The 57,671-nt window shown below is 72.8% G+C and carries 44 protein-coding genes, 1 tRNA gene and 1 pseudogene (1 of these 46 running past the window's edge); 33 read left to right on the top strand and 13 right to left on the bottom strand.

Annotation, left to right across the window (positions count from 1 at the left end; all coding sequences use genetic code 11):
* A protein-coding gene (locus ACZ5GT_RS29845; protein ID WP_469032212.1) for a RecQ family ATP-dependent DNA helicase crosses the window boundary here: on the bottom strand, positions 1-1,186 show its 5' portion. Its footprint begins 980 nt before the window's first position; only the first 1,186 of its 2,166 coding nucleotides appear in the window; its start codon is at positions 1,184-1,186; its stop codon lies beyond the left edge, outside the window.
* Between the two features lie 242 nt (positions 1,187-1,428).
* Here ACZ5GT_RS29845 and ACZ5GT_RS29840 point away from each other — a divergent pair, with 242 nt between their 5' ends.
* From ACZ5GT_RS29840 to ACZ5GT_RS29815, 6 genes are all read left to right on the top strand, one after another.
* A complete protein-coding gene (locus ACZ5GT_RS29840; protein ID WP_469032210.1) occupies positions 1,429-3,024 on the top strand; it encodes a DUF4192 domain-containing protein in 1,596 nt (531 codons plus the stop codon).
* 295 nt (positions 3,025-3,319) lie between these two features.
* Complete coding sequence (locus ACZ5GT_RS29835) at positions 3,320-4,078, top strand: NUDIX hydrolase (protein ID WP_360754777.1); 759 nt, start codon at positions 3,320-3,322, stop codon at positions 4,076-4,078.
* 150 nt (positions 4,079-4,228) lie between these two features.
* On the top strand, positions 4,229-6,313 hold the full coding sequence (locus tag ACZ5GT_RS29830; protein WP_469032257.1) for an ABC transporter ATP-binding protein: 2,085 nt from the start codon (positions 4,229-4,231) through the stop codon (positions 6,311-6,313).
* Between the two features lie 162 nt (positions 6,314-6,475).
* Complete coding sequence (locus tag ACZ5GT_RS29825) at positions 6,476-7,363, top strand: FadR/GntR family transcriptional regulator (RefSeq protein ID WP_469032206.1); 888 nt, start codon at positions 6,476-6,478, stop codon at positions 7,361-7,363.
* A gap of 429 nt (positions 7,364-7,792) precedes the next feature.
* A complete protein-coding gene (locus ACZ5GT_RS29820; RefSeq protein WP_469032204.1) occupies positions 7,793-9,334 on the top strand; it encodes an RNA polymerase sigma factor in 1,542 nt (513 codons plus the stop codon).
* A 121-nt stretch (positions 9,335-9,455) separates the two neighbouring features.
* Positions 9,456-10,331 (top strand): serine protease, encoded by an 876-nt coding sequence (locus ACZ5GT_RS29815; RefSeq protein WP_469032202.1) that lies wholly within the window; start codon positions 9,456-9,458, stop codon positions 10,329-10,331.
* A gap of 111 nt (positions 10,332-10,442) precedes the next feature.
* Here the strand turns inward: ACZ5GT_RS29815 and ACZ5GT_RS29810 are convergent, their stop codons facing one another.
* Positions 10,443-10,673 carry a DUF7455 domain-containing protein gene (locus ACZ5GT_RS29810; RefSeq protein WP_469032200.1) on the bottom strand — a complete coding sequence of 77 codons (231 nt, stop codon included), beginning with the start codon at positions 10,671-10,673 and terminating at the stop codon, positions 10,443-10,445.
* A 453-nt stretch (positions 10,674-11,126) separates the two neighbouring features.
* On the opposite strand from ACZ5GT_RS29810, the gene ACZ5GT_RS29805 reads away from it, so the two are divergent.
* The 3 genes from ACZ5GT_RS29805 (at position 11,127) to ACZ5GT_RS29795 (ending at position 15,622) form a co-directional block, all read left to right on the top strand.
* Positions 11,127-13,253 carry a DNA gyrase/topoisomerase IV subunit B gene (locus ACZ5GT_RS29805; protein WP_469032197.1) on the top strand — a complete coding sequence of 709 codons (2,127 nt, stop codon included), beginning with the start codon at positions 11,127-11,129 and terminating at the stop codon, positions 13,251-13,253.
* Positions 13,254-13,457: 204 nt separating this feature from the next.
* Entirely contained in the window at positions 13,458-14,033 is a 576-nt protein-coding gene (locus ACZ5GT_RS29800) for a DUF485 domain-containing protein (protein WP_469032194.1), read from the top strand.
* A complete protein-coding gene (locus ACZ5GT_RS29795) occupies positions 14,030-15,622 on the top strand; it encodes a solute symporter family protein (RefSeq protein ID WP_469032192.1) in 1,593 nt (530 codons plus the stop codon). The genes ACZ5GT_RS29800 and ACZ5GT_RS29795 overlap by 4 nt, the downstream gene beginning before the upstream one ends.
* A 97-nt stretch (positions 15,623-15,719) precedes the next feature.
* On the opposite strand, the gene ACZ5GT_RS29790 is transcribed toward ACZ5GT_RS29795, so the two are convergent.
* Positions 15,720-16,415 (bottom strand): response regulator, encoded by a 696-nt coding sequence (locus tag ACZ5GT_RS29790; RefSeq protein ID WP_469032189.1) that lies wholly within the window; start codon positions 16,413-16,415, stop codon positions 15,720-15,722.
* 167 nt (positions 16,416-16,582) lie between these two features.
* On the opposite strand from ACZ5GT_RS29790, the gene ACZ5GT_RS29785 reads away from it, so the two are divergent.
* The 3 genes from ACZ5GT_RS29785 (at position 16,583) to ACZ5GT_RS29775 (ending at position 19,420) form a co-directional block, all read left to right on the top strand.
* Complete coding sequence (locus tag ACZ5GT_RS29785) at positions 16,583-17,398, top strand: ABC transporter ATP-binding protein (RefSeq protein ID WP_469032186.1); 816 nt, start codon at positions 16,583-16,585, stop codon at positions 17,396-17,398.
* Positions 17,388-18,254, top strand: coding sequence for an ABC transporter permease (locus ACZ5GT_RS29780; RefSeq protein ID WP_469032183.1), 867 nt, complete (start codon positions 17,388-17,390; stop codon positions 18,252-18,254). The genes ACZ5GT_RS29785 and ACZ5GT_RS29780 overlap by 11 nt, the downstream gene beginning before the upstream one ends.
* Before the next feature lie 104 nt (positions 18,255-18,358).
* Complete coding sequence (locus tag ACZ5GT_RS29775; RefSeq protein WP_469032179.1) at positions 18,359-19,420, top strand: ABC transporter substrate-binding protein; 1,062 nt, start codon at positions 18,359-18,361, stop codon at positions 19,418-19,420.
* A gap of 53 nt (positions 19,421-19,473) precedes the next feature.
* On the opposite strand, the gene ACZ5GT_RS29770 is transcribed toward ACZ5GT_RS29775, so the two are convergent.
* The 7 genes from ACZ5GT_RS29770 to ACZ5GT_RS29740 form a co-directional block, all read right to left on the bottom strand.
* Positions 19,474-20,154: a response regulator gene (locus ACZ5GT_RS29770; protein ID WP_469032176.1), complete on the bottom strand. Its 681-nt coding sequence runs from the start codon at positions 20,152-20,154 to the stop codon at positions 19,474-19,476.
* Positions 20,151-21,872, bottom strand: a complete 1,722-nt coding sequence (locus tag ACZ5GT_RS29765; protein ID WP_469032172.1) for a sensor histidine kinase — start codon at positions 21,870-21,872, stop codon at positions 20,151-20,153. The genes ACZ5GT_RS29770 and ACZ5GT_RS29765 overlap by 4 nt, the downstream gene beginning before the upstream one ends.
* Positions 21,873-22,026: 154 nt before the next feature.
* Positions 22,027-22,965 carry a sucrase ferredoxin gene (locus ACZ5GT_RS29760; RefSeq protein ID WP_469032169.1) on the bottom strand — a complete coding sequence of 313 codons (939 nt, stop codon included), beginning with the start codon at positions 22,963-22,965 and terminating at the stop codon, positions 22,027-22,029.
* A gap of 52 nt (positions 22,966-23,017) precedes the next feature.
* Positions 23,018-24,313: a citrate/2-methylcitrate synthase gene (locus tag ACZ5GT_RS29755; RefSeq protein WP_469032167.1), complete on the bottom strand. Its 1,296-nt coding sequence runs from the start codon at positions 24,311-24,313 to the stop codon at positions 23,018-23,020.
* A gap of 162 nt (positions 24,314-24,475) precedes the next feature.
* Entirely contained in the window at positions 24,476-24,715 is a 240-nt protein-coding gene (locus ACZ5GT_RS29750) for a hypothetical protein (protein ID WP_469032164.1), read from the bottom strand.
* 81 nt (positions 24,716-24,796) lie between these two features.
* Positions 24,797-25,036, bottom strand: a complete 240-nt coding sequence (locus tag ACZ5GT_RS29745; protein WP_469032160.1) for a hypothetical protein — start codon at positions 25,034-25,036, stop codon at positions 24,797-24,799.
* A 271-nt stretch (positions 25,037-25,307) separates the two neighbouring features.
* Positions 25,308-25,868: a DUF6082 family protein gene (locus ACZ5GT_RS29740; RefSeq protein ID WP_469032159.1), complete on the bottom strand. Its 561-nt coding sequence runs from the start codon at positions 25,866-25,868 to the stop codon at positions 25,308-25,310.
* A 320-nt stretch (positions 25,869-26,188) separates the two neighbouring features.
* On the opposite strand from ACZ5GT_RS29740, the gene ACZ5GT_RS29735 reads away from it, so the two are divergent.
* The gene (locus ACZ5GT_RS29735; protein ID WP_469032158.1) at positions 26,189-27,397 is read left to right on the top strand and encodes a CobW family GTP-binding protein; all 1,209 of its coding nucleotides are present in this window, start codon (positions 26,189-26,191) and stop codon (positions 27,395-27,397) included.
* Positions 27,398-27,524: 127 nt separating this feature from the next.
* On the opposite strand, the gene ACZ5GT_RS29730 is transcribed toward ACZ5GT_RS29735, so the two are convergent.
* Positions 27,525-29,981 (bottom strand): DNA gyrase/topoisomerase IV subunit A, encoded by a 2,457-nt coding sequence (locus ACZ5GT_RS29730; protein WP_469032157.1) that lies wholly within the window; start codon positions 29,979-29,981, stop codon positions 27,525-27,527.
* A gap of 330 nt (positions 29,982-30,311) precedes the next feature.
* On the opposite strand from ACZ5GT_RS29730, the gene ACZ5GT_RS29725 reads away from it, so the two are divergent.
* The 4 genes from ACZ5GT_RS29725 (at position 30,312) to ACZ5GT_RS29710 (ending at position 35,172) form a co-directional block, all read left to right on the top strand.
* Positions 30,312-31,700 carry a M16 family metallopeptidase gene (locus tag ACZ5GT_RS29725; RefSeq protein WP_469032252.1) on the top strand — a complete coding sequence of 463 codons (1,389 nt, stop codon included), beginning with the start codon at positions 30,312-30,314 and terminating at the stop codon, positions 31,698-31,700.
* A complete protein-coding gene (locus ACZ5GT_RS29720) occupies positions 31,697-33,085 on the top strand; it encodes a M16 family metallopeptidase (RefSeq protein WP_469032154.1) in 1,389 nt (462 codons plus the stop codon). The genes ACZ5GT_RS29725 and ACZ5GT_RS29720 overlap by 4 nt, the downstream gene beginning before the upstream one ends.
* Before the next feature lie 395 nt (positions 33,086-33,480).
* Positions 33,481-34,245 (top strand): M23 family metallopeptidase, encoded by a 765-nt coding sequence (locus tag ACZ5GT_RS29715; protein ID WP_469032151.1) that lies wholly within the window; start codon positions 33,481-33,483, stop codon positions 34,243-34,245.
* Positions 34,246-34,476: 231 nt separating this feature from the next.
* Positions 34,477-35,172, top strand: a complete 696-nt coding sequence (locus ACZ5GT_RS29710) for a GntR family transcriptional regulator (RefSeq protein ID WP_469032149.1) — start codon at positions 34,477-34,479, stop codon at positions 35,170-35,172.
* A gap of 741 nt (positions 35,173-35,913) precedes the next feature.
* Here the strand turns inward: ACZ5GT_RS29710 and ACZ5GT_RS29705 are convergent.
* Complete coding sequence (locus ACZ5GT_RS29705) at positions 35,914-36,195, bottom strand: HPr family phosphocarrier protein (RefSeq protein WP_469032146.1); 282 nt, start codon at positions 36,193-36,195, stop codon at positions 35,914-35,916.
* A gap of 188 nt (positions 36,196-36,383) precedes the next feature.
* Between ACZ5GT_RS29705 and ACZ5GT_RS29700 the strand changes: the two genes are divergently transcribed.
* From ACZ5GT_RS29700 to ACZ5GT_RS29685, 4 genes are all read left to right on the top strand, one after another.
* Entirely contained in the window at positions 36,384-39,251 is a 2,868-nt protein-coding gene (locus ACZ5GT_RS29700; protein ID WP_469032143.1) for a bifunctional acetate--CoA ligase family protein/GNAT family N-acetyltransferase, read from the top strand.
* Positions 39,252-39,316: 65 nt separating this feature from the next.
* Positions 39,317-39,904: a DUF5998 family protein gene (locus ACZ5GT_RS29695; RefSeq protein ID WP_469032141.1), complete on the top strand. Its 588-nt coding sequence runs from the start codon at positions 39,317-39,319 to the stop codon at positions 39,902-39,904.
* Entirely contained in the window at positions 39,904-41,121 is a 1,218-nt protein-coding gene (locus tag ACZ5GT_RS29690) for an alkaline phosphatase family protein (RefSeq protein ID WP_469032139.1), read from the top strand. The genes ACZ5GT_RS29695 and ACZ5GT_RS29690 overlap by 1 nt, the downstream gene beginning before the upstream one ends.
* A gap of 52 nt (positions 41,122-41,173) precedes the next feature.
* Positions 41,174-41,821: a thymidine kinase gene (locus ACZ5GT_RS29685; protein ID WP_469032137.1), complete on the top strand. Its 648-nt coding sequence runs from the start codon at positions 41,174-41,176 to the stop codon at positions 41,819-41,821.
* An 18-nt stretch (positions 41,822-41,839) separates the two neighbouring features.
* Here ACZ5GT_RS29685 and ACZ5GT_RS29680 read toward each other — a convergent pair whose 3' ends face one another.
* The gene (locus tag ACZ5GT_RS29680) at positions 41,840-43,048 is read right to left on the bottom strand and encodes a GH12 family glycosyl hydrolase domain-containing protein (protein WP_469032134.1); all 1,209 of its coding nucleotides are present in this window, start codon (positions 43,046-43,048) and stop codon (positions 41,840-41,842) included.
* Between the two features lie 373 nt (positions 43,049-43,421).
* Between ACZ5GT_RS29680 and ACZ5GT_RS29675 the strand changes: the two genes are divergently transcribed.
* From ACZ5GT_RS29675 to ACZ5GT_RS29620, 12 genes and pseudogenes are all read left to right on the top strand, one after another.
* Positions 43,422-43,494, top strand: a tRNA-Arg gene (locus ACZ5GT_RS29675).
* Between the two features lie 109 nt (positions 43,495-43,603).
* Positions 43,604-44,737 (top strand): leucine-rich repeat domain-containing protein, encoded by a 1,134-nt coding sequence (locus ACZ5GT_RS29670; protein ID WP_469032132.1) that lies wholly within the window; start codon positions 43,604-43,606, stop codon positions 44,735-44,737.
* Positions 44,734-46,536: an ankyrin repeat domain-containing protein gene (locus tag ACZ5GT_RS29665; RefSeq protein ID WP_469032129.1), complete on the top strand. Its 1,803-nt coding sequence runs from the start codon at positions 44,734-44,736 to the stop codon at positions 46,534-46,536. The genes ACZ5GT_RS29670 and ACZ5GT_RS29665 overlap by 4 nt, the downstream gene beginning before the upstream one ends.
* Positions 46,533-47,738 carry an AAA family ATPase gene (locus ACZ5GT_RS29660; protein ID WP_469032128.1) on the top strand — a complete coding sequence of 402 codons (1,206 nt, stop codon included), beginning with the start codon at positions 46,533-46,535 and terminating at the stop codon, positions 47,736-47,738. The genes ACZ5GT_RS29665 and ACZ5GT_RS29660 overlap by 4 nt, the downstream gene beginning before the upstream one ends.
* 38 nt (positions 47,739-47,776) lie before the next feature.
* A complete protein-coding gene (locus tag ACZ5GT_RS29655) occupies positions 47,777-48,943 on the top strand; it encodes a vWA domain-containing protein (RefSeq protein WP_469032126.1) in 1,167 nt (388 codons plus the stop codon).
* Between the two features lie 138 nt (positions 48,944-49,081).
* Positions 49,082-49,465, top strand: coding sequence for a hypothetical protein (locus ACZ5GT_RS29650; protein ID WP_469032124.1), 384 nt, complete (start codon positions 49,082-49,084; stop codon positions 49,463-49,465).
* 71 nt (positions 49,466-49,536) lie between these two features.
* On the top strand, positions 49,537-50,031 hold the full coding sequence (gene grpE, locus ACZ5GT_RS29645) for a nucleotide exchange factor GrpE (protein WP_469032121.1): 495 nt from the start codon (positions 49,537-49,539) through the stop codon (positions 50,029-50,031).
* Between the two features lie 118 nt (positions 50,032-50,149).
* Positions 50,150-51,724, top strand: coding sequence for an Hsp70 family protein (locus ACZ5GT_RS29640; RefSeq protein WP_469032118.1), 1,575 nt, complete (start codon positions 50,150-50,152; stop codon positions 51,722-51,724).
* Between the two features lie 94 nt (positions 51,725-51,818).
* The gene (locus tag ACZ5GT_RS29635; RefSeq protein WP_469032116.1) at positions 51,819-54,446 is read left to right on the top strand and encodes a SaeA-related protein; all 2,628 of its coding nucleotides are present in this window, start codon (positions 51,819-51,821) and stop codon (positions 54,444-54,446) included.
* A gap of 11 nt (positions 54,447-54,457) precedes the next feature.
* Entirely contained in the window at positions 54,458-55,549 is a 1,092-nt protein-coding gene (locus ACZ5GT_RS29630; RefSeq protein ID WP_469032114.1) for a TRAFAC clade GTPase domain-containing protein, read from the top strand.
* Between the two features lie 5 nt (positions 55,550-55,554).
* Entirely contained in the window at positions 55,555-57,069 is a 1,515-nt protein-coding gene (locus ACZ5GT_RS29625) for a GAP1-N2 domain-containing protein (RefSeq protein ID WP_469032112.1), read from the top strand.
* A 3-nt stretch (positions 57,070-57,072) separates the two neighbouring features.
* A pseudogene (locus tag ACZ5GT_RS29620) lies at positions 57,073-57,671 on the top strand (hypothetical protein); the annotation flags it as partial.

Below are 57,671 nucleotides of genomic sequence, written 5' to 3'. Positions count from 1 at the left end.
GCAGCGACAGGGGCCTGTCCGAGCGCGCGAGGACGTCGAGGGTGCGGCGCACCAGGTCTTCCGGCGGGAAGGCGAGAGATGCGAAGTACTCCCAGATCGCCTCGTCCTCCTTCCCGGGGAGCAGCAGCACCTCGGCGTGCTCGACTCCGCGTCCGGCACGGCCCACCTGCTGGTAGTAGGCGATGGGGGAGGACGGAGACCCCAGGTGCACCACGAAACCGAGGTCCGGCTTGTCGAAGCCCATGCCCAGCGCGGAGGTGGCGACCAGCGCCTTCACCCGGTTGGCGAGCAGGTCGTCCTCTGCCTGCTGCCGATCGGCGTTCTCCGTCCTGCCCGTGTACGAGGCGACGGTGTGCCCCCGGTGCCGGAGGAACGCGGTGACCTCCTCGGCGGCGGCCACGGTGAGGGTGTAGACGATCCCGGAACCCGGCAGCTCGTCCAGGTGGTCGGCGAGCCAGGCCATCCGGTGAGCCGCGTCCGGCAGTCGCAGGACGGCCAGACTCAGGCTCTCGCGGTCGAGCGGACCACGCAGCACGAGCGCGTCCGTGGAGCCGCCGGTACCGAGCTGCTCGGCGACGTCGGCGGTCACCCGCGCGTTGGCGGTGGCGGTGGTCGCGAGCACCGGAACCCCCGGCGGGAGATCGCCGAGCATGGTGCGCAGCCGCCGGTAGTCCGGACGGAAGTCGTGCCCCCAGTCGGAGATGCAGTGGGCCTCGTCCACCACGAGGAGCCCGGTGGCGGCGGCGAGCTTGGGCAGCACCTGGTCCCGGAAGTCCGGGTTGTTGAGCCGCTCCGGGCTGACCAGCAGAACGTCGACCTCGCCCGCCGCGATCTCGGCCTGGACGGTGTCCCACTCCTCGGTGTTGGCGGAGTTGATGGTGCGGGCGTGGATGCCGGCCCGGGCCGCGGCGTCGACCTGGTTGCGCATCAGCGCGAGCAGCGGGGAGACGATCACGGTGGGGCCGCTGCCCTGGGCCCGCAGGAGCGAGGTCGCGACGAAGTAGACCGCGGACTTGCCCCACCCCGTGCGCTGCACGACGAGCGCCCGGCGTCTGTCGGCGACCAGGGCCTCGATCGCGCGCCACTGGTCCTCGCGCAGGCGCGCCGTCCCCGTGGCGTCCCCGACGAGGCGGGCGAGAACCGCGTCGGCGGCCGCCCGGAGATCCGCGTTGCTCGTGTGCTCCATGCGTCCCATCCAACAGGACGGCACTGACAATCCGGACCGGTCGGACGGTGCGGGTGGACGCCGATCGAGATGCGACGCGGCGGGGCATGTGATGGTCGTACAAGTTGCTGTCCTATGCAGAGACCCCCCTGACCTGGCGTTTTGGTGAGATGAGCGCCCTGCGGAGCATGCCCTGACGTGTTCGCGACCGGACTTGTCCACAGGGCCGGACCGAATTGCGCGATCCGCGAGATCGTCGGCGCATGACGAACCGCGACGAAACCACGGGATCACCCGAGAACGGCGACATCGCCGCACCCGACGAGCGCGCCGTACCCGACGAGTGCTCCGTACCAGAGGGGCGCGCCGCACACGCTGTGTACGACGCACCCCACGCCGGCCGGAACCGCCTGGAATGCACCCCCTACGAGAGTCACGGCGCCGAGCAGCAGGTCACGCTGCGGACCCCCGCCGAACTGGCGGACGCCCTGCCGTACCTGCTCGGCTACCGCCCCGAGGACAGCATCGTTCTGGTCGCGCTGCACGACAGGGACGGTCGGGGCAGGTTCGGCGGTCGGGCCCGGCTCGGCATCCCCCCGAACGCGGAAGACTGGGACTCCGCCGCCCGGCAACTGACCCACGGGCTGGTCACGGGCAGTGAGCGCAGGGGTGCACGCCCCGAGCAGATGGTCGCCTATCTGTGCCAGGAACCCGGAAAGGGCGAATCGGGACGCGAGGTCATGCTGCGCCTGCGCCCGCTGGCCCAGCGACTGCGCACCGAGTGCGGTCGTCTCGACGTACCGGTGGTCGAGGCGCTGTGCATCTCGGACGGCCGCTTCTGGTCGTACTGCTGCGACAACGAGCGGTGCTGCCCGCCCGAAGGTCTGCCGATGGGCCTGCCCGGCACCTCCGTGCTGGCCGCCGCGGCCGCGTACGCCGGCCTGCGGGTGCGGGGCGGTCTGAGCGAGCTGCGGGCCAGGCTGCTGCCCTGGGAGACCGCCGCGGCCCTCGAACAGGAGACGGCCCTCGACGCCGCCAACATGGCGCTCGTCCCGAGGATCCTCGACGGCGCGGGCCGCGCGGCGGTCGCCCAGGAGACGCTGGAGCTGGCCGACCGGATGCTGCGCAGGCTGGCCGAGGCGCCACCGGTGTCCGGCACACTCGAAGCCGACCTCCGGGACGACGACCTGCTGGGGCACGAGCAGGCCGCGGCGCTGATTCTCGGTCTGCAGGACCGGACGACGCGCGACCGTGCGGCCGCCTGGATGGAGGGCGACGAAGCCGGCCCGGCGCTCCGCCTGTGGCGGGCCCTGGCCCGCCGGTGCGTCGGCCCGTACCGTGAACACGCAGCGGCGCCGCTCACCCTCGCCGGCTGGGTCGCCTGGTCCGGCGGCGACGACCTGGAGGCCCGCGAGGCACTGGCCATGGCACTCGGAGCGGACCCCGATTACCTCTTCGCCCGCCTGCTGCACCAGGCGTGCAACGAGGGACTGGACCCCGAGTCGATCCGCCGCTGTCTGCGCACGGAGCGTCGGGGCAGCGCGGCACGCACGCGGCGGACCCGCGCCGAGCAGGAAGCCGAGAGGCCGGAGGACGGTGACCTCACCGCGCCGGGGGCCCTGCCGCACGCGCCTTCCCGTCTGCGGCGCCGTACGCGTTCCGCCGGCGGTACCGCCAGGCCGGTGAAGACGGACGGCCGAAGGCCGGAAGTTCCGCGTCCCCGCACGCCGACCATGGACACCAGGCGCTCCGACGTCCCCCGGACCGACGGCAGGCGCCCGCGCGTCACAAGGAGGGACGCGGCACGGCACCGCGACGCCCGCCCCGGAGCCGGCAGGTCCACGAGCGACGACGCCTGAGCGGCCGAGGCCCGCTGCCGTCCGCCGACGTCCGCCGGCGTGCCGTCGGCACCGCCCCGGTGCGCGGCGCCGGGCCGGGCGCGGAGTGCCGGCGCTCCACACCCGGACGGTCGCCCCCGGCAGGGCAGTTGGTGGGCGGACCACATGCCTCCCCGCGCCTCGGCACGGGCCCGCGCGGTGCCGCACCACGAGCCGGAACACATGGTGAGGCCCACCCCCGGACCGAAGTGGATCAGCCACCGAAGCGGCCGACGAAAGGAGTGTTTATCGTCAGGCAGACGACTATGATCGCCGCATGCCCTACGACCCGTCAGCCTTTCCGCCCTTCGCCGTCACCGTGGATCTGGTCGTGCTGACCGTGCGCCGCCATGCCCTGTGCGCGTTGGCGGTACGCAGGGGCGAACCGCCGTTCCAGGGGCGCTGGGCGCTTCCGGGCGGTTTCGTCCGGGCCGACGAGGACCTGGCGCAGGCGGCAGCGCGTGAGCTGGCGGAAGAGACCGGGCTGCGCGCCCACGACCCGGCAGCCCCCGTCCAGGGCAACGGCGCTCACCTCGAGCAGCTCGCCACCTACGGCGACCCCAAGCGGGACCCCCGGATGCGGGTTGTCAGCGTCGCCCACCTCGCGCTCGCTCCCGACCTGCCCCCTCCCCGGGCCGGTGGCGACGCGAGCAACGCACGCTGGGCGCCGGTGGACGAGCTGCTGCAGCAGGGCGGGTACGGCCGTGACGGCGAACCGGTCGCGCCGCTCGCCTTCGACCACGCCCAGATCCTGGCCGACGGCGTCGAGCGCGCCCGTTCCAAAATCGAGTACTCGTCGCTCGCCACGGCGTTCTGCCCGGCCGAGTTCACCGTCGGCGAGCTGCGCCGGGTCTACGAGGCGGTGTGGGGCGTGGCGCTCGATCCGCGCAACTTCCATCGCAAGGTGACGGGGACGCCGGGCTTCCTGGTCCCCACCGGCGGGACCACGACGCGTCAGGGCGGCCGGCCGGCCCAGTTGTTCCGGGCCGGCGGGGCCACGCTGCTCAACCCGCCGATGCTGCGCCCCGAGGTGTGACGAGTGCGGCCGGCCCGGGATCCGGGAGACCGGCCGCCCGGGCGGGCTCGGGAGCGAACGGCGAACAGGGATCCGACCGGCTCCGTCACGGCCCGCACAGTTGGCTGCGTGATGTCCGAAAAACCGGATATGGCACGCTATGTTGCTGCGGTGATCCAGGCCTTCGGACTGACCAGCAACCCGCGTAAGGAGCTTCCGCCCGCCGTGGACGACGTCTCGTTCGAGGCGGGCGCGGGCCGCGTCACCGTATTGCTCGGGACACCGGGCGCGGGCAAGACGACGGCGCTCAGACTCATGCTCGAACTCCAACCGGGCCGTGGCGTCACCCACTTCAGGGGGCGCCCCCTGCACCGCATCGCTCACCCGGCGCGTGAAGTCGGCGTCCTGCTGGGCGACGTACCCGGGCATCCGGTCCGCACGGTCCGCGGTCATCTGCGCATGCTGTGCGCCGCCGCGGGCGTTCCGGCCCGCCGGGCCGATGAAGTCCTCGAGGCGGTCGACCTCGTCAGCCTGCGCCATGAGCGCCTGGGCGCCCTCTCCCGGGGCATGGACCGCCGCCTCGGCCTCGCCTGCGCCCTGCTGGCCGACCCGCACACACTCGTGCTGGACGACCCGGCCGGCGGGCTCTCCGCCCGTGAAGCCCGCTGGCTGCACGGCGTACTGCGGGCCCACGCCGACCAGGGTGGCACGGTCCTGTTCACCACGGCCGACACCAAGGAGGCGGCACGCAACGCCGACCATGTCGTCACGTTGGAGAAAGGCAGGCTTGTCGCCGATCAGGAAGCCGGTGACTTCGCCCGCACCAGGCTGCGCCCCCGCGTCGCAGTCCGCAGTCCGCACGCCGCCCGCCTCGCCGCCGTGCTCGCCAAGGAGTCGCGGGCCGCACAGCTCTCCGTCGAGATCGTCCGTGAGGGCGGCAACCGCCTTGCCGTCTATGGCAGTAGCTGCGCCGACATCGGCGAGACCGCCTTCCGGCACGGCATCCTCGTCCACCGACTCGCCGACGAAGTGGGCGACATGGGGCCCGGGGCGGGCGGGGCGGGCGGGGCCTCGGCGAAGGTGCCGGCGCAGACCCCCGGCAGCCCGCACGCGACCGGTGCGGTACCGACGGCGGATGCCGCTGCCGGGCACCCGGCCCTCGCCCGCGCGTCCGACGAGCCGGAAGAGCCGGAAGAGCCGGAAGAGCCGCAAGAGTCGGATGGGGCGGAGGAACCCCAGTGGCTCGACGCGCCGGAAGAGTCCCATGAACCCCACGAAGCCCAAGAACCCCATGAACCGGAAGAGCCGGAAGCGTCCGAGCGGCTGGAAGAGTCCAACGAGTCCGAGGTGATGCGGCCGCCGTACCACGCCGCCCCGTGGCCGAACCTCGCCGCCGTTCTGGCGCCGTCGCCGGGCACGCGCGCCCCCGAGGGGCCCGGTTCCGGCGTGCGGTCCCCGCTTCCGCCCCCCATCTCGGTCCGTTCCGCCCGGGGCCCGCTGCGTCCCCTGCGCTACGAGATCCGCCGCGCCACCGGCATCGGCACGGGCCTCCTCACCGGGGCCGCCGTGATCCTCGGGTCCGTCCTCGTCGCCATGCTCCTCGCCCGGGCCGGTCACACCGCGCAGCCGCGGCTGCTGGCCGCCTGGCCGAAGGGGTTGCCGCTGCCGCCCGCCGCGCTCGGCGCGGGACTGCTCGGCGCGCTCTCCTTCGGCGACGAGTTCCGCCACCCCGCCCTGGCGGCGGACCGCGGCACGGTGCCCCGTCGGCTGGGGCTGCTCACCGCGAAGCTCCTCGTGGCAGCCGCCACCGCGCTGACGCTCGCCCTCCTCACAGCGGGCTGCGACACCGCGGCGCTCTATCTGCTCTACGGGCGGGAAGTCGCACAGGTCCCCGCGGACTGGCTCTCGCCGGTCGCGAGTTGGGCCGGGCTCGTCGTCGGGTGTGCCTGGGCCGGGGTGCTGGGCGCCGGTGTCTTCCGGTCCACCGCGGCCGGACTCGCGGCGTTGGTCGCCGTACCCGTCGTCGTCGTACCCCTCGTACAAAGGGCCTTCAGTGGACCGGCAGTGCGAACGGCCGCTGGCTTTCCCGCGCGCGTGCGGGAGGTGTTCCTGTCGCAGTGGCCCTTCGGGGGAGAACGCTATCTGGAGGCGGCGGCCCGCGTGGTCGCCCAACCCGTGGGCGGCGCGCTGACGTTGTCGGTGACCGCTCTGCTCTGCGCGTATCTGCTCACGACCCTGCGCGGCAGGGTCCGGTGATCACTGTGCGCACCCTTCCGGTTCCGCTCCGCGCACAACTACCCGGGGATAGCTCATTTCTTTCTGATAAGGCGTCAATTGCGATGGGGTGAGCGATCACCCTTTCGTGTGCTTTTCACCAAAGCCCTCAAGGGAGTTGAGGACAACGCCGACAAAGGATCCGTGAGTACCCTTGCGCACACCATGATGACCGCCGCCCGCGCCGCAGACTCCGGTCTCGCAGGTCCGGGCGAACTCGACCGCTACCCGTACGCCGAGGCGCCAGCCGTCGACCGCGTCGGAGCCCCCGCCTGGGAGAGCGCGGACCCGGAGCTGGGCCGCGTGGGCCGGCGCACCGCGGGCAGCCGCGGGCGCGGGCTGCACGGCCAACTCGTCCAGCAGCTCGGCCAGATGATCGTCTCCGGAGACCTGGGAGCCGACCGCCCGCTGGTGCCCGAGGAGATCGGCCAGCGTTTCGAGGTCTCGCGCACCGTGGTCCGCGAGTCGCTGCGAGTCCTGGAGGCCAAGGGCCTGGTCAGTGCCCGCCCGAACGTCGGCACGCGCGTGCGTCCCGTCAGCGACTGGAACCTCCTCGACCCGGACATCATCGAGTGGCGGGCCTTCGGTCCGCAGCGCGACGACCAGCGCCGTGAGCTGAGCGAGCTGCGCTGGACCATCGAACCGCTCGCCGCGCGGCTCGCCGCCGGGCACGGCCGCGAGGACGTCCAGCAGCGGCTCGCCGACATGGTGGAGATCATGGGGCAGGCCATGGGGCAGGGTGACGCGCTCACCTTCTCCCGGGCCGACGCCGAGTTCCACTCCCTGCTCATCCAGGTCTCCGGCAACCGGATGCTCGAGCATCTCTCCGGGATCGTGTCGGCGGCCCTCCAGGTCTCCGGCGGTCCGGTCACGGGCTGTGACCGGCCGAACGAGACGTCGCTGGGACACCACGGCAGGATCGTCGACGCGCTCGCGGCGGGCGACGCTGCCGGAGCCGAGGTGGCCATGCGCCAGTTGCTCACCGTGCACCCCGAGGTCGAGCGTGTGGTACCCGCGCCACGCGAGCACTGACCGCCCACCGCGGGCGGCGCGGCCGGTGGATGCCTCCCCCTCCTGTGGCATCACCCGGCCGACGAGCCGTCCGCCGTCGGACCCCACAGGATTCCCGCGATCCTGTGGGGTCCGACGGCGCACGGGCCCGCGCGACCGGCGCGGCGACCCCGGTCCGCATCACGGGCGACCTTGTTTGCCCTTGTTTGACAATTTTTGCGCGCTTACGAGGTGTGACTCGGGCCACGCAGATTGGGCGTAACACTCGTGGAATCAGTCGCGATGACCTAAGAGGTGACAGCCGAGGAGGGAATACGGACGCCGATCACGGCGCTGTGCCTCTTCCCGGCCCCAGCCCGCGCCGTCGGCCCGGTTCCCAAGCCGTCGGTCGGCTCCTGTCCGACATGGACGGGGCCGGAAGCCGTTTTCCAACGTTCCGAGAGGTTGTTCGTGTCGGCCAGCACATCCCGTACGCTCCCGCCGGAGATCGCCGAGTCCGTCTCTGTCATGGCTCTCATCGAGCGGGGAAAGGCTGAGGGGCAGATCGCCGGCGACGATGTGCGTCGGGCCTTCGAAGCTGACCAGATTCCGGCCACTCAGTGGAAGAACGTACTGCGCAGCCTCAACCAGATCCTCGAGGAAGAGGGTGTGACGCTGATGGTCAGTGCCGCAGAACCCAAGCGCACCCGAAAGAGCGTCGCAGCGAAGAGTCCGGCCAAGCGCACCGCCACCAAGGCGGTCGCGGCCAAGACGGTGACCACCAAGAGGGCCACCGCGCCCGCAGCCCCGGCGTCGCCCACCGCCGACGCGCCCGTCGAGGACGACGCAGCCGCCAGGAGGGCCACCGCGAAGAAGGCGGCGCCCGCGAAGAAGGCGACGACCACGAAGAAGGCGGCCGCCAAGAAGGCGACGCCCGCGAAGAAGACCAGCGCCAAGAAGGATGACGTCGAGATCCTCGAGGAGGAGGTGCTCGAGGACGCGCCCAAGGCGGGCGACGAGCCCGAGGGTGCCGAGAGCGCGGGCTTCGTGCTCTCCGACGAGGACGAGGACGACGCGCCCGCCCAGCAGGTGGCCGCCGCCGGCGCCACCGCCGACCCGGTGAAGGACTACCTCAAGCAGATCGGCAAGGTCCCCCTGCTCAACGCCGAACAGGAGGTCGAGCTCGCCAAGCGCATCGAGGCCGGTCTGTTCGCCGAGGACAAGCTGGCCAACGCCGACAAGCTGGCGCCGAAGCTCAAGCGCGAGCTGGAGATCATCGCCGAGGACGGCCGCCGCGCCAAGAACCACCTCCTGGAGGCCAACCTCCGTCTGGTGGTCTCGCTGGCCAAGCGCTACACCGGCCGCGGCATGCTCTTCCTGGACCTCATCCAGGAGGGCAACCTCGGTCTGATCCGCGCCGTCGAGAAGTTCGACTACACCAAGGGCTACAAGTTCTCCACGTACGCCACCTGGTGGATCCGGCAGGCGATCACCCGCGCCATGGCCGACCAGGCCCGCACCATCCGCATCCCGGTGCACATGGTCGAGGTCATCAACAAGCTCGCGCGCGTGCAGCGCCAGATGCTCCAGGACCTGGGCCGCGAGCCCACCCCGGAGGAGCTGGCCAAGGAGCTCGACATGACCCCGGAGAAGGTCATCGAGGTCCAGAAGTACGGCCGCGAACCCATCTCGCTGCACACCCCGCTGGGCGAGGACGGCGACAGCGAGTTCGGTGACCTCATCGAGGACTCCGAGGCGGTCGTCCCCGCGGACGCGGTCAGCTTCACGCTCCTGCAGGAGCAGCTGCACTCCGTCCTCGACACCCTGTCCGAGCGCGAGGCGGGCGTCGTCTCCATGCGCTTCGGTCTCACCGACGGTCAGCCGAAGACCCTGGACGAGATCGGCAAGGTGTACGGCGTCACGCGCGAGCGCATCCGCCAGATCGAATCCAAGACCATGTCGAAGCTGCGCCACCCGTCGCGTTCGCAGGTGCTGCGCGACTACCTCGACTAGGTCGCCCTCGCCACGACGCCGACGGCCCGGTTCCCCCGTGGGAACCGGGCCGTCGTGCTGCGGGCGGCAGTACTCTGCGTGACTCTGGGTATCCATTCATCACCTTGAGTCAGGAGTGTGCATGCGATCTCGCCTTGTCCGAGCGCTGTCCCGGCCGCTGGTCCTGGCGGCCGCGGCAGCCGCGATACCGCTGGTGTCCGCCGCTTCCGCCACCGCCGACAGCGTCGTGGTCGGGGGATTGCCGGTCGACGTGTCCGCGAGCCCGTGGACGGTGGCGCTCTCCAGCCGTGACCGGTTCGGGGGTACGCGCGCGGGACAGTTCTGCGGTGGCGCGGCGATCGGCCGGACCGCCGTGCTCACCGCGGCCCACTGTCTGGGCAAAGAGGCCCTGGGAGGGGCCGCCGGCCGGGTCCGCGACCTGAAGGTCATCGCCGGCCGCACGGACCTGACCGCCGGCACCGGCCAGGAGATCGCGGTGCGCGACGTCTGGGTCAACCCGGGGTACGACGACACGACCAACGCCGGCGACTTCGCCGTGCTCACGCTCGCGCACCCGCTGCCCGAGGGATCCGTCATCGCCCCGGCGGCCGCCGGTGATCCCGCCTACACCCCGGGGACGGATGCCGTCGTCTACGGATGGGGCGATGTCACGGGCGGCGGCGACTACGCGCGCAAGCTGCGTGCGGCACATGTGCACGTGCTGCCGGACGCCCAGTGCCAGGAGGCCTATCCCGGAAGCGGTGACGGCGCCTACCGGGCCGAGAGCATGCTGTGCGCCGGTGAGACGCGGGGCGGCCGGGACGCCTGCCAGGGGGACAGCGGGGGCCCGCTGGTGTCCCAGGGCAGGCTGATCGGGCTGGTGTCCTGGGGGAGTGGCTGCGGCCGTGCGGGCAGCCCGGGCGTCTACACGCGCGTTTCCTACGCCCTGAGGGCGCTGGGGTCATCGGGGGCGCCGCGGGCACCGCGGGCGCCGCACAAGGGCGCCGGGGCCCGCTGAGGGCTGGAGGCCTTCGCACCGCGACGACGGGCGGCGCCGTCCCTGAGGACAGGGGCGGCGCCGCCCGTCTGCCGGCCTGTGCCGGAGCTGGCTCGTCGTGGGTGCGAGGCGTCAGCGGTCTTCTTCGGAGGCGGATGCGGGAACGGTCGTGAGCCGCTCCGTCTCGTCCTGTATCTCAGCGGCGATCTTCTTGAGTTCCGGCTCGAACTTGCGGCCGTGGTGGGCGCAGAAGAGCAGTTCTCCGCCGCTGAGCAGGACGACGCGCACGTACGCCTGGGCGCCGCAACGGTCGCAGCGGTCAGCGGCCGTCAGCGGGCTCGCGGGGGTCAGAACAGTAGTCACGTCGCCTCTTCTCTAGCTCGACGAGCTGTCGTACCAGGGTCAACATCCAACCAGCCCGAAAATGTTCCCGCTCGGGGCTTGCCCTCGAAAAATCTCTTTCGAGTCCGGCTGTCTGCTGCCGGTTGGCGGCGAATGTGCCGTTTTGCATGTCTGTAGGGTTTGCGGTTTCGCGCTGTGCGTCGGTGTTCTCGTCGTTCTCGCCCTCCCGGCCGGCTTGCCGGTTGTTCATGAGGACGTGCCCGGAGCCTAAATGGTTCATGCCTCGAAGGGAACGTGATGTGTACTTCACCCCAACGAGGGATCGAACACCCATGCGACGCTGGACTAGTCTGTCTTCGGGGTGAGGGTGGCGTTACAACGGCTCTACCAGGCCTCGGTACTCTCATGGCGGCAGACCGAGCCGCGCCCTTACCCACTGGGGCCCCATCTGAAATTCAGCGAGGAGCGAACCGCGTGACCGCCGAGACGTCCGTGCCGTCGTCCACAGCGCTGCTGGCAGGAGCAGACCGGGACGGTTCCAATTACACCGCGCGGCACCTGCTCGTCCTCGAGGGGCTCGAGGCCGTACGCAAGCGCCCGGGTATGTACATCGGATCCACCGACAGCCGCGGGCTCATGCACTGCCTGTGGGAGATCATCGACAACTCCGTCGACGAGGCCCTCGGGGGCTACTGCGACCACATCGAGGTGATCCTCCACGACGACGGTTCGGTGGAGGTCCGCGACAACGGCCGTGGCATCCCGGTCGACGTGGAGCCGAAGACCGGCCTGTCCGGCGTCGAGGTCGTCATGACCAAGCTGCACGCGGGCGGCAAGTTCGGCGGCGGTTCGTACGCCGCCTCCGGCGGCCTGCACGGCGTCGGCGCCTCCGTGGTGAACGCCCTGTCCGCCCGCCTCGACGTCGAGGTGGACCGCGGCGGCCACACCCACGCCATCAGCTTCCGGCGCGGTGTGCCCGGCGCCTTCGCGGCGAGCGGCCCGGACGCGAAGTTCACGGCCGAGAGCGGCCTGCGCAAGGCCAAGCGGATCCCCAAGACCCGCAGCGGCACGCGCGTGCGTTACTGGGCCGACCGCCAGATCTTCCTCAAGGACGCCAAGCTCTCCCTGGACAACCTCCACCAGCGGGCCCGGCAGACCGCGTTCCTGGTGCCCGGCCTGACCATCGTCGTCCGTGACGAGCTCGGCCTCGGCGAGGGCGGCAGCAAGGGCGAGGAGTCCTTCCGCTTCGACGGCGGCATCAGCGAGTTCTGCGAGTACCTGGCGAGCGACAGGCCGATCTGCGACGTCCTCCGCTTCTCCGGCCAGGGCACCTTCAAGGAGACCGTCCCGGTCCTGGACGACCACGGTCAGATGACGCCCACCGAGGTCACCCGTGAGCTCGGCGTCGACGTCGCCCTGCGCTGGGGCACGGGCTACGACACGACCGTGAAGTCGTTCGTCAACATCATCGCCACCCCCAAGGGCGGCACCCACGTCGCAGGCTTCGAGCAGGCCGTCGCCAAGACGATGAACGAGGTGCTGCGCGCCAAGAAGCTGCTGCGCGTCGCCGAGGACGACGTCGTCAAGGACGACGCCCTGGAGGGGCTCACCGCGGTCGTCACGGTCCGGCTGGCCGAACCTCAGTTCGAGGGCCAGACCAAGGAGGTCCTCGGCACCTCGGCGGCCCGCCGGATCGTGAACACCGTGATCACCAAGGAGCTCAAGGCCTTCCTGACCTCCGCCAAGCGCGATGCCGCCGCGCAGGCCCGGGTGGTCATGGAGAAGGTCGTCGCCGCCGCCCGTACGCGCATCGCGGCCCGCCAGCACAAGGACGCGCAGCGCCGCAAGACGGCCCTGGAGTCCTCGTCGCTCCCCGCCAAGCTCGCCGACTGCCGCAGCGACGACGTGGACCGCAGCGAGCTGTTCATCGTCGAGGGAGACTCCGCGCTCGGCACCGCCAAGCTCGCCCGGAACTCCGAGTTCCAGGCGCTGCTGCCGATCCGCGGCAAGATCCTCAACGTGCAGAAGTCGTCCGTCACGGACATGCTCAAGAACGCCGAGTGCGGCGCGATCATCCAGGTCATAGGGGCCGGCTCCGGCCGTACGTTCGACATCGACGCCGCCCGCTACGGCAAGATCATCATGATGACCGACGCCGACGTCGACGGCTCCCACATCCGCACCCTGCTGCTGACGCTGTTCCACCGCTACATGCGGCCCATGGTCGAGGCCGGCCGGGTGTTCGCCGCGGTGCCGCCGCTGCACCGGATCGAGCTCGTCCAGCCCAAGAAGGGTCAGGACAAGTACATCTACACGTACTCGGACCGCGAGCTGCGCGACAAGCTCCTCGAACTGCAGAGCAAGGGCACCCGGTACAAGGACTCCATCCAGCGCTACAAGGGTCTCGGCGAGATGGACGCCGACCAGCTGGCCGAGACGACCATGGACCCGCGCCACCGCACCCTGCGCCGGATCAACCTCTCGGACCTGGACGCGGCCGAGCAGGTCTTCGATCTGCTGATGGGCAACGACGTGGCCCCGCGCAAGGAGTTCATCTCCAGCTCGGCGGCGACACTGGACCGGTCGCGCATCGACGCGTGACCGCCGCGCCGGGCGCCGGACTCCCGCACGAAACCCGGTGACGGGCCGCGCACCCCGTCACCGGGACGACAAGCCGTCCCCATCCGCGGCCGTGGCGGTGTGCCGGAAGGGAATTGTCCGGCCGCCGTCGGGTTGGTCACCTGATGGGGTGAAGGGTCCGGTAAAGCAGGTTCGGGGAGGTTCCCGGTCTGTCCATCCTGGGGCATGCAGTCAAGCAACGGTCCCACCCGCGCAGGCGGGGACATCGCCGGAAGTCCGGCCGCACATCACGACGACCCCGCCTCGCCGGCGGCAGCGGTGCCCGCTCGGGTGCGGTACGACGACCCGTGGTACGACGCACTCGCCTCCGGCTGGGGCGAGTCGGCCGGAGGCGGCGTAACCGTTCCCGCGCAGTCTGCCGGGGCGCCGGGCCGCACGGGCGCGGCGGGAACGGCGGGCGCGGCCGCTCCGGCCGACGTCTACCTCCAGGTCCAGCGCAGCGCGGCCTTCCAGGAAGTGCGCCGCCGGTACCGCAGGTTCGTCGTGCCGGGCGTCGTCGTCTTCCTCACCTGGTACGTGGGGTACGTCGTGACCGCGACGACCGCCCCGGCGCTGATGGCGAGGCCGGTGGTGGGGGCCGTGAACGTGGGGATGGCCGCGGGACTCGGGCAGTTCCTCAGCACCTTCCTGCTCGCCTGGGCCTACGCCCGGCACGCCCGGCTGCGCAGGGACCGGGCCGCACTCGAACTGCGCTGGGACACGCAGGAGCTGACGCGTGGCGCCCGAGGGGGTGCGCTGTGACGGGTCATCACCAGACGCTGGCGCTTTCGCTGTTCAGCGTGTTCGTCGCGGTCACGCTGGGCATCACCACCTGGGTGAGCCGCCACCGTCACGGCTCGGCGGAGGAGTTCTACGCCGGAGGGCGCCTCTTCTCGCCGATGGAGAATGGTTTTGCCATCGCGGGCGACTACATGTCCGCCGCTTCCTTCCTGGGCATCTCCGGTCTCATCGCGCTGTTCGGCTACGACGGGCTGCTGTATGCCGTCGGCTTCCTCGTGGCCTGGCTGGTGGTGCTGTTCCTCGTCGCCGAACTGGTCCGCAACTGCGGCCGGTTCACGCTGGCCGACGTGGTGGCGGCACGGATGAGCGAGCGGCCGGTGCGGATCGCGGCGGGAACTTCCTCGGTCACCGTGTCCGTTCTCTACCTGGTGGCGCAGATGGTGGGCGCGGGCAGCCTGGTCGCGCTGCTGCTCGGGGGCACGAGCGGGGCCGCGCGGTCCTGGACCGTGATCGGTGTCGGCGCGCTCATGATCGTCTACGTCTCGCTGGGAGGGATGCGGGCCACCACCTGGATCCAGATCGTCAAGGCGGTACTGCTGCTCGGCGGGACGCTCGTGCTGACCGTGCTGGTCCTGGCCCGTTTCCACGGCGACTTCGACCGGCTCCTGCTGACCGCGGCAGCGCGCAGCGGACACGGCGAGGCGTTCCTCGCCCCGGGGCTGAAGTACGGCGGGGACTGGACCGCCCGCCTCGACTTCATCAGCCTGGGACTCGCGCTGGTGCTGGGCACCGCCGGGCTGCCGCACATCCTCTCCCGCTTCTACACCGTGCCGACCGCCCGCGCGGCCCGCCGTTCGGTGCTCTGGTCGATCGGACTCATCGGCGGCTTCTACCTGATGACGATCGTCCTCGGCTTCGGCGCGGCGGCGATCGTGGGGCCGGACGCGGTACGCGGCTCGAACGCGGCGGGCAACACCGCGGTGCCGCTGCTCGCCCTCGACCTCGGAGGCGGCGCCGACTCCACGGGCGGGACGGTGCTCTTCGCCGTGGTCGCCGCCGTCGCCTTCGCCACGATCCTCGCGGTGGTCGCCGGCATCACCCTCGCCTCCTCGGCGTCCGTGGCCCACGACCTGTACGCGTCCCTGCGGCGCCGCGGCGGCAAGCCGCGCAGCGAGGTCGCCATGGCACGGGTCGCCGCGGTCGGCATCGGCGTCCTGGCGATCGCCCTCGGACTGCTCGCCCGCGATCTGAACGTCGCCTACCTGGTGGGCGTCGCCTTCGCCGTCGCCGCGTCGGCGAACCTCCCGGTGCTGCTCTACTCGCTGTTCTGGGCCGGATTCACCACCCGGGGCGCCGTGTGGTCCGTATACGGAGGGCTGGTGCCCGCGTTGGTGTTCGTCACCCTCTCGCCGGTGGTGTCAGGCAGCCCCGAGTCGCTCTTCCCGGGCGTCGACTTCCAGTACTTCCCGCTGCAGAACCCCGGTCTGATCTCGATCCCGCTGGGCTTCCTCGCGGGCTGGCTGGGCACCGTCACCTCCGTGGAGGCCCCGGACGAGGCCAAGCACGCGGAGACCGAGGTGCGGTCGCTCACGGGAGCGGGAGCCGTCTGACGCGAGGCCCTGGTCCGTCGTGCGGCGGGCGCCCGGTTCCGATCCACCGCAGTCTGGCAGGCGCGCCGGCGAAGGTCGCGGGGCATCGCGCGCCCGGCTACGGCGCCACCCAGGCGTAGAGGTGTTCCGGGCGGCCCGTGTCGCCGTACCTGAGCGACAGCCGGAGGCGGCCGGCCTGTTCGAGGCGGCGGAGGTAGCGCTGGGCGGTGGAGCGGCTCAGGCCCGTCTCGGCGGCCACCTCGTGGGCCGAGAGCGGGCGGCCGGCGCCGTGCAGCACGCGGCAGATCAGGTCGGCCGTCGGCTCCGAGTGGCCGCTGGGCAGCCCGGGCGACGACGACGGCACCGACGCGGTGCGCAGCGCGCCGAAGATCCGGTCGACCTGCTCCTGCCCGGCGATGCCGCGGCCGCCGACCCGGTCGACCGTCCGGCGCAGGGCGGCGTACGAGTCGAGCCGGGTGCGCAGGGCGGCGAAGGTGAACGGTTTGACCAGATAGTGCAGGGCGCCCAGACGCATGGCGGCCTGCACGGTCGCCACGTCGCCGGCCGCGGTGATCATGATGACGTCGGTGCCGTGGCCCTGCTCGCGCATGCGGTGGGCGAGCTCGAGGCCGGTCTGGTCGGGCAGGTAGTGGTCGAGCAGGACCAGGTCGATGGCCCCTCGCTGCACGGTCGCCAGGGCCTGGGCGGCGCTGTGCGCGCGGGCGGCCACCCGGAAGCCGGGAACCTTCCCCACGTACCTCGCGTTGATCTCGGCGACGCGGAAGTCGTCGTCCACGACCAGGACGTCAATCATCGGGCCTCTCTCCGTTCAAGGCCTGGCGGGCCTGGTGTTAAGCCCGTGTTTCGGCTCCGCTGTTGTAACGCGAGCAAAATGAGCACAAAAGGCTGTTGCAGGCAAAAGAACGGCATGCGCACAGAAGGCTCCTGCGGTGACCCGGGCCACCTCTACCGTCCCCGGCCATGAGCCCAGACATCAGCCCCGCCATTCAGCTGCGGGGCGCCAGCAAGATCTTCAAGACCCCGTCGGGGGGTCTGCACACGGCTGTCCGAGACCTCGACCTCACCGTCGGGCGGGGGGAGTTCGTGGCGGTCGTCGGACCGACCGGATGCGGCAAGTCGACCACGCTGACCCTGGTCAGCGGGCTGGAAGAGCCCACTGAGGGCGAGGTCCTGGTGGCCGGGGAGCCGGTCCGGGGCGTCGGCGGCAAGGTCGGTTTCGTCTTCCAGCAGGACGCCACCTTCCCCTGGCGCACCGTCCTGTCCAACGTCATGGCGGGGCCGCGTTTCCGTGGCGTGCCCAAGGCCGAGGCGAAGCGGAAGGCGCGCGAGTGGCTGGCCCGGGTCGGTCTCGCCGCCTTCGAGGACCGCTATCCGCACCAGCTCTCCGGCGGCCAGCGCAAGCGCGTCGCGCTCGCCGCGACCTTCGTCAACGACCCCGAGATCCTGCTGATGGACGAGCCGTTCTCGGCGCTCGACGTGCAGACCAGGGCGCTGATGTCGGACGAACTGCTGGAACTGTGGGAGGGCACCGGAGCCTCCGTCGTCTTCGTCACCCACGACCTGGAGGAGTCGATCGCCCTCGCCGACAAGGTCGTCGTGATGACGGCCGGGCCCGCGACCGTCAAGCACGTCTTCGACATCGACCTGCCGCGGCCCCGCAAGGTCGAGTCGGTGCGCCTGGAGCCGCGGTTCATCGAGATCTACCGCGAGATCTGGGAGTCGCTGGGCGAAGAGGTCCGCATCACCCGCGAGAGGGGTGCCGCGAATGTCGCCTGAGGTCCTCACCACGCCGGTCGTCGACACGGTCAAGGCCGCCCCGGGCCGCGCGCACTCACGCGCCCGTGCCGCCCGCAAACGCAAGATCGTCGTCACGGCGTCCCGTGTGCTGCTCCTGATCGCCTTTCTCGGCCTGTGGGAGGTGCTCTCCCGGGCCGAGGTCATCGATCCGTTCAACTTCTCGATGCCCTCGAAGATCTGGGACCAGATCCACACCTGGGTGACCCACGGGACGGCGCTCGGCTCCCTGGGCGAGCAGATCTGGTTCACCCTGCACGAAGCGCTGCTGGGCTGGGTCATCGGCGTCGTCGCCGGTGTGATCTTCGGTATCGCGCTGGGGCGGATCGCCTTCCTCGCCGACATCCTCGGTCCCTACATCAAGGTGCTCAACTCGATACCCAGGATCGTCCTCGCGCCGATCTTCGTGATCTGGTTCGGGCTCGGACCGGCCTCCAAGGTCGCCTCCGCCGTCGTCCTGGTGTTCTTCCCGGTCTTCTTCAACGCCTTCCAGGGCGCCCGGGAGGTCGACCGCCACCTGGTCGCCAACGCCCGCATCCTCGGCGCGAGCGACCGCAGGGTGACGCTTCAGGTCGTCATCCCGTCCGCCACCTCCTGGATCTTCACCAGCCTCCACGTCAGCTTCGGCTTCGCCCTCATCGGCGCCATCGTCGGCGAGTACATCGGCGCCACCAAGGGCATCGGCCTGCTCGTCGCGCAGTCCCAGGGCACCTTCAACGCGGCCGGGGTGTACGCCGCGATGGTCATCCTCGCCGTCGTCGCGCTGGTCGCCGAGGGGCTGCTCACCTTCGCCGAGAGCCGCATCTTCCGCTGGAAGCCGTCGGGCTCCGACAGCTGAACGCCCTCGGACGCGCCCTCCGACGCGCCCTCCGACGCGCCCCTGGAACCACCCCCCTTTCTCCCCGCACCGCCCTCTCACAAGTCACAAGGACGTGAACCACCATGCGCAGAAGCGCCAGATACGCCTCCCTGGCCGCGGCCGGCCTGCTCGCCCTGTCCTCCCTCACCGCCTGCGCCAATGACGCGGCGGGCAGCGCCTCCGCCGGCTCCGGCGGCAAGGGCGACGGCAAGGGCACCAAGGTCAAGATCATGGTCGGCGGCCTGGACAAGGTCATCTACCTGCCCGCGATGCTGACCCAGCGGCTCGGCTACTTCGACGCCGAAGGGCTCGACGTGGAACTGCTGAGCGAGCCGGCCGGCGTCCAGGCGGAGACCGCGCTCGTCTCCGGTCAGGTCCAGGGCGCCGTCGGCTTCTACGACCACACGCTCGACCTGCAGACCAAGGGCAAGTCCGTGGAGTCCGTCGTGCAGTTCTCGCACGCGCCCGGCGAGGTGGAGATCGTCTCCCGGAAGGCGGCGGGCGACATCACCTCGCCCAAGGACTTCAAGGGCAAGAAGCTCGGCGTCACCGGCCTCGGTTCCTCGACCGACTTCCTCACCAAGTACCTCGCGGTCAAGAACGGCGTGCGGGTCGACCAGTTCACACCGGTCGCCGTCGGCGCGGGACCGACCTTCATCTCGGCCCTCCAGAAGGGCGCCATCGACGGCGGCATGACGACCGACCCGACCGTCGCCACGATCCTGGAGAAGAAGGCGGGCAAGGTCCTCCTCGACATGCGGACGCCGGAGGGGTCCCAGGAGGCGCTCGGCGGCCCGTACCCGTCGTCGAGCCTGTACATGCAGACGGACTGGGTCAACAGCCACAAGGACACGGTCCAGAAGCTGGCCAACGCGTTCGTCAAGACGCTCAAGTGGATGTCCACCCACAGCTCGACCGAGATCGCGGACAAGATGCCCGCCGACTACTCCCAGGGCAACAAGGTCCTCTACGCCGCCGCCATCGAGAGCACGCTGCCGATGTTCACCAAGGACGGTGTGATGCCGGCCGACGGCCCCGCGACGGTCGAGAAGGTGCTCAAGGCGTTCAACCCCAACATCAAGAACGCCAAGGTGGACCTCGACAAGACGTACACCACCGAGTTCGTCGAGAAGGCCGCGCACTGAATCCGTATACACCGGGGGCACGGTCCCTTCCCCGCCCCCACCCCGCCGTGCCCTCAGACGCGGGCCGCCCACACGTAACGGTGTTCCGGGCGGCCCGCGTCGCCGTACCTGAGGGTGAGCCGGGCCCGTCCGGTGCGCTCCAGCAGCTTCAGGTACCGCTGGGCGGTCTGCCGGCTCACCCCGGTCCGCTCGGCGATCTCCTGGGCCGACAGCGGGACCCCGGCGTTCATCAGGCAGCGGCGCACGAGGTCGGCGGTGTCGGGGGAGTGCCCTTTCGGCAGCCCGGGCTCCGAGGGGGCCGACAGCGCGCCGAAGATGCGGTCGACGTCGGCCTGATCGGCCTCGCCGCCGCCGTCGAGCGTGCGGCGCAACCGCGCGTACGCCTCCAGCTTGGCGCGCAGGCCGGCGAAGGCGAACGGCTTGACCAGGTAGTGCAGCGCGCCCTGCCGCATCGCCGCCTGCACGGTCGACACGTCCCGGGCCGCCGTCACCATGATCACGTCCGCCCGGTGGCCGCGGCGGCGCATCTCCCGGACGACCGACAGACCCGTCTCGTCGGGCAGGCAGTGGTCCATCAGGACCAGGTCGAGGCCGGGCAGCGCCTCCAGCCGGCGCAGCGCCTCAGCCGCGCTGTGCGCCTCGCCGGCGACGTGGAAACCCGGGACCTTCTCCACGTAGGCGGCGTTGATCCGGGCGACCCTGACGTCGTCGTCCACGACCAGGACCTCGATCATCGCGACTCCTCCTCGACGGGGTGGTCCATCGTGACGGGGTACGGCTCCCTGAAGGGGTGGCGCTCCTCGACGGGGTGGTCCCCGGCTGCGGGCGGCGCGGGCTCGGGCTCGGCCAGCGCCTCGGGCAGCACCACGGTGAACTCGGCGCCGCCGCCCTCGGCCTCGGCCACCGTCGCGCTGCCGCCCTGACGCTCGGCGAACCTGCGCACCAGGGAGAGCCCGATGCCGCGCTCGCGGTGTGCGGGCGGCTCCTTCGTGGACCAGCCCTCGGTGAAGATCAGCTCGCGTTGTTCCGCGGGAATTCCGGGCCCGGTGTCGCGCACCCTGAGCACGGCCGTACGGCCCTCGCAGCGCAGCTCGACCTCCACGCGCGCGTGCGGCGTGCCCGCGACGGCGTCGAGCGCGTTGTCGACCAGGTTGCCGACGACGGTGACGAGCCCCCTGGGGTCGATCAGCCGGTCCGGCAGCCGCGTGACGTCCGAGATCCACAGGGCCACGCCCCGCTCGGCGGCGACGGTCGCCTTGCCGACCAGCAGCGCCGCGAGCAGGGGGTCCCGGATCTTCTCGGCGACCTGCTCGGAGGTGGCACGGTGGTCGCCGACCACCTCTCCGACGAACTCGACGGCGTCGTCGTACATCTCCAGTTCGAGCAGCCCCAGGAGGGTGTGCATGCGGTTGGCGTGCTCGTGGTCCTGGGCGCGCAGCGCGTCGATCAGACCGCGCGTGGAGTCCAGCTCCCGGCCGAGCCGTTCCAGTTCGGTGCGGTCGCGCAGGGTGGCGACGGCGCCGCCGTCGTCGGTGGGCATGCGGTTGGCGACCAGGACGCGCCGGCCGCGCACGGTGAGCAGATCGGTGCCCGTGACCCGGCCCGCCAGGATGTCGGCCGTCCGCCCCTCGCCGAGCACCTCGTCGGGAGACCTGCCCACGGCCTCGTCGCCGATGCCCAGCAGCCGGTGCGCCTCGTCGTTGAGGAGGCGCACCCTGCCCGTGCGGTCCAGCGCGACGACGCCCTCCCGGATGCCGTGCAGCATCGCCTCGCGTTCCGCGAGGAGCCCGGAGATGTCGGAGAAGGCCAGGTCACGGGTCTGCCGATGGACCCGGCGGGAGACCAGCCAGGCGGCCAGCGCACCGACGGCCAGCGCCGCTCCGGCGTAGGCGAGCAGCTCGGGTATCGCGCCGAGGAGCCGGGCACGGACGCTGTCGTACCGGATGCCGACGGAGACCGCCCCGACGACGTGGCCCGCGTCGTCGTACAGCGGCACCTTGCCGCGGGCCGTGCGGCCGAGGGTGCCGACGTCGATCGCCATGACCTCCTCGCCCGCCAGGGCCTCGCTGGGGTCGGTCGAGACGATGCCGCCGATCTGCCCGGGGTCGGTGTGGGACCAGCGCACGCCCCGCCAGTCCATCACCACGACGTACCGGGCCCCGGTGGCCTTCCGGATCCGTTCCGCCTCCCGCTGCACCGGGCCGTCCGGCGTCGGCGGCGTGGTCTGCAGGTCCCTGACGATCCGCGGTTCCTGCGCGGTGGTCTCCGCGATCGACAGCGCACGGCGCATCGCCTGGTCGTCCAGCTGCCTGCTCAGCGGAGCCAGGAACAGCCCGGTCGCGAGCACCGCCACTCCCGCGGCGATCGCCACCTGCATCAGCAGCACCTGGGAGAACATCCGCTTCGGAAGGCCGAGACGCCGGCGTGCGGAAGGAGTGGGGCTGGGACTCATGGCCACGACGGTACGGGGGCCCGCGGTGTCCGTCGTAGGGGGTGCGGGGTGGATTTCCCGGTCGAGGGCTCGATCGATCGATTCCTCGGTCAGTTCCTCGTACCCTTCCTCGATCAATGTGGACCGCGACAGGTCAACAGGTTGATCCGTGAGGTCAGCCCGCGAGCGCCGGTGTCAGTTCGCGCACCGCCAGCACGTCCATGCGCGCGGGCGAGCCCAGGACGGATGCCCCGCAGCTGTCCGGCCGGGGCGGCAGGGACTCGCCCTGGGCCACCACGACGCGCCAGTGCCGCCCGTCCGCGTGGGCGACGGTCACCTCCCAGCGCGGTGCGGAGCCGTCCGTGCCCACGACGCTCAGGGCGCCGGCCGCGTATTCGCGCGCGGCCGCGCGCACGGCCAGTTCGGCCGCCTGACCGGGCCGCTCCCACGCGGAGCTCCCGCGGCACCCCTCGACGACGATCCGCCCCTCCCGGACGCCGCGCAGGACCTCTTCCACGTCACCGGCCCGAGCGCGGCCGTAGGCATATCCGTACGGCAGCACGAGCAGCGTGGGCGAGAAGCGGTGACCACCCAGATGAGTGACCTCCCAGACACCCTCGGCCCCCGACGCGGCGAGCTCGGCGGCGAGGGGGCGGCCGAGCAGCGCGCAGCAGCGGTCGCGCTTGCCGTTGGTGCAGACCAGCGCGAGCGGGGCGCCGGTGTGCGGCCGCGCGCCGAGCACCGAGTCGAAGGTGTGGTGATCGCCCCTGCCGAGCGCGGCCAGGTCGAGGTCGAGCAGGTCCCGCGGGTCGCTGGTGGCGGCGGCGTGCAGCCACGTCCTGCCGGGGACGGTGTGCGCCGCGTACACCCGGCGGCTGACGGGGCTGCCGCAGTCGGCGTGCCGTCCGGGGCGGCGGATGAGCGCCACGCGTACGCCCGTGCCCCGCGCGGCCGCTTTCAGGGCGTGGCCCACCGCGGGATCGAGGTGGCTGGAGGTGAGCGCCTCGGCGCCCCACGGGCCGGGCTGTTCGAGCAGGAGCCAGGTCCTCGCGGTGGCCGCGGTGCCCGCGACGGGCTCGTCGAGCTCGCGGGAGGCGGAGGAACAGATACTCACACAGGTGAGCCTAACCTGACTTCATTCCCGGCGGGATCCGGCCGTGCCCGTGTCAGCGTCCCTGCCCGGGTGTGTCCTGCTCAGGCTTCGGCAGCGGCTGGGGCGGCCGCGGACCGACGTAGTGGCCGCTCGGGCGCATGCGCAGCGGACGTTCGCCGTACTCCTCCAGGGCGTGGGCGATCCAGCCCGCGGTACGGGCCACGGCGAAGATCGTCTCGCTCGCCGTGGAGGGCATGTCGCAGGACGCGGTGAGGACGGCGAGGGCCAGGTCGACGTTGGCGTGCAGCGGGGTGTGGCGGGCGGTGGTGGCCACGACGGCGCGGGCGGCGGCGAGCGCGGGCGCGGCGTGCGGGATGTCCTCCAGGAGGCCGAACAGGACCCGCGCGCGTGGGTCCTCGCCCTGGTACAGCCGGTGGCCGAGGCCCGGGATGCGGCGGCCGGCCCGCAGTTCGTCGGCGATCACGGGGGTCGCGTCGCCCCGGTCCAGCACCTCCAGCAACAGCCGGTGGGCGTGTCCGCCGGCCGCGCCGTGCAGCGGGCCTTCCAGCACGCCGAGCCCGGCGGAGACGGCGGCGTAGGCGTGGGCGCGGGCGGACGCGGCGACGCGCACCGCCAGGGTGGAGGCGGCGAGGTCGTGGTCGACGAGCAGGGCGAGCGCGGTGCCCAGGGCGCGCAGCGACGCCTCGTCGGGGTCCCGGCCGCTCAGCCGGGTCCACAGGCGGTGGGCGAGCGGGCCCTCGTCGTGGTGTCCGCGGTGTCCGCCGTGCACCGGCGGCAGCGCGGCGACGAGCGTCGGGATGAGCGTGCGCGCGGTGCCGAGCACGGTCTCCTCGGAGAGGTCGAACCGCAGGGGGTCCGCGACCGCGGCGGCGATGGCGGCCACCCGCAACCGGTCGGTGGGTCCGGCGTGTTCGGGCAGCGCGTCGACGGCGCGGCGGGCGACGGCGACGGAGGCGCCGGGCGCGCGGAAGGCGATGCCGGGACGCAGCCGGCCCGTCCACAGCCACTCCGCGACCTCTTCGTAGGAGTGGCGGGTCGCCAGCCGGGTCGCGTCGACGCCCCGGAAGTAGTACCGGTCCGACTCGATGAGCGTGATCCGGGTCCGCACCGACAGCTCGCCGCCGGAGCCCGGACCCACCGCGCTCTCCCGCCGGTTGCGCCGGGCGAGGGCCGCCACCTCGCCCGCGTCGAAGCTGCTGCCCCGCCCGCCGGGCACGCGCCGGCTGCTGAGCTGCCCGCGGCTGACGTACGCGTACACGGTCTCGGGTTTCACCCCGAGCAGTTCGGCGGCTTCCTTGGTGGTCAGGCGCCGCTCGGGGTGACCGGCGGGGGCCTCTGGCTCGCGCATGGGGGTCACGGTATCCGCAGGGCGGCAGCGGATTCTGCCCCTTGATCAACTGTATTGACCGAATGATCAACCGTGCTGACCTGAGCGTCCGCCGGGTGGAAGGGTCCGGCTCCGGTGTCGGGGCCGGACCCTTGCCGTGGGCACAGCGGTGGGCTGTGGGGGTCAGTCGTGGGGGATGTCCTCTCGGGCGCGGACGAGTGTCTCGCGGCTGATGACCACGATGCGTTCGTCGTCCGCGCGAGCGGCGTCCTCGGGCAGTTGGCCCTCGAGTTCCGCGGTGGCCTCGCGGCCGATCACGGCGTAGTTGCCGTCGCTGAGTTCGAAGATGTCGGGACAGGACTGTCCCGACAGACTGCCTCGCGCGCTGGGAGGGGCGCCGATCCGGCGTACGATTGCGACCAATGTCCCGGCCTTTCATACGGTGCCGTTGAGGACCACACAACCTGACGATGTCGCGCTTTCGAGCGTTCGAGCCGGTTACGGCTACGTGTGGGGGATGTCCGCCTTCGCGTGGATGAGGGTCTCGCGGCTGACGACGACGATCCGCTCGTAGTCGGCCCGGGATGCGTCGGCGGGGAGTTCGGATTCGAGTTCTTCGGTGAGGTCCGTTCCGATGACGGCGAACCTTCCGTCGGACAGTTCGAAGATATCGGGGCAGTTGGCCCCGGTGACGCTTCCCCGCGCGGTGGGAGGGGTGCCAAGCCGACGGATGATCTGGCTCACTGGTGGGACTTCCTTAATTTCGTCGAGGCGGGATGATTCGCACCGTCGTTGCGCGGTGCGATGCGGCCCTGTGGGGCGATGGCCTCGACAACCGGGCGACACGGAGCGGCACTTGGCGGGGATCGACCCGTTCGTGGTCGCGTAGTAGTCAACCTTGTCGGTATCTGAGGAAACGCGGCGGTTTATTGGTTCGTTACCGCCCAACTGTGTGATCCGACCGGGAGCTGCGAGAGGCGCCCGCAATTGCCGGACGGGGGCGCCCCGGCCGGGCTCACTCCTGTTCCACGGGCGGTTCGCCGACCACCCACCACTCGTCAATGTCCGTCTCCTCGAGCTGGGTGAGAAGGTCGTCGACCATGCGTCCGATTTCGGCTTCGTCGGAGGTGCCGATGAGAGTGGCCCGGTGGGGGCGGGTCGCGTACCAGTACTCCCGGAAAATGGGATGTTGCAGCATTCCGCGGGCAAAGCCGAAGAACTCCTCGCGGGTGATGTTGCCCATGCGGTAGTAGCAGAGCGCATTGGTGTAGAGCGCGTTCGCGAAGAGGAACTGGCGCTGTTTCCCGGGCGGAACGTGCCCGCCGTAGGCGTCCAGCACCTCGGCCAGCTCCGGATCGTCCATGGCCTTGCTCAGCAGCTCCCAGTGCTGGCGCTGCTGCAGGGCGAGGTTGGCCTGGCGCTGGATCTGCGCGGCCTGTTCGAGGAGTTCCACTCGGGTGCGCAGTGCGTTCACCGCGGGGCGCTGGGCGACCATGGTGACGGCAGTTCCCGCGACCAGGCCGATCCCTGCCGCGGCGGCGGCCCACAGCCGCGCTCCCACGCTTCCTCTGGCCATGTCTACCCCCGATTCAGGCGGCCGTCCGCCGGTCGTCGGGATGCGGGTCGGCTGACGGGGACCGGCGAGCGGTGGGCGGCGCTTGCCGTCTCCCAGAGTGCCGAGCGGCTCTGATCGGCGGGGAGGCGGAGAGGAGGCGCACGGAGGGAAGCGAGGGTCGCACACTCCGGCGCCTTGCCCAACGTCTGCCCCGCAAGTGCCGTTAGGAATCGTTCACTCAGCAACAGTTCCGCCGACTCGTATCCTGGTCCGGCATTCCATCCCCGGGTGTGCGCCGAAGCGCGCTCCGGTGCACGCGTCGGCGTCAGAGAGGTCGCAGAGTGAGTCAGCCGAGCCGCAGTCCCCGGCAGAGTCCCCGGCAGATCCCGGTCGTCGTGCTCGCCGGATTCCTCGGCTCGGGGAAGACCACGCTGCTCAACCACCTCCTGCACCGCAGCGGCGGCAGCCGTATCGGGGCCCTCGTCAACGACTTCGGCTCGATCGAGATCGACGCCATGGCCGTCGCCGGCGCGCTCGGCGACTCCACCGTCTCCCTCGGCAACGGCTGCCTGTGCTGCGCGGTCGACCCCGGCGAGCTCGACGCGTACCTGGAACGACTCGCCGCGCCCTCGGCCGGTATCGACGTCATCGTGATCGAGGCCAGCGGCCTCGCCGAGCCCCAGGAACTCGTCCGCATGGTGCTCGGCAGCGAACTGCCGCAGATCGTGTACGGCGGTCTCGTCGAGGTCGTCGACGCCGCCGAGTTCGACTCCACCCGCGCGGCACACCCGGAGATCGACCGGCATCTCGCCCTCGCCGACCTCGTCGTCGTCAACAAGCTCGACCGGGCGCCGGACGGCGAGCGCGTCCTCGCCCTGGTGCACTCGCTCGTCGACCGGGCCGCCGTCGTCCCCGCCACCTACGGCCGCGTCGACCCGGAGTTCCTCTTCGACTGCCGGCCCGGCGAGGAACGCGTCGGCCAGCTGTCCTTCGACGACCTGCACGACGACCACGGCGATCCCGCCGCCGACGGTGCCGACCGTGACGACCACACCGGCCACCCGCACACCGCCTACGACAGCCTGTCCTTCGCGTCCGACGTCCCCCTGGACCCCCGCCGGCTGATGGCGTTCCTCGACAGCCGGCCCGACGGGCTGTACCGGATCAAGGGCTACGTCGACTTCGGGGCGTCCGACGTCAGGAACCGGTATGCCGTGCACGCCGTGGGCCGCTTCCTGCGCTTCCACCCGGAGCCCTGGGCCGCCGGCGAGCCGCGGCTGACCCAGCTGGTGCTCATCGGCTCCGGCATCGACGCCTCCGCCCTGGGCAAGGAACTCGAGGCGTGCCGGAGCGATGCCCCGCACACCGCCGACGAGCACGGCATGTGGGGCGTCCTGCGCTACGTCCAGGATCCTGAGGGGGACGTCCAAGACCCCGACGAGGACGTCCAAGACCCTGACGAGGACCTTCAGGACCTCCAGGCCGTCCAGGACCTCCAGGACCTCCAGGACGTTCAGGATCCCGACGACGATCTCGCCGAGCCGGCGTAGGGCGGACCGTTCCGGGGGCGGGCCGGCTTCTCGCCGGATCGCGGGCGGTGTCACCGAGGGGGTCAGCCTCGCCGAGGCGGGCGGCCGTCATCGGAGCGACGGCCGCCCGGGTGTGCCGGACCGCTGCCTATACCGGTCCCGCCACCACCGCCACCGTCTTCGGCAGCGACACGCCCGAGCCGTCGCGGCGCGGGTCGACGTCCGGCAGCTCGGCCGGGGTGCCGTTCTTCTGCGCGGCCTTGGCCGGCACGGGACCCGCCCAGGCCAGGGACAGGCAGTCCTCGCCCTTCAGGAACCGCTGGCAGCGCACACCGCCCGTGGCGCGGCCCTTGCGCGGGTACTGGTCGAACGGGGTCAGCTTGGCCGTCGTCTGGACGGAGTCGTCGAGCGTGCCGCGCGATCCCGCCACCGTGAACACGGCCGCGTCCGCCGCCGGGTCCACCGCCGTGAAGGAGATGACCTTCGCGCCCTCCGTCAGCTTGATGCCCGCCACGCCGCCGGCCGGCCGGCCCTGCGGACGCACCTGCGAGGCCTGGAAGCGCAGCAGCTGCGCGTCGTCGGTGATGAAGACCAGGTCCTCCTCGCCGGTGCGCAGCTCGACCGCGCCGACGATCCGGTCGCCGTCCTTGAGCGTGATGACCTCCAGCTCGTCCTTGTTGCCCGGATAGTCCGGCACCACGCGCTTGACGACGCCCTGCTCCGTGCCGAGCGCAAGACCGGGGGAGGACTCGTCGAGCGTGGTCAGGCACACCACCGTCTCGTCGCCCTCCAGGGAGACGAACTCCGCCAGCGGCGCCCCTCCGGAGAGGTTCGGCGCCGACGCCGTCTCCGGCAGCTGCGGCAGGTCGACGACGTTGACGCGCAGCAGACGGCCCGCGGAGGTCACCGCGCCGATCTCGCCGCGCGCCGTCGCCGGGACCGCCGAGACGATCACGTCGTGCTTGGCCCGTCGGGCGTCGGCGTCCTGCTCGAAGGGCTCGCCGTTCGCCGTGCGGGCCAGCAGGCCGGTCGAGGAGAGCAGGACCCGGCACGGGTCGTCGGCGACCTGCAGCGGCACGGTGGCAGCCGTGCTGCCCGCGGACTCCAGCAGGACCGTACGCCGCTCGGTGCCGAACTTCTTCGCCACCTGCGCCAGTTCGGAGGAGACCAGCTTGCGCAGCTCCGCGTCCGACTCCAGGATCCGGGTCAGCTCCGCGATCTCCGCGTTCAGCCGGTCCTTCTCGGCCTCCAGCTCGATGCGGTCGAACTTGGTCAGGCGGCGCAGCGGGGTGTCCAGGATGTACTGCGTCTGGATGTCCGACAGGGAGAAGCGCTCCATCAGGCGCTCCTTCGCCTGCGCGCTGTTCTCGCTGGAGCGGATCAGACGGATGACCTCGTCGATGTCGACGAGCGCCGTCAGCAGGCCCTCCACCAGGTGCAGGCGGTCGCGTCGCTTGGTGCGCCGGAACTCGCTGCGGCGCCGCACGACCTCGAAGCGGTGGTCGAGGTAGACCTCCAGCAGCTCCTTCAGGCCCAGCGTCAGCGGCTGCCCGTCCACCAGCGCCACGTTGTTGATGCCGAAGGACTCCTCCATCGGCGTCAGCTTGTACAGCTGCTCCAGAACGGCCTCCGGCACGAAGCCGTTCTTGATCTCGATGACCAGGCGCAGCCCGTGCTCACGGTCGGTGAGGTCCTTGACGTCGGCGATGCCCTGGATCTTCTTCGAGCCGACCAGGTCCTTGATCTTGGCGATCACCTTCTCCGGGCCGACCGTGAACGGCAGCTCGGTGACGACCAGGCCCTTGCGGCGCGCGGTGACGGTCTCGACGGACACCGTCGCCCGGATCTTGAACGTGCCGCGGCCCGTCTCGTAGGCGTCCCGGATGCCGGAGAGGCCGACGATGCGCCCGCCGGTGGGCAGGTCGGGGCCGGGGACGTGCTTCATCAGGGTGTCCAGATCCGCGTTCGGATAGCGGATCAGGTGGCGGGCGGCCGCGACGACCTCGGAGAGGTTGTGCGGCGGCATGTTCGTCGCCATGCCGACCGCGATCCCCGAGGAGCCGTTGACCAGCAGGTTCGGGAAGGCGGCCGGGAGCGCGACCGGTTCCTGCTCCTGGCCGTCGTAGTTGGGCGCGAAGTCGACGGTGTCCTCGTCGATCGACTCGGTCATCAGACTGGTCGCCGCGGCCTGACGGCACTCCGTGTACCGCATCGCGGCCGGCGGGTCGTCGTTGCCCAGCGAGCCGAAGTTGCCATGGCCGTCGACCAGCGGCACACGCATGGAGAAGGGCTGCGCCATGCGCACCAGCGCGTCGTAGATCGACGCGTCGCCGTGCGGGTGCAGCTTGCCCATGACCTCGCCCACCACGCGGGCGCACTTCACGTAGCCGCGGTCGGGGCGCAGGCCCATCTCGTTCATCTGGTAGACGATGCGGCGGTGTACCGGCTTCAGGCCGTCCCGGGCGTCCGGCAGGGCCCGGGAGTAGATGACCGAGTACGCGTACTCGAGGAAGGAGCCCTGCATCTCGTCGACAACGTCGATGTCGAGGATCCGCTCCTCGAACGCGTCGTCGGGCGGCGGGGTCTTCGTGCTGCGGCGGGCCATCGCTGCCGGCTCCTCCTGGTATCTGTCGCTCGCTTGCGGGGCTGCGCGTAGCCGCCCCTGCGGCTCAATCGTGCTGGAGCGTTTGACGGGATCTGACGCGGACCATTGTGGACCGCGGGACTGACAGCGTGCGCCGGGACCCGGTGCAGGCGGTCCGGCCGGCACCCCGTGCCGCGCCGACGCGGCTGCCCGCAGGCTAACCCGATCCGCTGTGGGCGTACGCCGTCCGGGAACTTCGCCCGGGCTCCGCCCGCTTGCATACAGTGGCAGGACCGGCAGGAAAACCGCGATGCAGGCACCGCATCCGCGATCGAAGGGACGTACATGCCCATGGGTCACACGGCCACAGACCAGGCAGGCTCCGGGGGCCTGACAGCGACCGAGCACCGCCTGGCCAACGGGCTGCGCGTGGTGCTCTCCGAGGACCACCTGACCCCGGTCGCGGCGGTGTGCCTCTGGTACGACGTCGGCTCGCGCCACGAGGTCAAGGGCCGTACCGGGCTGGCTCACCTCTTCGAGCACCTGATGTTCCAGGGCTCGGCGCAGGTGCAGGGCAACGGCCACTTCGAGCTGGTGCAGGGCGCCGGCGGCTCGCTCAACGGCACCACGAGCTTCGAGCGCACCAACTACTTCGAGACGATGCCCGCCCACCAGCTGGAGCTCGCCCTCTGGCTGGAGGCCGACCGCATGGGCTCCCTGCTCGCCGCCCTGGACGAGGAGTCCATGGAGAACCAGCGGGACGTCGTCAAGAACGAGCGCCGCCAGCGCTACGACAACGTGCCCTACGGCACCGCCTTCGAGAAGCTGACCGCCATGGCCTACCCGGACGGCCACCCCTACCACCACACCCCGATCGGCTCGATGGCCGACCTGGACGCGGCGACCCTGGAGGACGCGCGCGCGTTCTTCCGCACCTACTACGCGCCGAACAACGCCGTCCTGTCGGTCGTCGGCGACATCGACCCCGAGCAGACGCTCGCCTGGGTCGAGAAGTACTTCGGGTCTATCCCGGCGCACGACGGCAAGCCCGCGCCCCGCGACGGCACGCTGCCCGACGTCATCGGCGAGCAGCTGCGCGAGGTCGTCGAGGAGGAGGTCCCGGCCCGCGCCCTGATGGCGGCCTACCGGCTGCCGCACGACGGCACGCGCGAGTGCGACGCCGCCGACCTGGCGCTCACCGTCCTCGGCGGCGGCGAGTCCTCCCGCCTGTACAACCGTCTCGTCCGCCGCGACCGCACCGCCGTCGCGGCCGGCTTCGGCCTGCTGCGGCTCGCCGGCGCGCCCTCCCTGGGCTGGCTCGACGTGAAGACCTCCGGCGACGTCGAGGTGCCGGTCATCGAGTCCGCCATCGACGAGGAGCTCGCCCGGTTCGCCGAGGACGGCCCCACGGCCGAGGAAATGGAGCGCGCCCAGGCCCAGTTGGAGCGCGAGTGGCTGGACCGGCTCGGCACGGTCGCGGGCCGCGCCGACGAACTGTGCCGGTACGCCGTCCTGTTCGGCGACCCGCAGCTCGCCCTGACCGCCGTGCGGCGCGTGCTCGACGTGACGGCCGAGGAGGTGCGGGAGGCCGCCAGGGCGCGGCTGCGCCCCGACAACCGGGCGGTGCTCGTCTACGAGCCCCTCGCCGCCGAGGTCGCGGAGGCCGCGGACCCGCCCGAGGACCCGGAGGCCGAGGCCACCGTGGAAGGCACCGACGTCAACGAGGAGGCGGCCAAGTGACCGAGCTCGCCACGATGGAGTTCCACCCCCGGCCCAGCGCGGGCGAGGCCAGGCCCTGGGCGTTCCCGGCCCCCGAGCGCGGCACGCTCGGCAACGGGCTGACGGTCCTGCACTGCCACCGCCCCGGCCAGCAGGTCGTCGCCGTGGAGGTGCTCCTGGACGCCCCCCTGGACGCCGAGCCGGCCGGCTTCGACGGCGTCGCCACGATCATGGCCCGCGCCTTCTCCGAGGGCACCGACAAGCACTCCGCCGAGGAGTTCGCCGCCGAGCTGGAGCGCTGCGGCGCCACCCTCGACTCGCACGCCGACCACCCCGGCGTCCGCCTGAGCCTGGAGGTGCCGGTCTCCCGCCTGGCCAAGGCGCTCGGCCTGGTCGCCGACGCCCTCCGGGCGCCCGCCTTCGCCGACAGCGAGGTCGAGCGGCTGGTGCGCAACCGCCTCGACGAGATCCCGCACGAGCTGGCCAGCCCCGCCCGGCGCGCCGCCAAGGAACTGTCGAAGGAACTCTTCGCGGCGGACTCGCGGATGTCGCGCCCGCGCCAGGGCACCGAGGACACCGTCGCCGCCATCGACTCCGCGGCCGTACGCGCCTTCTACGAGAAGCACGTCCGCCCCGCGACCGCCACCGCCGTGGTCGTCGGCGACCTCACCGGCATCGACCTCGACGCGCTGCTCGGCGACACGCTCGGCTCCTGGACCGGCCCGGCGGCCGAGCCGCGCCCCGTGCCGCCGGTGACCGCCGACGACACCGGCCGCGTCGTCATCGTCGACCGCCCCGGCGCCGTCCAGACCCAGCTGCTCATCGGCCGGGTCGGACCCGACCGGCACGACCGCGTGTGGCCCGCGCAGGTGCTCGGCACGTACTGCCTGGGCGGCACCCTCACCTCGCGCCTGGACCGCGTGCTGCGGGAGGAGAAGGGCTACACCTACGGCGTGCGGGCCTTCGCCCAGGTGCTGCGGTCCGCGCCGGACGGTTCGGGCGCCGGGATGCTCGCCATCAGCGGCTCCGTGGACACCCCGAACACCGGCCCCGCCCTGCACGACCTGTGGACCGTGCTGCGCACCCTGGCGGCGGAGGGCCTGACCGACGCCGAGCGCGACGTCGCCGTGCAGAACCTCGTCGGCGTGGCGCCGCTGAAGTACGAGACCGCGGCCGCCGTGGCGAGCACGCTGGCCGACCAGGTCGAGCAGCACCTGCCGGACGACTTCCAGGCGACGCTGTACCGGCAGCTCGCCGAGACCGGCACCGTGGAGGCCACGGCGGCGGCCGTGAGCGCGTTCCCGGTGGACCGTCTGGTGACCGTCCTCGTCGGTGACGCCTCCCAGATCAAGGAGCCCGTCGAGGCCCTCGGCATCGGCGAAGTGACCGTCGTGGCGGCCGAGTAGCGGCACGCGCGTGGGGCCCCGGTGACCGACGGGTCACCGGGGCCCCCTTGTGCCCGAATTGAGGCAGAGGTTGCCTGTCTGCCCTGTGGCATGCGCTACAAAAGCCGTCTTCCGTTTGGGGATGGACAGGCGGCCCGTTTAGCGTCTTCCGGGCTGTTCGTCAGGCAGTGCGCCGCACCCGCGGCACCGGACAGCCATCGCCGAGTCCCCGTACGGCGCGAGCCAGGGGAGCCGGGGACCCACGTCCCTGGGGTGAATCGGACGCCCGCGCCCACGGCGAGGGGGTCCGTAGGAGACCTTCCTGCTCCGAACCCTCCCCCAGAGCCTCAACGGCCTGGGGGGACCCCCACCGCTAACCCGGTAGGCGAGAGGGAAGGAAAGGACCAGCCACCAACATGGCGTTCACCTGCGCCACCGGGAAGCACCGCCGTCCCAGCCGCATCAAGAGGACCACCGCACGCGCGGCGGGCGTGGCGACTCTCGCCACCACCGGTGTCGTCGGCGCTCTGGCCGCCCCGGCGCTCGCCGCCGACAACACGGTCGAGCGGACCGGTCTGCTCCCCGTCGTCAGCCTCGGCGACGCGGTCGCCGAGAAGATCGACGCCCAGGCCGAGGCCCAGCAGCAGGCCGTCGAGGACGCCGCGATCGAGAGGGCCGCCGAGCAGGCCGCGCGCGAGAAGGCCGCCGCGCTGGCCGCGAAGGAGCGAGAGACCAAGGCGCGCGCCGCCCGTGAGGCCGAGCGCAAGCGCCTCAACGCGTTCACGGCGCCGATCGCGCACTCGTACGTCTCCACCGCCTACCGCGCCGGCAGCTCCCTGTGGTCCTCCGGCAGCCACACCGGCATCGACTTCCACGCCGCGAGCGGCACGTCGGTGCACTCGGTCGGTGCCGGCACCGTCGTCGAGGCCGGCTGGGGCGGGGCGTACGGCAACCAGGTCGTGATCAGGATGGCCGATGGCATGTACACCCAGTACGGCCACCTGTCGTCCATCGGCGTCTCGGTGGGCCAGACGGTGACCCCGGGACAGCAGATCGGCCTGTCCGGCGCCACCGGCAACGTCACCGGACCGCACCTGCACTTCGAGGCCCGGACCAGCCCCGAGTACGGCTCGGACGTCGACCCCCTCGCCTACCTGCGCAGGCACGGCGTGAACCTCTGAGGACGGAAGCCTCCGAGGACGGATCACCGGTCCGCCGCAACTCCGCTCCGACCCGAGCCCCGGCCCACCGGCCGGGGCTTTCGGCGTTCCGTCTCCCCGGCCGCCCGGCCCGTTGACCAAAAAGTATCCCTGGATTCCGGTCCGCCGTCGGAAATTCCGGCCCATTGCATTAGAGTCACTGAACACACGTCAATCGTCGACGTTTCACGGGGATTAATGCGGAGGTCGGTCATGCGCATTCCCGCGCACTCGGTGTGCACGGCCATCCGGGACGACATTGTCGCGGGTGTCTACGAGCGCGGCGGCCGGCTCACCGAGGAAGTCCTCGCCCGCCGCTACGGCGTCTCCCGCGTCCCCGTCCGCGAGGCCCTGCGCACGCTGGAGGCGGAGGGCTTCGTGGTGACCCGGCGGCACGCGGGCGCGTGCGTGGCGGAGCCGACCGAGCGGGAGGCCGCCGACCTGCTGGAGATGCGCGTGCTGCTGGAGCCGCTCGGCGCCTCGCGGGCCGCCCAGCGGCGCACCGAGGCCCACCTGAAGGTGCTGCGCGGCCTGGTCAGGCTGGGTCAGGAGCGCGCCAGGAGGGGCAACAGCGAGGATCTGCGCTCGCTGGGGGGCTGGTTCCACGAGACGCTCGCCCAGGCCTCCGGCAGCCCCGCGCTGACCTCGGTGCTGACCCAGCTGCGCCAGAAGATTTCCTGGATGTACGCGGTGGAGACGCCGGCCGACCCGATGGAGTCCTGGGCGGAGCACGGCGCGATCGTCGACGCGGTGGCGCGCGGCGACGGCGAGCGCGCGCGGGCGGTCACGGCGCTGCACACCGAGCGCTCCACCGCCGCGCACCGGCTGCGCTTCGGCGCCGGGGCGGACCGCGCCGACCGTGTGAGGAACTCGCAACATCCCGTAAACATGTCTGGGCTGCGGCATTAACATGCGCGCCGTATACAAAGAACAGATATTCAGCCGGGCTCTATTTCTGCTGCCCTTTTCCACGCGCGCCGTGAATTCTCACCCGCGCGCCTTCCGCATGCCCGCGTGACGAATACGCCGCCCGATCCGATGCCGGTCCGTTCCGGCCCGCGGCCGCCCGTGAACGCAATTCCACGCACCCGCCCCACGCCACGCGCGCCCATTCCGTTCCATGGCGAAGCCCCGTACCCGGCGTGCACCACGCCCGGGCCGGCCCGCACCCGCCTCCCGAGGCGGCGGAGCCGCGCAGCCCTGGCCCGGAGGGCGGGGCGGCCCGGCCCCACACCCGGCTCGCGAGGCCGCGAAGCGACCCGCACCCGCTTCGGGGGCCGGCCGCGCTCGGCCCCTGCGCGGCCCCCCGGCCCACCGCGCGGAGGGACCGCCCGGCCCCGCCCCCTCCAGGACGAGGCCGCCCGCGCTCGGCCGGAGATGGGGTGGAGCCGCGCGCTCGGGCCCGTGGGGGTGGGCGGGGGCGGACGCGTCCGGCGTGTGGAGCGACGCAGGTGCTCGGTCCGCCCGTTGCGCGGCGCAGCCGCCTGGGCCTGCCCCTCCCCGGGCCTGCCCGGGCCGTTGGCATGCTCCCGTGGCGGAGCGCCCGCTCTCACCGCTTCGGCGGCGGAGCCGGCCGCGCTCGGCCGGAGATGCGGCGGAGCCGCGTCCCCCGGTGGTGGGGGACGCGGCTCCGTGTGGTCCGGGTGGGGCTCAGACGGTCTCGGGGAGTTCCTCGAGGCCCTCGGAGACCAGCTTCGCCAGCCGGTCGAGGGCGACGTCCGCGCCCTCGGCGTCGGAGGCGATGACGACCTCCTGGCCGCCCTCCGCGCCCAGACTCAGGACGGCCAGCATGGACGCCGCGTTGACGGGGTCGCCGTCGGCCTTGGCGATCGTGACCGGGACGCCGGTGGCCGCGGCGGCTCGGACGAAGATGGAGGCGGGGCGGGCGTGGAGGCCCTCTGCCCAGCCGATGTTGACGCGGCGCTCAGCCATGTGATGCTGCCCTTCGGTTCTCAGGGTTGTCTAGACCAGTTTTCCACACCGGGGAGCGTGCCAGGAGGGGTCGTCCGACCCTTCCCGCAGTGACCTTCGGACCGCGGCCTCGGCCCGACCGTCGTCCTCGGCGGTTCACCACAGAGTGCCTGGCGCCGTCGTCAGAAGCGAGCCGTACTCTGGGGCCCATGCAGACCTCGCCGGACCGGCACGAATACCCCGACCACTGGGAGGCCGACGTCGTGCTGCGCGACGGCGGCACCGCACGCATCCGCCCCATCACCGCGGACGACGCGGATCGCCTGGTCAGCTTCTACGAGCACGTGTCGGACGAGTCGAAGTACTACCGCTTCTTCGCGCCCTACCCGCGACTGTCCGCCAAGGACGTCCACCGCTTCACGCACCACGACTTTGTGGACCGGGTGGGACTCGCAGCCACGGTCGGCGGCGAGTTCATCGCCACCGTACGCTACGACCGCATCGGCGCCGACGGCACGCCCGCCACCTCCCCCGCGGACGAGGCCGAGGTCGCCTTCCTGGTCCAGGACGCCCACCACGGCCGCGGCGTCGCCTCCGCCCTCCTCGAACACGTCGCCGCCGTCGCCCGCGAGCGCGGCATCCGCCGGTTCGTCGCCGAGGTGCTGCCCGCCAACACCAAGATGATCAAGGTGTTCACGGACGCCGGGTACACGCAGAAGCGCAGCTTCGAGGACGGCGTCGTGCACCTGGAGTTCGACATCGAGCCCACCGACCGCTCCCTCGCCGTGCAGCGCGCCCGTGAGCAGCGCGCCGAGGCGCGGTCGGTACGGCGGCTGCTGGTGCCCGGCTCGGTCGCCGTCGTCGGCGTCGGCCGCACCCCCGGAGGCGTGGGGCGCAGCATCCTCGACAACATCCGGGACGCCGGGTACACCGGCTCGCTGCACGCCGTGAACCGGGCCTTCGCCGAGGACCTGAAGGAGTTCGACGGGATCCCCGCCCACCGCTCGGTGCGGGAGATCGAGGGGCCCGTCGACCTCGCGGTCGTCGCCGTGCCGGCCGAGCACGTCCCCGAGGTCGTCGCCGAGTGCGGCGAGCACGGCGTGCAGGGGCTGGTCGTGGTCTCCGCCGGGTACGCCGAGAGCGGCCCGGAGGGACGCGACCGCCAGCGCGAACTCGTCCGGCAGGCGCGCGCGTACGGCATGCGCATCATCGGCCCGAACGCCTTCGGGATCATCAACACCTCCCCCGACGTACGGCTCAATGCCTCACTCGCCCCCGCGATGCCCCGCCCGGGCCGGACCGGCCTGTTCGCCCAGTCCGGCGCCATCGGGATCGCCCTGCTGTCCCGGCTGCAGCGGCGCGGCGGCGGCGTCACCGGCGTGACCGGCGTGTCGACCTTCGTCTCGTCCGGCAACCGCGCCGACGTCTCCGGCAACGACGTGCTCCAGTACTGGTACGACGACCCCGACACCGACGTCGCCCTGATGTACCTGGAGTCCATCGGCAACCCGCGCAAGTTCACGCGCCTGGCCCGGCGCACCGCGGCCGTGAAGCCGCTGGTCGTCGTGCAGGGCGCGGGCAGCGCGCCGCAGGGGCACGCCGTCCGCGCGACCCGCCTGCCGCACGCGACGGTGTCCGCGCTGCTGCGGCAGGCGGGCGTGATCCGCGTCGACACGATCACCGAACTGGTCGACGCGGGCCTGCTGCTCGCCCGGCAGCCGCTGCCGGCCGGTCCGCGGGTGGCCATCCTCGGCAACTCCGAGTCGCTCGGTCTGCTGACCTACGACGCCTGCCTCTCCGAAGGGCTGCGCCCGCTGCGCCCGCTGGACCTGACCACCCAGGCCTCGCCGGCGGACTTCCACGCCGCCCTGCTGAAGGTGCTGGGGGACGAGACCTGCGACGCGGTCGTCGTCACCGCGATACCCGCCATCGGCGAGGCGCCGGCCGCCGACGCCGATACCGACGCCGAGCTGGCGCAGGCGCTCAGCTCCGCGGCGCGGCAGGTCCCCGGCAAGCCGGTGCTCGTCGTGCACGTGGAACTCGGCGGACTCGCCGAGGCCCTGTCCGCGGCGGCGAGCACCGCGCCGCGCACGTCCACCGAGGCGCCCGCCGCCCGCCGCCTGCGCCCCTCGCAGCAGCTGCCCGCCCCGGCGTCCGACCGGCAGACCACCCCCGACACCGCCGCCCCCGACACCGCCGCCCCCGACACCGGCACCCGCCTCATCCCCGCCTACCCCGCCGCCGAGCGTGCCGTGCGGGCCCTGAGCGAGGCCGTGAAGTACGCGCAGTGGCGGCGCGAGGCCGCCCAGCCCGGCAAGGTCCCGGACTTCGAGGGCATCGACGAGAAGGGCGCCGCCAGGATCATCGACCGCATGCTCAGCCGCGGGCAGGGGCTCACCCTCGGGACCGAGGAGACGTACGAACTGCTCGAGTGCTACGGCATCACCGTGCGCCGGGCCGTCCCCGCCTTCACCCCGGACGACGCCGTCCGCGCGGCGGAGAGCCTCGGCTACCCGGTGGCCCTGAAGGCCACCGCCCCGCACCTGCGCCACCGCGCCGACCTCGGCGGGGTGCGCCTGGACCTGGCGGACGAGGAGCAGCTGCGGCGCGCGTACGCCGAACTGGCCGGGCTGTTCGGGAAGCCGGAGGAGCTGCGGCCGGTGGTGCAGGCGATGGCGCCGCGCGGGGTCGACACGATCGTCCGGGCCGTCATCGACCCGGCGGCCGGAGCGGTGCTGTCGTTCGGACTGGCCGGGCCCGCCTCCCAGCTGCTCGGGGACATGGCGCACCGGCTGATCCCGGTCACCGACCGGGAGGCGACCTCGCTGGTCCGCTCGATCCGGACGGCGCCGCTGCTGTTCGGCTGGCGCGGCTCGACACCGGTCGACACCCCGGCGCTGGAGGAGCTGCTGCTGCGGGTGTCGCGGCTGGTCGACGACCACCCGGAAGTGGTCGCGGTGACCCTGGAACCGGTCGTCGTGTCGCCCTACGGCCTGACCGTCCTCGGCGCCTCCGTCCGGCTCGCCCCGCCACCCGCCCGCGACGACCTCGGCCCGCGCACCCTTCCCCGCTATTGAGTCCCCGCTACCGAGACACCTGTGAGCGGTGCCTCGCAGTCAGTGCGCCCCCGTAGGATGGACGCATGGCCAAGACCAGTACGACGACCCAGGGGCTGCGAGCGGCGATCGAACGCAGCGGCTACTACCCGGCCCTCGTGGCCGAGGCGGTGGAGGCCGCCGTGGGCGGCGAGCCCATCCGGTCGTACCTGGTCCACCAGGAGACGACGTTCGACCAGAACGAGGTGCGGCGGCACGTGACCGTGCTCGTCCTCACCGGCAACCGCTTCGTCGTCAGCCACACCGACGAGCAGGCGGCCGACGGCACCTCCCCGACGCCGTACGCCACCACGTCCACGGAGTCCGTGAAGCTCGACCGGATCTCGTCGGTCGTGGTCAGCCGCGTGGTCGCCAACCCGGAGCAGTACACGCCGGGCACCCTGCCGCGCGAGGTCGTCCTGACCATCGGCTGGGGCGCCGTCTCCCGTATCGACCTCGAGCCCGCCGCCTGCGGCGACCCCAACTGCGAGGCCGACCACGGCTACACCGGCAACTCCACGGCGGACGACCTCAGCCTGCGGGTCAGCGAGGCGGGCGACGGCCCGGAGACCGTCCGCCAGGCCCTCGCCTTCGCCCAGGCGCTGTCCGAGGCGACCGCGGACGTCACCCGCTGATGTCCCACCCGACTCCGGCAGCCGCACCCGGCCCCGCCTCCTGGGACCAGCACCCGGAACCTCTGGCCGTCGACTCCGCGCCGTGCCCCGAGTACGGCAGCGGCTCCCTCGCCGACCTGCTGCCCACGCTGGCCGCGGGCATGGGCGTACCCGGCATGACGGCCGCGATCACCGAGCTGGCCCCGGCCGACCGGAACTGCGTGTTCCTGGTCGACGGCCTGGGCTGGGAGCAGCTCAGGGCGCACCCGGAGGACGCCCCCTACCTGAACTCCCTGCTGGCCGGCTCCCGCGGCGGCACCGGCCGTCCGATCACCGCCGGCTACCCGGCGACCACCGCGACCTCCCTCGCCTCCGTCGGCACCGGCCTGCCGCCCGGCGCGCACGGCCTGCCCGGCTACACCGTGCGCGACCCCGCCACCGGCGAGCTGATGAACCAGCTGCGCTGGCAGCCCTGGACCGCGCCGCACGTCTGGCAGCCGTACCCCACCGTCTTCCAACTGGCCGAGCGGGCCGGGGTGCACGCCGCCCAGGTGTCGTCGCCCGCCTTCCAGAACACCCCGCTCACCAAGGTCGCCCTCAGCGGCGGCGTCTTCCACGGACGGCTGACCGGCGAGGAGCGCATGGACGTCGCCGCCGAGCAGCTGGCCGCCGGCGACCGCTCCCTGGTCTACACGTACTACTCCGAGCTCGACGGAGCCGGCCACCGCTACGGCGTCGACTCCGACACCTGGCGCGGCCAGCTCATGCACGTCGACCGGCTCGTCCAGCGCCTGGCCGAGCAACTGCCGCCGCGCACCGCGCTGTACGTCACCGCCGACCACGGCATGATCGACGTGCCGTTCGACGACGAGCACCGCATCGACTTCGACGCGGACTGGGAACTGCGCGCCGGTGTCGCCCTGTTGGGCGGCGAGGGCCGCGCCCGGCACGTCTACGCGGTGCCGGGCGCCGAGAACGACGTGCTGACCTGCTGGCGCGAGGTGCTCGGCGAGCAGTTCTGGGTGGCCTCACGGGAGGAGGCGATCGCAGCGGGCTGGTTCGGTCCGGCCGTCGACGAGCGGGTCCACGCCCGCATCGGCGACGTGGTCGCCGCCGCCCGCGACGACGTGCTGATCATCGCCTCCGAGCGGGAGCCGAAGGAGTCGGCGATGGTCGGCAACCACGGCTCGATGACCCCCGCCGAGCAACTGGTCCCGCTGCTCGAAGTACGCTCCTGAGCCGCCGCACCCCCGCTTCGCACCCTGCGTCACCGAAAGGCGTCAACTCCCCATGCCCGAGCTGGTCTTCTTCTCCGGAACCATGGACTGCGGGAAGTCGACGCTGGCTCTGCAGATCGAGCACAACCGCTCGGCGCGCGGCCTCGCGGGCATGATATTCACCCGTAACGACCGCGCGGGCGAGGGCAAGCTGTCCTCCCGCCTCGGCCTGGTGACGGACGCGGTGGAGGTCGAGGACGGCACGGACCTGTACGCCTACCTCGTCGACCGCCTCTCGCAGGGCGCCCGCGCGGACTACGTCATCGCCGACGAGGCGCAGTTCCTGGCGCCCGAGCAGATCGACCAGCTCGCGCGCGTGGTCGACGACCTCGGCCTCGACGTCTACGCCTTCGGCATCACCACCGACTTCCGCACCAAGCTGTTCCCCGGCTCGCAGCGGCTGGTCGAACTCGCCGACCGCGTCGAGGTCCTCCAGGTCGAGGCCCTGTGCTGGTGCGGCGCCCGCGCCACGCACAACGCCCGCACGGTCGGCGGCGAGATGGTCGTCGAGGGCGCCCAAGTGGTCGTCGGCGACGTCAACCAGGCGGACGCGGTCGGCTACGAGGTCCTGTGCCGCCGCCACCACCGCCGCCGCATGACCGCGGCGACAGCCCGCGCAGGCGCGCTGTCGCCCGACGTCCTGCCGGTCGCCCCCGCCTGAGGGCCGCCGGCCGGCGCGCTACTTCTGTGCCCAGACCTGGTTGGGCTGCGTGCCGCCGCCGTAGCAGTCCCAGATCTGCAGGACCGCGCCGTTGCCGGAACCGCCGGCGTCCAGGCACTTCCCCGACTGGGGGTTCGTGACAGTGCCGTTGGCGTTGAACTGCCACTGCTGGGCGCCGGTGCCGTTGCACGACCAGAGCTGCACCTTGCTGCCGTTGGCCGTGGAACCCGACGCCACATCAAGACACTTGCCGGTCTGCGGGTTGACCAGGGTGCCGCCGCTCCGGGTCCACTGCTGGTTCCAGCCGGTTCCGCAGTCCCACAACTGGACGGCGGTGCCGTCGGCGGTGCCCCAGTCCTTCAGGTCCAGGCAGCGGCCGCTCTGCTGTCCGACGATCGTGCCGGACGTACCGCCACCGCCACCGCCGCCGGAACCGGAGCCGTTGGAGTCGTAGGAGAAGGAGTTCACCGCCAGACCGGGGCCGCCGACCCAGGGCTCGAAGCCGAACTGCACGCTGGTCATGTACCACGCCGGCGACAGGTAGCCACGGGCGGCGGAGTCGTCGGTGAAGTCCTTGATGTTGACCGTGATCGCGTTGGTGGGCTGCTGGCGGACGTAGGAGACGGTGTTCCAGGCGATGCCGTTGTTCTGACGGCCGTACCACACGTCCCAGTTGGCGCCCTCGATCCAGGCCGTCCCGACCTTGCTGCCGAACGGTGTGGGCGAACCGGAGTGGTTGGCCCAGATCATCATCTCTTCGCCGTTGTTCTGGCCCGACGGGTTGGGGCTGGTGTCGAACCAGATGTCGTACGCGGCGTCCCACTGCCCGTCGGCGGTGGAGAAGTCGACGCTGGACTGCGGGTTGCCGAAGGCCGACACCTGCAGCGGCAGGCCGTTGCCGCTGGAGCAGTTGCCGTAGTGGCAGCCTGCGTAGATCGACGGATACGCCGCCGGCGCGCCGCTGGTGCCCACGTCGTGCCAGCCCGTGGTGACCTTGAAGCCGTTGTCCGACACGTCGATGCACTGGGGGATCGAGTCACCCCACTCGTTGTTCTGGACGACGTACTTGCCGCCCGAGACCTTCGTGCTGTCGGTCTTGCCGCAGAGGGTGGTACTCGCGGACGCGTGCGGAGCCCCGGCCAGGGAGAGGGCGATCAGGAACAGGGTGGCCACGAGCGACGCGACAACCGCGGTCCCGTGGGGCCGCTTCAAGCGTGATCCGGTCATGTGAGTCCTTTCGCTCGCCGGGTGGCTTCTGTGGCACCCGGACGGTGGGGGCGAACTCGGGGAGCCTGGGAGCGCTCCCATTTGCTGGCGCCGACATCGGCGTCTTCCGGAAGTGAAATGAGGGATCTGGGGCCAAGACGGCCTGTCGTGCCCGTCTCCGAGGGGAAACCAGTACGCGGCATGAGGGCTCGTCCGGCTCACTCACACCGCAACACATGAAGCCAGCGAGCCTGACGGAGTGTCAAGTGGTGCGTATGCGTTCACTTTCTGAACCCCACTCAGCAGCTCGGCTCCCGAACGGTCCACCAAGGGCCAGGGTGTTCGGCGGAAGCTGATCAGCACCGAAGCGGATGTGGCTATGATCATCCCTGGCAAGGCTGTAGCGCAGAGGTCGTCGCGCCCTAGCATCGAGCTGGAGGACGTCGGTTCGAATCCGACCAGCCTTGCCGCCTTTGTCGTGGAGGAAAGTCGATTGGCGTCGGTCCGTCCTGGGCGGGCGGAGGGCGATGCCGCCCTCGGCGAGCCGGGCACCGGCGAGGAACCGGTGGAGTGGTGATGACGCAGCCGACGCCCGTACGCTGCCCGGCGATCGAACATCCGGACATCCCGATCGTCGATCCGTCCCGGCTGGACCCGCTGCTGGCCCGGCTGAGGTCGGCGCGACCGGTCACCGCCGACGAGGCCTTCCCGGTCGGCACCGTGCGCGCGGACGGGCGGGTCGACCTGTGCAAGCAGGGACTGGGAGCGGCCGGCGCCGCCCGCCTGATGCCGGCCGCCGCCTCCTCGCCGCACGCCGCGCACATCCTGCTCGGCACCAACGCCATCGGGAACGACGGGGCGTCGACGGTCGCCGGGGCGCTCGTCGACGGCCACGGCCTGCACACCCTGTACCTCGGCTGCAACCGCATCGGCCCGGAAGGCGTCACCGCGCTCGCCGGCGCGCTGTCGGGCGACGACACCGTCCGCGCCCTGTGGCTCAAACGCAACCCGGTGGGTGACGAGGGCGCCTTCGCACTCGCCGCGATGCTGCGCCGCAACACCGCGCTGCGCACCCTCGACCTCGTCAACAGCCGCCTCACCGCCGAGGGTCTGCGTGCCCTGCTCGACGCCCTCACCGGCCGCACGCGCCCGCTGGAACGCCTCTTCCTCGGCGGGAACGGCCTGACCGCGGACAGCGCCCACCTGCTCGCGGCGCTGATCCGCGACGCGGGCGTGCGCGAGCTGTACCTGCCCGCCAACCACCTCGGCGACGAAGGCACCGCCGTCCTCGCGGCCGCGGCCGACGCCCGGCACCCGGTCCGCCTCGGACTGGGCGGCAACGGCATCGGCCCCGCGGGAGCCCGCGCCCTCGCCGACGCCCTGGGCGGGATCGAGGCGCTCGACCTCGGCCGCCCGAGGTCCGAACGCAGCCTCGGCGCCCCCGCCAACGCCACCGGGGACGAAGGCGCCCGCGCGCTGGCCGCCGCGCTGCCGGGCAGCCCGCTGCGCCGGCTGGAGCTCTGCCACACCGGGCTCACCGGACGGGGCGCGAAGTCCCTGCTGGCGGCCGTCCCGGACGGCTCACCGTTGGAGTACGTCGGTCTCGGGCCCGGCCTGCCCCGCAAGGTCAAGCGATCCTTCACCCAGCGCCTGCGGCCCGCGGCCGGGGCCCACCCGGACCTGCGCGCGATAGGAAGTGTCTACCGGTGAGCCCCCGCTCCGAACTCCCCTGCTTCCCACCGGAGGAGGCGGCGAGCCGACGGCGGATCCGCCGTTACGCGGTGCCCCGGAACATGATCGAGCGGGCGACCGAACGCCGCGCGGCCGGGGACTGGCGCGGCGCGTGCGCGGCGGCCGGCGTGGACGTCGCCCTCGACCTGCCCGAGGTCGCCGAGCACTGCGGCGACGACGTCGCCGCGGCCCTGGCGGACGACCTCCGCCACCTGGTGCCGGACCTGGTGCGCTGGCACCTGCCCAGGGCGCTGGGCGGCCGGACCACGATCGCCACCGGACGCACCGTCGTCCTCGCCCGCTACCGTCCGGTGCGGGCGGGCGAACGCCGGCGCTCCACGCCGTATCTCCACCTCACCACGCCCCCGATGCGCGAGGGCCCGCAGCGGCTCACCCTGCGGTTCGAAACGGTCACGGCCGAGAAGGCCGCGGGCGTCTTCGAGGAGCCCGTCGAGGACTGGCGGTACGCCCGCCACCTGTGGGACGCGCGGCACACCGCCGGGCTGCTCGAGCGGTCCGGCGGCGGCCCCGACCGCCCGCCGTTCTTCCGTGCGGACGGCGGGTCGCGCGGTACGGACGAGCTGCCCACCGCCGATCCCGGCCACGACGACCCGGCGGCCCGGGCCGAGTGGGTCGCCCTTCTGCACGAGGCGGGCGACGTCGGGGCGGCCCTGGGCGCCGTCGGCATCGAACTCGATCTGACACCCCCGACCGGCCCCGCCTGGTACCGGGTCGATCCCGCGCAGGTCGTCGGCCGGCTCGCGCTCGACCACACCCGCCTGGAGCCGGAGATCCGCCGACTGGCCGACGAGGGAGCCGGGGACCGCTTCCTCATCGGCGTCGACTGGCGGACGAGCCTCCTGCTGGAGCCGGCGCCCTCGGGGCCCACCGGGCTGCGCATCAGAGCCGTCAGCCGGGACGAGGCCGGTGACCTGCCCTTCCTGGCCGAGGCGTTCTGGCGCAGGCTGCCCGACCTCGACCTGATGCGCGTCGGCGGAGTCGAACCGGACCACCTGCACCCGCTGGTCCGCGCGGCACTGTTCCCCGCACTCGGGCCCGTCGTCGGCCCCGTCGGCCCGCCCGGTCCCGCCGCGCCCGCCCCCGTCCGGGTCAGGTGCCGCGGCGAATGGCACGAGGTGGCCTTCCGCCCGGGCGGCCTGCTCCACATGCCGCACGACGACGAGGAACAGCGACGCGAGCAGGCCCTGCGCGCCTTCGGCGGCGCCGTCGCCGGATGCTTCGCCGTCCAGCAGACCTGGACGTCGGGCAGCGGCCGGCTGCCGAAGGCGCTGCGCGCCCAGCGGCAGGACCTGTTCCTGCGCGCCCAGCACGGCGACACCGACGGTGTGCTCGAACTCCTGGACGCGGGCGTGGACCCCCGGGTACGCGACGCCGCCCGGCGCACGCTGCTCCATGTGCTGCACCTGCTCGACCACGAGGCGCTCCTGCCCCGGCTGCTCGCGGAGGGACTCGACCTGGAGGCCGTGGACCACCGGTACCGCACCCCGCTGTACGTGGCGGTCAACGACGGCGGTTCCAAGGCGCTGGTGGAGGCGTTCCTCGCGGCCGGCGCCCGGATCGACGTGGTCGACGAATCGGAGCTCTCGCTGGCCCAGATCGTCCGCCGGTACAAACGCCACGACCTGGCCTTCCTGCGCAAGCGCGTGGAGGAGGAGCACCCGGGCATCGGCTCCGACTGGGTGGACGAGTGGCTGGACGCGAAGGAGCAGGAACACGAGAACGACGAAGAGAACGACGGCGAGGACGAGGACCTGTGAGCGCCATCCCCAACCCCCGCACCGGGCCGGGGCCGCTGGCTGCCGCGGACGACCTCGTCCGCAGGCTGCGCGCCCACCGCACCGAACCCGCCGCCAACCCCCAACTGGAGGCACTGGCGCTCGCGGTGACGGCCAATCAGCCGGTCCTGCTGTGGGGTGAACCCGGCATCGGCAAGTCGGCCGGCCTGGAGCAACTGGCCGCCGGACTCGGCCTTCCGCTGGAGACGGTCATCGCCAGCGTGCACGAGCCGTCGGACTTCGCCGGACTGCCGATCGTCGGCGACGACCCGGCGGTGACCGGCGTACCGATGGCTCCGCCCGACTGGGCGGTCCGGCTCAGCCGGGCCGGACATGGCCTGCTCTTCTTCGACGAACTCTCCTCCGCGCCCCCGGCCGTGCAGGCGGCGCTGCTGCGGGTCGTCCTCGAACGCCGGGTCGGCAGTCTCGTACTGCCCGACGCGGTGCGCATCGTCGCCGCCGCCAACCCGCCCTCCAGCGCGGCGGACGGCTGGCACCTGAGCCCCCCGCTCGCCAACCGCTTCGTCCACCTCGACTGGACCCACGACCCCCGCACCGTCGCGCGCGGCATGGCGGGGACCTGGCCGGAGGCGGCCGTCCCCGCGGTCGAACCGGGCAAGGTGCCCGGCGCCGTGGCGCGGGCCCGCGGCGCCGTATCCGGCTTCCTCACCGCCCGGCCGGGCCTGGTCCACCACATACCCGCCGACGCCGAGAGCCGCGGCCGGTCCTGGCCGTCCCCGCGGACCTGGGACATGGCGCTGCGGCTGCTCGCGACCGGGTACGCGACCGGCGCCGGCCGCGAGGCCCTGGCCGCCGCGCTCACCGGCGCCGTAGGGGACGGCGCGGGCATCGAACTGCTGTCGTACCTGGACCACCTCGATCTGCCGGACCCCGAACGGGTCCTCGCCGATCCCGACGCGTTCGCCCTGCCCGACCGCGGCGACCGCCAACTGGCCTTCCTCATCGCGGTGGTCGCCGCCATCCAGAGCGAACCCACCCGGCCCCGCTGGGAGGCCGGCTGGGCCGTACTGGCCAAGGCCGTGGACGCGGGGGTGCCGGACGTCGCCGCGCGGGCCGCCACCGACCTCGCGGCGATGCGCGAGCTCGACTGGCCGGTGCCGCCCGGCATCGACGGCTTCCTGGAACTGCTGCAGATGTCCGGGGCCCTGCCCGGCGCCCGGTGAGCCGCACCGGCATGACGGCGCCCCGCGGACCCGTCAACATGACGAAACTGCTCGCCGCCCGCTACCGCGCGGCGAGCGACCGCCCCTACCTGGCGTCGGCCCTGTACGCCCTGAGCGTCGTGCCCTGCCCCGACATACCGACCATGGCCGTGGACCGGCACTGGCGCTGCTACGTGTCGCCCGCCTTCGTCGACGCGACATCCGTGGAGGAACTCGCGGGCGTGTGGATGCATGAGGCGGCGCACCTGCTGCGCGACCACCACGGCCGCGCCGACCGGCTCCCCGCCGCCGACCAGCGCGACCGGTACCGCGTCAACGTGGCCCAGGACTGCGAGATCAACGACGACCTCCTCGCGGACGGCCTGCGCCTGCCCGAAGGACGCGTCGAACCCCGCCACTTCGGCCTGCCCGACGGCCAGATCTTCGAGACCTACCTGGCGCAACTGCCGCCCCACGTGCACGGGCACGACTGCGGCTCGGGGGCTCACGGCCGCCCCGGCCCCTGGGAACTCGACGGATCGGGAACCGCCGGCCCCGCACCGCTCGGCGAGGTCGAGGCCCAGGCACTGCGCCGGCAGACCGCCGAGGCGATGCGCGCCCACCAGCGCGGCCGCGGCACCCTGCCGGCGGGCTGGCGCCGCTGGGCCGAAGAGGTCCTGGAGCCCACGGTGGACTGGCGGCAGGCGCTGACCGGCGCGGTCCGGGAGGCCGCCGCGTGGGCCGGCGGGGCCGTCGACTACACCTACCGCCGCCCGTCGCGCCGCACTCCGGCACTGCGCGGTGTCGTCCTGCCGAGCCTGCGCCGTCCGTTGCCCCGGGTGGCCGTCGTCGTCGACACCTCCGGCTCGATGGGCGAGGCGGAGATCGCCGCGGCCCTCGCCGAAGTCACCGGCGTCCTGCGCGAGGTCGGCGTCCGCGGCAACCGGGTCACCGTCCTCGCCTGCGACGCCGACGTGCACGCCGTCTCCCGGGTGACGGCCACCGAGCAGATCACCCTCGGCGGGGGCGGCGGCACCGACATGCGCGTGGGCATCGACGCGGCGCTCGCGGCCCGGGACCGCCCGAGCATCGTCGTGGTCCTCACCGACGGCCTCACCCCCTGGCCCGACGAAACTCCCTCCTGCCGTCTCATCGCCGCCCTGATCGGCCCGGCCGCACCACAGCCTCCGCGCTGGGTGGAGACGGTGCGCGTGCCCACCGGCTGACGCCGGTGCCGTACGGCTGTCAGCCCCGCCGCCCCGAGGCGCCCCGCGGCGTGATCCGTCCTCCGGCTTCGGCCCTCCGAGGACCGGCCGTGCCCTACGCTCGAACCACAACTTGCGTCGGAGATGGTGGAGGACGTCATGGATCCGATTGCGCCTGAACTGCTCATGGCCCTTGCCGGGGGCACGGCGGGTGCGGCGGGGGAGCAGATCTGGACATCCTTGCGGAACCTGGTCAGACGACGGCCGTCGCACGGAGAGCCCTACGACGAGAGCGAGTTGACGGCCCTCGCCGAGGCGCCCGGCAGTGCGGACCGTGCCGCGGAGCTGGCGGAGACACTGGCTCTCCGCGCCCGGCAGGACCCCGCCTTCGCCGAGGCGCTCGCAGCCTGGCGTCGGGAGGCCGAGGCACTGGAGCGCACCGGCACCGGCCGTGGCGACGTGCACAACAATGTCTCCGGAGGCACTCAGGGCACCGTCGTCCAGGCGCGGGACGTGCACGGCTCCATCAATCTCGGTGGCTGACGACCTGTTCGGCAGCTGACCGCGACACCCTCGGGTGACGCGTCGTGCTCCTTTGGTCTACTGTGAGCGACGTGCCGGAATGCGTCGAACCCTGTTCGCTTGCAAGCGAGTTCACCGCGGCGCTCGCTCGTCAGCAGCAGCTCGCCGAGCGCCGTGAGGAGATCGTCACCAGGCTGCACGACGAGGTCGAGCGGCTGCGCCGGGGCGAGATCGACATGGCGCTCGACCTCGTGCGCCACTCGCTGATCCGGCTCCACGACCAGATCCTGCGCCAGGCCGAGAACGTCACCGGCCCGCTCGAAGTCGACGAACTGCGGGCCCTGTTGACCGCGCTGGCCGACGAGGCGGCGGACACCGTCGCCAGGACCGGCGTGGAGCGGTACGTCCCCCGGCCCGGCGACGCGTTCGACATGGCGTCGCAGCGTCCGGTGGGCCGGACCGCCGCCGAGGGGCCGGAGGCGGACCGGACGGTGGCGCGCGTCGTGGCGGCCGGGTTCGTGCAGGGGGAGCGGGTCGTACGCAAGGCCGACGTCGTGGTTTCCCGGTGGGAACCGGACGCCCCGTGAACGTCTCCGGCTCCGCTGGGCTCGACGGGCACGGCTTGCAACGCTCACGACAACGACTGACGGAACAACGGACGGGGCGGGGCGTGACGGCGCTGCCGTCCCGGTGGCGGGAGACCGTATGGCCGTATACGGCATCGACCTGGGGACCACCTACTCGTGCGTCGCACGCATCGACGACGTGGGCAGACCGACCGTGCTGCGCAACCTCGAAGGGACGGACACCACCCCGTCCGTCGTCTACTTCGAGAGCGCCGACAGCGTGGTGGTGGGACAGAGCGCCAAGGACGCCACCGTCCTCGACCCCGAGCACGTGGTGCAGCTCGTCAAGCGGGACATGGGCGACGTGGTGCCGCGCGAGTTCCACGGCCGCACCTACACCCCCGAGGAGATCTCCGCCCGCATCCTGCGCAAGCTCGTCGAGGACGCCCGAGCCGCCGGCGGCGAGGAGGTGCGGGACGTGGTGATCACCGTGCCCGCCTACTTCGGGCTCGCGGAGCGGGACGCCACCCGCAAGGCGGGCGAGATCGCCGGCCTGCGCGTCCTCGACGTGGTCGCCGAGCCCATCGCGGCCGCGCTCGACTACGGGGCCCTGGAAGGGGACGAGGCGCGCGAGGACCGGGCCGTCCTCGTGTACGACCTGGGCGGCGGCACCTTCGACACCACTGTGCTCACCCTGCGCGGGCGCGAGCTGACCGTGCTGTGCACGGACGGCGCGAAGGAACTGGGCGGCAGCGACTTCGACGACCGCGTCGTCATGTACCTGGTGGAGCGGTTCCGGGAGCGATTCCCGGACGTCGACGACCCGCTGTCCGACCCCCAGTCCGAGACGCAGCTGCGCAAGGACGCCGAGGACGCGAAGAAGGCGCTGTCCTTCCGGGAGCGCTACACCGTCCGCGTCATGCACCAGGGCCGGGTCGAAGCGGTGGAGCTGACCCGGGAGAAACTCCAGGAACTCACCGCCGATCTGCTCGACCGCACCGTCGACATCACCCGCCGCACGGTCGAACTGGCCGCCGAGCGCGGTGTGTCGCACTTCGAGGAGGTGCTGCTGGTCGGCGGCGCCACCAAGATGCCCGCGGTGGCCGAGACCCTGCGCACCCAGTTCGGCTTCGAACCCCGGCTGCACAACCCGGACCTCGCGGTGGCCCGCGGCGCCGCGATCTACGCCCTGGACCGGGCCGCGTACATCGTCTCCAGCGGTGAACTCCCCGCGGAGCAGCTGCCGGACGTGCCGGAGACGGGGCTGCCGCACCGCCCGTACCAGATCTCCACCGTGGCCTCGCGCGGCTACGGGATCCAGCTCGTGGACCGGGGCACGGACCGGCACTACGTCTTCCACCTGGTGCACGCCAACGACCCCCTGCCCGTTTCGGTGACCGACGAGTTCTACACCACGCACGCGGGCCAGCGCGGCGTGCGCATCCGGGTGATGGAGCAGGCAGGCGTGGAGGAGTCGGAGGAACTGGCACACAACACCTGTGTCGCCGAGGGCAACCTCGCCATCCCGCCGGGCAAACCCGAGAACTGGCCCATCCAGTGCGTCTACACGCTGGACTCCTCCGGACTCCTCGGCGTCGTCGCCATCGAGAAGGAGACCGGCGAAAAACTCGAACTGACCGTGCAGATCGGAGGCATGACCCAGGACGCGGTCGACACCGCGCGGGACGCCCTGAGCCGCCAGCGCTTCAGCTGACGCGGGGAAGACGGGGAAGGACGGGGAAAGACGGGCAGGAACGGCAGGAACGGGCAGGAACGGCAGGAACGTGCAAGGACGGGGGAGGCACGCCGTGGCGTTCGACGAGCAGCGCTACCGGCGCGACGTGCTCGACGCCGGACTGCCGGTGACCGACGACCTGCGCACCCGCTACCAGTTGCCGCAACGCCTGGACGGGCCGGCGGTCACCGAGACGGTCGCCGCGGTCCGCGCCTGCTGGCGCCGCAACCGCGCCCGCCTCAAGTACCGCCCGGTCATCGAGGAACTCGAGGCCGGGCACCTCATCCACCGGCCGCTGTTCGAGGCCGCGGCCGGCGGCGACCTGGGCCCGCTGCGGGCGGCCCTGGCCGAGCACGACCGGCAGGCCGGGGCCGGGCAGGCGGCGCTGCAGGCGACGCTGCGGGAGGCCGCGGCCGGGCTCGGCCTGCTCACCGAGACCACCCTCGCGGAAGCCGCCGCGGCACACCGGGCCGGCGAGGCGCAGGCACGGGACCTGCTGCCCGGCCTCGGGCTGCGCCTCGCCGAACCGGACCCGCTGCCCCGGGAGGTGCCGCACCCCGCCTACGCCCGCTGTGCCCGCCACCTGGAGGTGCTGAGGCTGCGCCACCTCGACGACTTCCTCACCACCGGCACCCCCGGGGGCCGCACCCCGCAGCCCGTACGTCTCTTCGACGCGCCGCCCGTCGAGCCCGCGGCCGTGGAGACTGCGGCCCGCCGCTGGAGCCGGCTGCCGCACAGCGCCGCGCACACGGCCGCCCAGGCCGTGGCCGCCGCCGTGCGCCGGGTGCTGGCCGACCAGGGCGCTGAGGGCCTCGCGCAACTGCGGCTGTACGAGGCGGCGGTGCCGCTGCGGGAGAGGCTCGCCGCGCGCGCCACCCCGGCCACCCTGCTCGCGCACGCGACCGGGGAGTTGTCGGTCGCCGTACCGGACGCCCGGCGGCTGGTGTTCGCGGTGCTGCACGAGGAGGCCGGGAACCCGCTTCAGGCACGGCTGGCGCGGCTGGCGGCGGACGGGCGGCTCGCGGAGGCGGCGGCCGTCGCCGGCCGCCTGCCCGCCGACGCGTTGCCCGAGGACGCCCGCGCCCTGGTCGCCCACGTGCGCGACCGGCTCGCCGAGGCCCGCGCCCTGGTCGACCGGGCCCGGGGGCTGCCGGCCCGGGACGCCGACCTGGCCTGGGAACTGCTGGAACAGGCGGAGGCCGTCGCCCGCGACGTGCCGGGCGCCGACGCGGTGCGCCGGGCCCTCACGGTCCGCCCGGTCTCCGGCCTGACCGCCACGCCCGACGGCACGGGCGTCACCCTGACCTGGCGGTCCAGCCCGTCCACGGCGGGCGAGCCCGAGTACCTGCTGCGGCGCACCGAACGCCGCCCGCCGCACGACCCGGCCGACGGGACCGGGCTGCCGCTGCCGTCACCGCGGGCCACCTCGTTCGCGGACCGCTCGGCCCCCGCCTGCGTCCCGCTGTACTACGCGGTCGCCGTGCGCCGGGCCGCCGAACCCGACAGCGCGCCCTCGCCGCTCGCGGTGTGCGGACCCGTCACGCACCGGCCCGACGTCAGCGGCGTGCGGACGCGCCCCGAGGACCGCGCGATCACCGCCGCCTGGACCTGCCCGGCGCAGGCCCGGTCCGTCGAGGTCGTCCGCGTCGGGCCGGACGGCGAGCAGGTACGGGTCGCCGCCCGCCGCGACGGCTTCACGGACGCCGAACTCACCAACGGCACGACGTACCGCTACCGCGTCCGCGTCGTCTATCCCACAGACGACGGGCAGACCGTACGCACCGGCGGCGTCTCGCTCACCGCCACCCCCCTCGGGCCGCCCGAACCGGTCACGGACCTGGCCATCCGCCGCGTCGAGGGCGGCCTGCTGGCCTGCTTCGACCCGCCGTCCGGCGGTGAGGTGCGCCTGTACGCCCTGGGTGACGCACCCCCGTGGCCGCCCGGCACCCGGCTGAGCACCGCCGAACTGCACGGGCGGCCGATCACCGCCGGGCACGCCCCGGAGGGGCTGTGGTTCCCGCCGCCGGACCGGCCCACCGTGGTGCAGGCGGTCACCGTCGCCGGGGAACGCGCCGTCACCGGAGCGCACACGGTCGCCGCCGTGCGGCCGCTCGGCGCCCTCACCCTCACCCGGCACGGCGGCACCGGCGTGGCCGTCGTCCTCGACTGGCCGCCCGACGCCGGCGACGAGGCGGAGGTCGTCTGGCGCACCCCCGGCGGGCAGGACGAGCGGCGGCGCACCGTCGGCCGGGCCGCCTACCGGCACGAGGCGGGCGTACGGCTGCCCGTCGCGGACGGAGCCGCGGTGGAGGTCGAGGTCCGGCCGGTGGCCGTGCTCGGCGGGCTGCGCGCGTACGGCCCGCCGAGCACGGCGGCGCTGCCCGCCCGCACCGACGTCGGCTACCGGCTTCGGCGGCACGGCCTGCCCGGACGGCGCACGGTCACCGCCGTGTTCACCACGTCCGCCCCGGTACGGGCCGAGCGACTGCTGCTGGTGCGCTCCCACGGCCCGCTCCGGCCGCTGGAGCCCGCCGACGGGCACGTCCTCGCGGAACTCGTCGGCGCGGAGCTCGGCCCGGGGCGGGACGTGCGACTGTCGGCGCGGCTGCCCCGCGGCCCGGGCGGCTGGCTGCGCTGCTTCGCCGTCGGAGAGGGCCTCGTCCTGCGCGACCCGCCGCCGGCCACGCTCCGGATCACCTAGGGGGAGAGGTCATGAGACCGATGCGCCGTCGCACCTGGGTGTGCCCGCACTGCTTCCGGCACGTCACCAGGGCGCAGATCGCGTACGTCTGCGTGAGCGGCGCCGCCGCCTGCGCCGAGGACCGGGGCCTGGCGTCCGCCGACCCCCTGGCCGGTTCCGCGGTGTGCCGCACCTGCGGCCGCACCGCCACCCGGCTGCGCTGCACGGCCTGCGGGGGCCGGCTGCCGGAGGGCTATCTGCGCACCCCCGGGAAACTGGTGGCGCTCGCGGGCCCCGTCGGCTCCGGCAAGAGCACCTACATCGCCGTCCTGGTGCACGAGTTGCTGCACCGCCTCGGCGCCGAACTCGACGCGGCCCTGCTGCCCTGCGACGACGACACCATGGCCGACTACCACGAACGCTACGAGCGGCACCTGTACGAGCAGCAGCACACCGTCCCCAAGACCGCCGAGCACGACGGCGGCCGGCCCCTGGTGCACCGCCTCAGCCGCACCCGGCGGGGCCGCTTCGGGCGCGCCCGCGACCACGTGCTGACCCTGGTGTTCCTCGACACCGCGGGCGAGCACTTCACCTCACGGGACCGCATGGAGACCCGGCTGCGCTACCTCACCGCGGCCGACGCCGTCGTCGTCCTGGTCGACCCGCAGGACCTGCCCGGCGCCCCGCTGAACGGCGGCGACGGGGTGCCGGACCGGTCGGGCGAGGTACTGGCGCGGATCCTCGGCCACCTGGGCGGCAGCGGGAAGGTGACCGTCCCGGTCGCCGTCGCCCTCACCAAGGCCGATCTGCTGTGGCCCCACCTGCCGGACAACTCCCCCCTGCACCGCACCCGCCGCCCCGGACCGGTCTTCGACGCCGACGACCGCGCCGCCGTCCACGCCGAACTGCAGGCCCTGCTCGGCCGCTGGCAGGAGCACCAACTCGACGCCCGGCTGCGCCGGTTCTGCGCGGATTACCAGCTCTTCGCCCTCTCCATGCTCGGCACCGCCCCGCAGCGCGGCGGCGGCCTCGGCCACGGCGGAGTCGTACGGCCGCACCGCGTGGAGGACCCCCTGATGTGGCTGCTGCACCGCTTCGGCGCCCTCGACCGGGGACGGGGGTGACCGGCATGGCCGGACAGGCGCACTACACCTCCGCCCCGCCCTCGGCCGCCGGCCGCCACGGCGGCTTCCGCTTCACCGCCGTCTCCCTGGCGGCCCGCCCCGCCCTCGGCGTCCTGTCCCCGCTGACCGGGTACACGCCCCCGCCGGGCGCCGTCCGGCCCGCCGACCATCCGGTGGCGTTCGCCTACGACCGCCCCGACGACGACACGGCCGTCCTCACCCGCACCCGTTCCACCGGCCGGGACTACACCGGCCGCCTCGGCAACCACTTTTGCCACGCCCTCTGCGCCGCCCCGGGGGAACTGGCGGGCCTGCGCCCCGTCGAGCTGTGGGACACCCCGCAGTGGGCGCCGTCCCCGGCGCCCGACGACGGCCACGCCCTGCCCGACCTCGTCGAACTCGTACCCGGGAGCGCCGTCGGACCCGACCGCGTCCGCCGCCTGCTGGACGCCACCGGTGCGACGGGAGTCCGCCTCCTGGAGCGGCTGCTCACCGCGGCCCTGCGGGCGCTGGCCGGCGAGGGCCGGGGCGCGAGCCTGGTCTCCGCGGATCCGGAACGTGTCGTCGACTGGATCGCCGCGGTCTCCTACGCCCTCCCGGCGGGCCTGACCGCCCGGCTGACGTTCACGACGTACACGGCACGCCCGGAGGACGACCACCGTCATCTGACCGGCACGCGGCCGGAAACGGCGGGGCGGGCGCCGGCCCCGGTGTTCGATCTCGACGGGCTGCGGGACGACGGAGGCCCGGAGCCGTGCGCGACGGCGCGCTTCCTCGCGCGCGCGTGGAGCGACGGGCGGCTGGACCTGGTGGACGCCGTGGCCGACCTGTGGGACGCGGCTCCGGACCAGGGCGCCCGGGCGGGCGTACGGCGGCTGCGGGCCGCCTGCGCACTGCTCGCGCCGGACGGCCCGGCCGGGAAACCGGCAGGGGAGGCAGCGGAGGACTCGCCGGGCTCCGGCCCTCCGGACTCGGGCCTCGCGGGCTTCGTACGGGCGATGGTGGAGCTGCGGCCGCAGGCGGCGGGCGTCCCGCCCGAGCGGGTACGGGACGCGGCCGAACGCCACCTCGCGACCCTGACGGCACCGCTGGGCGACGTGCGGGCCGCGCTCGCGCCGCTGCCCGAGCCCTACCGGGGTGCCGTCCTGGCGGGGTTGCTCACCGCGCTCGAGGCGGCCGCCGCCGAATCGCGGGCCGAGGTCCTGGACGCCGAGGCGTGCGCCTTCCTCGCCTCCCTCGCCGACGGAGCACCGGGTGCGGAACAGGACCTGCTCGCCGAAGCCCCCCGCACCGCGCTGCACGCGCTGCGCCGGGCACCCGGAGACCCGCGCCGGGCCGGCTTACGGATCCTGCGGCTCCACCGGCGGGGGCTGTGGGAGGAGACGGAGACCTACGAGGCGCTGCGCGACCTGGCGCGCGCCGAGGAGCCGCAGCCGCAACCGGAACCGGCGCCCGCGCCCGAGCGGGAACGGGGACCTCGGCTGCCGTGGCGGCGCGGGCACGCCCGGGAGAAGGAGTGAGCCGTGGCCAACCCCCTCGCTCTTCTCATCATGATCGTCCTGCTGGCCACGCTGACCGTCGCGCACGGTGTGCTGGTGACCCTGCCGCGTCTCGTGCTGTCCCAACTGGGCATCGTCTGGCGGACGTTCGGGGCGGCCGCGGCCGTCTCAGCCGACCCGGACGGCGAACCGGCCGTCCCCGCCTACTTCCGCGTCACCGCGCTGCGGGACCTGCGCGCGGCCTGGTGGGACGGTCTCGACGAGCACACCCGGCTCGTCGGCGACGCCGAACGGTTCGTGGACCACTGCGTAGGAGGGTTCGCCCGCCAGTCGCGGCACGGCCCGACCTGGGGACAGCGTTTCCTCGCGGCCGTCATGGCCCCGGTCCTCGTGCTCACGATGACCGCCGTCATCCTCACTGCGACCGCGCTGAGCATCCTCCCGCTGCTCTTCGCGCTTCTGTGCTGGGCCCTGTGCCGCGTGCTGTGGACGCTGTGGTGGCTGATGTGGGCCGGGGCCGGGGGGGGGGGGGGGGGGGGGGGGGGGGGGGGGGGGGGGGGGGGGGGGGGGGAGGGGAGGAAGGAGAGGGACTCCACACTATCAGCCGTACGTTTCTCTCTCCC

Source organism: Streptomyces sp. NPDC031340 (assembly GCF_055569945.1).
This window is presented reverse-complemented; position numbering and strand designations above follow the sequence as displayed.

What these genes read in the sequence shown, in the direction of transcription:
- ACZ5GT_RS29755 (WP_469032167.1), bottom strand. Translation starts at nt 24,313, where the DNA reads ATGCGCGAGCCAGAGGCCCCCGCCGGTCACCCCGAGCGGCGCCTGACC.
- ACZ5GT_RS29630 (WP_469032114.1), top strand. Translation starts at nt 54,458, where the DNA reads ATGAGACCGATGCGCCGTCGCACCTGGGTGTGCCCGCACTGCTTCCGG.
- ACZ5GT_RS29835 (WP_360754777.1), top strand. Translation starts at nt 3,320, where the DNA reads ATGCCCTACGACCCGTCAGCCTTTCCGCCCTTCGCCGTCACCGTGGAT.
- ACZ5GT_RS29815 (WP_469032202.1), top strand. Translation starts at nt 9,456, where the DNA reads ATGCGATCTCGCCTTGTCCGAGCGCTGTCCCGGCCGCTGGTCCTGGCG.
- ACZ5GT_RS29725 (WP_469032252.1), top strand. Translation starts at nt 30,312, where the DNA reads ATGGGTCACACGGCCACAGACCAGGCAGGCTCCGGGGGCCTGACAGCG.
- ACZ5GT_RS29730 (WP_469032157.1), bottom strand. Translation starts at nt 29,981, where the DNA reads ATGGCCCGCCGCAGCACGAAGACCCCGCCGCCCGACGACGCGTTCGAG.
- ACZ5GT_RS29640 (WP_469032118.1), top strand. Translation starts at nt 50,150, where the DNA reads ATGGCCGTATACGGCATCGACCTGGGGACCACCTACTCGTGCGTCGCA.
- ACZ5GT_RS29715 (WP_469032151.1), top strand. Translation starts at nt 33,481, where the DNA reads ATGGCGTTCACCTGCGCCACCGGGAAGCACCGCCGTCCCAGCCGCATC.
- ACZ5GT_RS29790 (WP_469032189.1), bottom strand. Translation starts at nt 16,415, where the DNA reads ATGATTGACGTCCTGGTCGTGGACGACGACTTCCGCGTCGCCGAGATC.
- ACZ5GT_RS29685 (WP_469032137.1), top strand. Translation starts at nt 41,174, where the DNA reads ATGCCCGAGCTGGTCTTCTTCTCCGGAACCATGGACTGCGGGAAGTCG.
- ACZ5GT_RS29800 (WP_469032194.1), top strand. Translation starts at nt 13,458, where the DNA reads ATGCAGTCAAGCAACGGTCCCACCCGCGCAGGCGGGGACATCGCCGGA.
- ACZ5GT_RS29655 (WP_469032126.1), top strand. Translation starts at nt 47,777, where the DNA reads ATGACGAAACTGCTCGCCGCCCGCTACCGCGCGGCGAGCGACCGCCCC.
- ACZ5GT_RS29650 (WP_469032124.1), top strand. Translation starts at nt 49,082, where the DNA reads ATGGATCCGATTGCGCCTGAACTGCTCATGGCCCTTGCCGGGGGCACG.
- ACZ5GT_RS29770 (WP_469032176.1), bottom strand. Translation starts at nt 20,154, where the DNA reads ATGATCGAGGTCCTGGTCGTGGACGACGACGTCAGGGTCGCCCGGATC.
- ACZ5GT_RS29700 (WP_469032143.1), top strand. Translation starts at nt 36,384, where the DNA reads ATGCAGACCTCGCCGGACCGGCACGAATACCCCGACCACTGGGAGGCC.
- ACZ5GT_RS29775 (WP_469032179.1), top strand. Translation starts at nt 18,359, where the DNA reads ATGCGCAGAAGCGCCAGATACGCCTCCCTGGCCGCGGCCGGCCTGCTC.
- ACZ5GT_RS29710 (WP_469032149.1), top strand. Translation starts at nt 34,477, where the DNA reads ATGCGCATTCCCGCGCACTCGGTGTGCACGGCCATCCGGGACGACATT.
- ACZ5GT_RS29670 (WP_469032132.1), top strand. Translation starts at nt 43,604, where the DNA reads ATGACGCAGCCGACGCCCGTACGCTGCCCGGCGATCGAACATCCGGAC.
- ACZ5GT_RS29740 (WP_469032159.1), bottom strand. Translation starts at nt 25,868, where the DNA reads ATGGCCAGAGGAAGCGTGGGAGCGCGGCTGTGGGCCGCCGCCGCGGCA.
- ACZ5GT_RS29785 (WP_469032186.1), top strand. Translation starts at nt 16,583, where the DNA reads ATGAGCCCAGACATCAGCCCCGCCATTCAGCTGCGGGGCGCCAGCAAG.
- ACZ5GT_RS29780 (WP_469032183.1), top strand. Translation starts at nt 17,388, where the DNA reads ATGTCGCCTGAGGTCCTCACCACGCCGGTCGTCGACACGGTCAAGGCC.
- ACZ5GT_RS29625 (WP_469032112.1), top strand. Translation starts at nt 55,555, where the DNA reads ATGGCCGGACAGGCGCACTACACCTCCGCCCCGCCCTCGGCCGCCGGC.
- ACZ5GT_RS29680 (WP_469032134.1), bottom strand. Translation starts at nt 43,048, where the DNA reads ATGACCGGATCACGCTTGAAGCGGCCCCACGGGACCGCGGTTGTCGCG.
- ACZ5GT_RS29690 (WP_469032139.1), top strand. Translation starts at nt 39,904, where the DNA reads ATGTCCCACCCGACTCCGGCAGCCGCACCCGGCCCCGCCTCCTGGGAC.
- ACZ5GT_RS29705 (WP_469032146.1), bottom strand. Translation starts at nt 36,195, where the DNA reads ATGGCTGAGCGCCGCGTCAACATCGGCTGGGCAGAGGGCCTCCACGCC.
- ACZ5GT_RS29765 (WP_469032172.1), bottom strand. Translation starts at nt 21,872, where the DNA reads ATGAGTCCCAGCCCCACTCCTTCCGCACGCCGGCGTCTCGGCCTTCCG.
- ACZ5GT_RS29695 (WP_469032141.1), top strand. Translation starts at nt 39,317, where the DNA reads ATGGCCAAGACCAGTACGACGACCCAGGGGCTGCGAGCGGCGATCGAA.
- ACZ5GT_RS29840 (WP_469032210.1), top strand. Translation starts at nt 1,429, where the DNA reads ATGACGAACCGCGACGAAACCACGGGATCACCCGAGAACGGCGACATC.